General features: G+C 54.7%; 55 protein-coding genes (2 of these 55 only partly in view). 37 read left to right on the forward strand and 18 right to left on the reverse strand.

The genetic code is table 11. The features are described from left to right. The 3 genes in view from dapC to map are tightly spaced (at most 45 nt apart) and all read right to left on the reverse strand, a layout consistent with a single transcriptional unit that may run on beyond the window. A protein-coding gene (gene dapC / locus PLU01S_RS10625) for a succinyldiaminopimelate transaminase (protein WP_074828070.1) crosses the window boundary here: on the reverse strand, window positions 1–739 show its 5' portion. The gene continues 455 nt to the left of window position 1, outside the view; 739 of the gene's 1,194 nt are visible here — the first part of the coding sequence; the start codon lies at window positions 737–739; its stop codon lies beyond the left edge, outside the window. Window positions 740–784: 45 nt separating this feature from the next. After that, a complete protein-coding gene (locus PLU01S_RS10630) occupies window positions 785–3,484 on the reverse strand; it encodes a [protein-PII] uridylyltransferase (RefSeq protein WP_019364434.1) in 2,700 nt (899 codons plus the stop codon). Window positions 3,485–3,496: 12 nt separating this feature from the next. Further along, entirely contained in the window at window positions 3,497–4,279 is a 783-nt protein-coding gene (gene map, locus PLU01S_RS10635; RefSeq protein WP_074828074.1) for a type I methionyl aminopeptidase, read from the reverse strand. A gap of 280 nt (window positions 4,280–4,559) precedes the next feature. Here map and rpsB point away from each other — a divergent pair, with 280 nt between their 5' ends. The 23 genes from rpsB (at window position 4,560) to ispD (ending at window position 30,473) form a co-directional block, all read left to right on the forward strand. Further along, window positions 4,560–5,300 (forward strand): 30S ribosomal protein S2, encoded by a 741-nt coding sequence (gene rpsB, locus PLU01S_RS10640; RefSeq protein WP_010797377.1) that lies wholly within the window; start codon window positions 4,560–4,562, stop codon window positions 5,298–5,300. A gap of 122 nt (window positions 5,301–5,422) precedes the next feature. Continuing rightward, window positions 5,423–6,292 carry a translation elongation factor Ts gene (gene tsf, locus PLU01S_RS10645; RefSeq protein ID WP_010797378.1) on the forward strand — a complete coding sequence of 290 codons (870 nt, stop codon included), beginning with the start codon at window positions 5,423–5,425 and terminating at the stop codon, window positions 6,290–6,292. Window positions 6,293–6,482: 190 nt separating this feature from the next. Beyond that, window positions 6,483–7,226: a UMP kinase gene (pyrH, locus tag PLU01S_RS10650; protein WP_010797379.1), complete on the forward strand. Its 744-nt coding sequence runs from the start codon at window positions 6,483–6,485 to the stop codon at window positions 7,224–7,226. Further along, window positions 7,223–7,780: a ribosome recycling factor gene (gene frr, locus PLU01S_RS10655; RefSeq protein ID WP_010797380.1), complete on the forward strand. Its 558-nt coding sequence runs from the start codon at window positions 7,223–7,225 to the stop codon at window positions 7,778–7,780. The genes pyrH and frr overlap by 4 nt, the downstream gene beginning before the upstream one ends. Window positions 7,781–7,795: 15 nt before the next feature. Continuing rightward, window positions 7,796–8,551 carry a polyprenyl diphosphate synthase gene (gene uppS, locus PLU01S_RS10660; protein ID WP_010797381.1) on the forward strand — a complete coding sequence of 252 codons (756 nt, stop codon included), beginning with the start codon at window positions 7,796–7,798 and terminating at the stop codon, window positions 8,549–8,551. Continuing rightward, a complete protein-coding gene (locus PLU01S_RS10665; RefSeq protein ID WP_074828077.1) occupies window positions 8,545–9,360 on the forward strand; it encodes a phosphatidate cytidylyltransferase in 816 nt (271 codons plus the stop codon). Before uppS ends, PLU01S_RS10665 begins: the two co-directional genes overlap by 7 nt. Continuing rightward, a complete protein-coding gene (gene ispC, locus PLU01S_RS10670; RefSeq protein ID WP_074828081.1) occupies window positions 9,357–10,547 on the forward strand; it encodes a 1-deoxy-D-xylulose-5-phosphate reductoisomerase in 1,191 nt (396 codons plus the stop codon). Before PLU01S_RS10665 ends, ispC begins: the two co-directional genes overlap by 4 nt. A gap of 15 nt (window positions 10,548–10,562) precedes the next feature. After that, a complete protein-coding gene (gene rseP, locus PLU01S_RS10675) occupies window positions 10,563–11,915 on the forward strand; it encodes an RIP metalloprotease RseP (protein ID WP_074828084.1) in 1,353 nt (450 codons plus the stop codon). A 74-nt stretch (window positions 11,916–11,989) separates the two neighbouring features. Next, window positions 11,990–14,356 carry an outer membrane protein assembly factor BamA gene (gene bamA / locus PLU01S_RS10680; RefSeq protein ID WP_074828086.1) on the forward strand — a complete coding sequence of 789 codons (2,367 nt, stop codon included), beginning with the start codon at window positions 11,990–11,992 and terminating at the stop codon, window positions 14,354–14,356. Window positions 14,357–14,397: 41 nt separating this feature from the next. Continuing rightward, window positions 14,398–14,901: an OmpH/Skp family outer membrane protein gene (locus PLU01S_RS10685; RefSeq protein ID WP_074828089.1), complete on the forward strand. Its 504-nt coding sequence runs from the start codon at window positions 14,398–14,400 to the stop codon at window positions 14,899–14,901. Next, entirely contained in the window at window positions 14,901–15,965 is a 1,065-nt protein-coding gene (gene lpxD, locus PLU01S_RS10690) for a UDP-3-O-(3-hydroxymyristoyl)glucosamine N-acyltransferase (RefSeq protein WP_019364442.1), read from the forward strand. Before PLU01S_RS10685 ends, lpxD begins: the two co-directional genes overlap by 1 nt. 42 nt (window positions 15,966–16,007) lie before the next feature. After that, window positions 16,008–16,448 (forward strand): 3-hydroxyacyl-ACP dehydratase FabZ, encoded by a 441-nt coding sequence (fabZ, locus tag PLU01S_RS10695; protein WP_010797388.1) that lies wholly within the window; start codon window positions 16,008–16,010, stop codon window positions 16,446–16,448. Then, complete coding sequence (gene lpxA / locus PLU01S_RS10700; RefSeq protein WP_010797389.1) at window positions 16,445–17,221, forward strand: acyl-ACP--UDP-N-acetylglucosamine O-acyltransferase; 777 nt, start codon at window positions 16,445–16,447, stop codon at window positions 17,219–17,221. The genes fabZ and lpxA overlap by 4 nt, the downstream gene beginning before the upstream one ends. Window positions 17,222–17,280: 59 nt before the next feature. After that, complete coding sequence (gene lpxB, locus PLU01S_RS10705) at window positions 17,281–18,423, forward strand: lipid-A-disaccharide synthase (protein ID WP_074828091.1); 1,143 nt, start codon at window positions 17,281–17,283, stop codon at window positions 18,421–18,423. Further along, on the forward strand, window positions 18,423–19,061 hold the full coding sequence (gene rnhB, locus PLU01S_RS10710) for a ribonuclease HII (protein WP_074828094.1): 639 nt from the start codon (window positions 18,423–18,425) through the stop codon (window positions 19,059–19,061). Before lpxB ends, rnhB begins: the two co-directional genes overlap by 1 nt. A 176-nt stretch (window positions 19,062–19,237) precedes the next feature. Beyond that, window positions 19,238–22,756, forward strand: a complete 3,519-nt coding sequence (gene dnaE, locus PLU01S_RS10715; protein WP_074828100.1) for a DNA polymerase III subunit alpha — start codon at window positions 19,238–19,240, stop codon at window positions 22,754–22,756. A 161-nt stretch (window positions 22,757–22,917) separates the two neighbouring features. After that, window positions 22,918–23,868 carry an acetyl-CoA carboxylase carboxyltransferase subunit alpha gene (locus tag PLU01S_RS10720; RefSeq protein WP_019364447.1) on the forward strand — a complete coding sequence of 317 codons (951 nt, stop codon included), beginning with the start codon at window positions 22,918–22,920 and terminating at the stop codon, window positions 23,866–23,868. A gap of 83 nt (window positions 23,869–23,951) precedes the next feature. Then, window positions 23,952–25,289: a tRNA lysidine(34) synthetase TilS gene (gene tilS, locus PLU01S_RS10725; RefSeq protein ID WP_074828103.1), complete on the forward strand. Its 1,338-nt coding sequence runs from the start codon at window positions 23,952–23,954 to the stop codon at window positions 25,287–25,289. A 165-nt stretch (window positions 25,290–25,454) separates the two neighbouring features. After that, window positions 25,455–27,083, forward strand: a complete 1,629-nt coding sequence (locus tag PLU01S_RS10730; protein WP_074828107.1) for a CTP synthase — start codon at window positions 25,455–25,457, stop codon at window positions 27,081–27,083. Window positions 27,084–27,088: 5 nt separating this feature from the next. After that, complete coding sequence (gene kdsA, locus PLU01S_RS10735) at window positions 27,089–27,934, forward strand: 3-deoxy-8-phosphooctulonate synthase (protein WP_019364450.1); 846 nt, start codon at window positions 27,089–27,091, stop codon at window positions 27,932–27,934. A 79-nt stretch (window positions 27,935–28,013) separates the two neighbouring features. Continuing rightward, window positions 28,014–29,303 carry a phosphopyruvate hydratase gene (eno, locus tag PLU01S_RS10740; RefSeq protein ID WP_010797397.1) on the forward strand — a complete coding sequence of 430 codons (1,290 nt, stop codon included), beginning with the start codon at window positions 28,014–28,016 and terminating at the stop codon, window positions 29,301–29,303. 163 nt (window positions 29,304–29,466) lie between these two features. After that, on the forward strand, window positions 29,467–29,745 hold the full coding sequence (locus tag PLU01S_RS10745; RefSeq protein WP_010797398.1) for a septum formation initiator family protein: 279 nt from the start codon (window positions 29,467–29,469) through the stop codon (window positions 29,743–29,745). Then, window positions 29,742–30,473 (forward strand): 2-C-methyl-D-erythritol 4-phosphate cytidylyltransferase, encoded by a 732-nt coding sequence (ispD, locus tag PLU01S_RS10750; protein WP_074828112.1) that lies wholly within the window; start codon window positions 29,742–29,744, stop codon window positions 30,471–30,473. The genes PLU01S_RS10745 and ispD overlap by 4 nt, the downstream gene beginning before the upstream one ends. Window positions 30,474–30,477: 4 nt before the next feature. Here ispD and PLU01S_RS10755 read toward each other — a convergent pair whose 3' ends face one another. Continuing rightward, window positions 30,478–31,644, reverse strand: a complete 1,167-nt coding sequence (locus tag PLU01S_RS10755) for a baeRF3 domain-containing protein (protein WP_010797400.1) — start codon at window positions 31,642–31,644, stop codon at window positions 30,478–30,480. Between the two features lie 298 nt (window positions 31,645–31,942). Next, the gene (locus PLU01S_RS10760; RefSeq protein ID WP_083397954.1) at window positions 31,943–32,827 is read right to left on the reverse strand and encodes a LysR family transcriptional regulator; all 885 of its coding nucleotides are present in this window, start codon (window positions 32,825–32,827) and stop codon (window positions 31,943–31,945) included. Between the two features lie 104 nt (window positions 32,828–32,931). Between PLU01S_RS10760 and PLU01S_RS10765 the strand changes: the two genes are divergently transcribed. The 8 genes from PLU01S_RS10765 to rpoS all read left to right on the forward strand — a co-directional run bounded on the left by PLU01S_RS10765 (window position 32,932) and on the right by rpoS (window position 40,072). Continuing rightward, on the forward strand, window positions 32,932–34,044 hold the full coding sequence (locus PLU01S_RS10765) for an S-(hydroxymethyl)glutathione dehydrogenase/class III alcohol dehydrogenase (RefSeq protein WP_074828114.1): 1,113 nt from the start codon (window positions 32,932–32,934) through the stop codon (window positions 34,042–34,044). Window positions 34,045–34,104: 60 nt separating this feature from the next. Further along, complete coding sequence (fghA, locus tag PLU01S_RS10770; protein WP_074828124.1) at window positions 34,105–34,956, forward strand: S-formylglutathione hydrolase; 852 nt, start codon at window positions 34,105–34,107, stop codon at window positions 34,954–34,956. Window positions 34,957–35,040: 84 nt separating this feature from the next. Further along, window positions 35,041–35,514: a 2-C-methyl-D-erythritol 2,4-cyclodiphosphate synthase gene (ispF, locus tag PLU01S_RS10775; RefSeq protein WP_010797404.1), complete on the forward strand. Its 474-nt coding sequence runs from the start codon at window positions 35,041–35,043 to the stop codon at window positions 35,512–35,514. Further along, window positions 35,511–36,569 (forward strand): tRNA pseudouridine(13) synthase TruD, encoded by a 1,059-nt coding sequence (truD, locus tag PLU01S_RS10780; protein WP_074828125.1) that lies wholly within the window; start codon window positions 35,511–35,513, stop codon window positions 36,567–36,569. The genes ispF and truD overlap by 4 nt, the downstream gene beginning before the upstream one ends. After that, window positions 36,557–37,306, forward strand: a complete 750-nt coding sequence (gene surE, locus PLU01S_RS10785) for a 5'/3'-nucleotidase SurE (protein ID WP_010797406.1) — start codon at window positions 36,557–36,559, stop codon at window positions 37,304–37,306. The genes truD and surE overlap by 13 nt, the downstream gene beginning before the upstream one ends. A gap of 38 nt (window positions 37,307–37,344) precedes the next feature. Beyond that, complete coding sequence (locus PLU01S_RS10790; RefSeq protein ID WP_162493726.1) at window positions 37,345–37,980, forward strand: protein-L-isoaspartate(D-aspartate) O-methyltransferase; 636 nt, start codon at window positions 37,345–37,347, stop codon at window positions 37,978–37,980. Between the two features lie 160 nt (window positions 37,981–38,140). Beyond that, window positions 38,141–38,962, forward strand: coding sequence for a peptidoglycan DD-metalloendopeptidase family protein (locus tag PLU01S_RS10795; protein WP_083397958.1), 822 nt, complete (start codon window positions 38,141–38,143; stop codon window positions 38,960–38,962). Window positions 38,963–39,067: 105 nt separating this feature from the next. After that, the gene (rpoS, locus tag PLU01S_RS10800; RefSeq protein WP_074828214.1) at window positions 39,068–40,072 is read left to right on the forward strand and encodes an RNA polymerase sigma factor RpoS; all 1,005 of its coding nucleotides are present in this window, start codon (window positions 39,068–39,070) and stop codon (window positions 40,070–40,072) included. A gap of 252 nt (window positions 40,073–40,324) precedes the next feature. Here rpoS and fdxA read toward each other — a convergent pair whose 3' ends face one another. Further along, complete coding sequence (gene fdxA, locus PLU01S_RS10805) at window positions 40,325–40,648, reverse strand: ferredoxin FdxA (protein WP_010797412.1); 324 nt, start codon at window positions 40,646–40,648, stop codon at window positions 40,325–40,327. Between the two features lie 69 nt (window positions 40,649–40,717). After that, a complete protein-coding gene (gene mutS, locus PLU01S_RS10810) occupies window positions 40,718–43,282 on the reverse strand; it encodes a DNA mismatch repair protein MutS (RefSeq protein WP_139208865.1) in 2,565 nt (854 codons plus the stop codon). 274 nt (window positions 43,283–43,556) lie between these two features. On the opposite strand from mutS, the gene PLU01S_RS10815 reads away from it, so the two are divergent. Next, window positions 43,557–43,928: a YkgJ family cysteine cluster protein gene (locus PLU01S_RS10815; protein WP_010797414.1), complete on the forward strand. Its 372-nt coding sequence runs from the start codon at window positions 43,557–43,559 to the stop codon at window positions 43,926–43,928. A gap of 12 nt (window positions 43,929–43,940) precedes the next feature. Here PLU01S_RS10815 and PLU01S_RS10820 read toward each other — a convergent pair whose 3' ends face one another. The 8 genes from PLU01S_RS10820 to PLU01S_RS10855 all read right to left on the reverse strand — a co-directional run bounded on the left by PLU01S_RS10820 (window position 43,941) and on the right by PLU01S_RS10855 (window position 50,164). After that, on the reverse strand, window positions 43,941–44,138 hold the full coding sequence (locus PLU01S_RS10820; protein ID WP_010797415.1) for a hypothetical protein: 198 nt from the start codon (window positions 44,136–44,138) through the stop codon (window positions 43,941–43,943). A gap of 131 nt (window positions 44,139–44,269) precedes the next feature. Continuing rightward, the gene (locus PLU01S_RS10825; protein WP_010797416.1) at window positions 44,270–44,506 is read right to left on the reverse strand and encodes a DUF2171 domain-containing protein; all 237 of its coding nucleotides are present in this window, start codon (window positions 44,504–44,506) and stop codon (window positions 44,270–44,272) included. Between the two features lie 238 nt (window positions 44,507–44,744). Then, window positions 44,745–44,957, reverse strand: coding sequence for a hypothetical protein (locus tag PLU01S_RS10830; protein ID WP_010797417.1), 213 nt, complete (start codon window positions 44,955–44,957; stop codon window positions 44,745–44,747). 60 nt (window positions 44,958–45,017) lie between these two features. Then, the gene (locus PLU01S_RS10835; protein WP_074828135.1) at window positions 45,018–46,004 is read right to left on the reverse strand and encodes a 2-hydroxyacid dehydrogenase; all 987 of its coding nucleotides are present in this window, start codon (window positions 46,002–46,004) and stop codon (window positions 45,018–45,020) included. Window positions 46,005–46,016: 12 nt separating this feature from the next. Next, complete coding sequence (locus PLU01S_RS10840; RefSeq protein ID WP_074828137.1) at window positions 46,017–47,321, reverse strand: MFS transporter; 1,305 nt, start codon at window positions 47,319–47,321, stop codon at window positions 46,017–46,019. Window positions 47,322–47,370: 49 nt separating this feature from the next. Next, window positions 47,371–48,300: a sugar kinase gene (locus PLU01S_RS10845; protein WP_074828141.1), complete on the reverse strand. Its 930-nt coding sequence runs from the start codon at window positions 48,298–48,300 to the stop codon at window positions 47,371–47,373. Then, on the reverse strand, window positions 48,293–49,072 hold the full coding sequence (locus PLU01S_RS10850) for a sugar phosphate isomerase/epimerase family protein (RefSeq protein WP_074828145.1): 780 nt from the start codon (window positions 49,070–49,072) through the stop codon (window positions 48,293–48,295). The genes PLU01S_RS10845 and PLU01S_RS10850 overlap by 8 nt, the downstream gene beginning before the upstream one ends. Window positions 49,073–49,135: 63 nt before the next feature. After that, on the reverse strand, window positions 49,136–50,164 hold the full coding sequence (locus PLU01S_RS10855) for a LacI family DNA-binding transcriptional regulator (RefSeq protein WP_074828148.1): 1,029 nt from the start codon (window positions 50,162–50,164) through the stop codon (window positions 49,136–49,138). 201 nt (window positions 50,165–50,365) lie between these two features. Between PLU01S_RS10855 and PLU01S_RS10860 the strand changes: the two genes are divergently transcribed. From PLU01S_RS10860 to recX, 3 genes are all read left to right on the forward strand, one after another. Further along, the gene (locus PLU01S_RS10860) at window positions 50,366–50,842 is read left to right on the forward strand and encodes a CinA family protein (RefSeq protein ID WP_019364467.1); all 477 of its coding nucleotides are present in this window, start codon (window positions 50,366–50,368) and stop codon (window positions 50,840–50,842) included. A gap of 109 nt (window positions 50,843–50,951) precedes the next feature. Next, complete coding sequence (gene recA, locus PLU01S_RS10865; protein WP_010797425.1) at window positions 50,952–51,998, forward strand: recombinase RecA; 1,047 nt, start codon at window positions 50,952–50,954, stop codon at window positions 51,996–51,998. 74 nt (window positions 51,999–52,072) lie between these two features. After that, a complete protein-coding gene (gene recX, locus PLU01S_RS10870; RefSeq protein ID WP_010797426.1) occupies window positions 52,073–52,537 on the forward strand; it encodes a recombination regulator RecX in 465 nt (154 codons plus the stop codon). A 28-nt stretch (window positions 52,538–52,565) separates the two neighbouring features. On the opposite strand, the gene PLU01S_RS10875 is transcribed toward recX, so the two are convergent. Continuing rightward, on the reverse strand, window positions 52,566–53,642 hold the full coding sequence (locus PLU01S_RS10875) for an LOG family protein (RefSeq protein WP_083397955.1): 1,077 nt from the start codon (window positions 53,640–53,642) through the stop codon (window positions 52,566–52,568). Between the two features lie 146 nt (window positions 53,643–53,788). Further along, the gene (locus PLU01S_RS10880) at window positions 53,789–54,193 is read right to left on the reverse strand and encodes a quorum-sensing-regulated virulence factor family protein (protein ID WP_074828153.1); all 405 of its coding nucleotides are present in this window, start codon (window positions 54,191–54,193) and stop codon (window positions 53,789–53,791) included. 175 nt (window positions 54,194–54,368) lie between these two features. Here PLU01S_RS10880 and PLU01S_RS10885 point away from each other — a divergent pair, with 175 nt between their 5' ends. After that, window positions 54,369–55,127 carry a tRNA-uridine aminocarboxypropyltransferase gene (locus tag PLU01S_RS10885; protein ID WP_074828215.1) on the forward strand — a complete coding sequence of 253 codons (759 nt, stop codon included), beginning with the start codon at window positions 54,369–54,371 and terminating at the stop codon, window positions 55,125–55,127. On the opposite strand, the gene PLU01S_RS10890 is transcribed toward PLU01S_RS10885, so the two are convergent. Next, a complete protein-coding gene (locus PLU01S_RS10890; protein WP_074828156.1) occupies window positions 55,128–56,027 on the reverse strand; it encodes a DMT family transporter in 900 nt (299 codons plus the stop codon). A 153-nt stretch (window positions 56,028–56,180) separates the two neighbouring features. Here PLU01S_RS10890 and erdR point away from each other — a divergent pair, with 153 nt between their 5' ends. Then, on the forward strand, window positions 56,181–56,362 hold the 5' end (the start) of the coding sequence (gene erdR, locus PLU01S_RS10895; protein WP_010797431.1) for a response regulator transcription factor ErdR. Its footprint extends 466 nt past the window's final position; only the first 182 of its 648 coding nucleotides appear in the window; its start codon is at window positions 56,181–56,183; its stop codon lies off the right edge, out of view.

A 56,362-nucleotide genomic window follows, 5' to 3' on the forward strand; every position in this document is an offset into this window, starting at 1 on the left:
GCTTGGACAGGCTGTGAAAGACCACACAACGGCTGAAGTCCTTACGGCCTAGCTCCGCGCAGGCTGTTAAAAGGCCTGCGGGTGGATTGTTTTCATCGAAATACAACTCGCTATAGCACTCATCCGCTGCAATCACGAAGTCATGGTGGTCGGCCAGCTCGATCAAACGCTTCAAGGTCTCGACAGGCAACAATGCTCCGGTTGGATTGCCGGGAGAGCACAGGAACAGCAACTGGCAGCGATCCCATATTTCGGCTGGAACAGCATCGAAGTCAGGATTAAAACCTTTCTCGGGTAGGCAGGGCAGGTAGTGCGGCTGCGCGCCAGCCAGCAGCGTGGCGCCTTCATAGATCTGATAGAAAGGGTTGGGGCTTACTACCAGCGCGCCTTCCTGGCGATTCACCACCGCCTGTGTAAAAGAGAAAAGCGCTTCGCGCGTGCCGGTTACCGGTAAGGCATGCTGAGCTGCGTCCATCCAGCCGGTCGGTACACGAAAACGCTGCTCGCACCACGTCACAATCGCTTCGCGCAAATCAGGCAGTCCGGCTGTTGTTGGATAGACCGCCAGTTGATCAAGGTGCTCGGTCAGTGCTTTTGCGACAAACGCTGGGGAGGGGTGTTTAGGTTCGCCGATTGATAACGCGATGGCCTTTTTATCTGTCGGTGGCTGGACACCTGCCAGCAGCGCGCGCAGTTTTTCGAAAGGGTAGGGCTGGAGCAGGTTCAAGGCATCGTTCATATACAGGTCTCGCGAGTGCAGCCTGGCCTTAGGCTGAGTTGTCCATTAGATACTGATGCGTAGCAACGGCGTTTCTGAGCCATTGGCCCCGCTTAGGTTTTTGATCAGCGCTTGTTGAAGTTGCTCGCACAGCTTCGGATCCGACAGGGGCTGCCCTTGAGCATCCGTAACATAAAAGACGTCTTCAACACGCTCGCCCAACGTGGCGATTTTGGCATTCTGAACCGACAGGTCGAAATCCAGGAATATACCGCCCACGCGAGCCAACAGGCCCGGGCGATCAGGGGCGGTCAGCTCAATCAGGCTCACGGCGCGCTGAGCATCCGTATAGATATTCACGTGTGGCGCGAACGCAAAATGCTTGAGCTGACGAGGAACACGTCGGTTGATGATGTTGGGGTACTCTTCAGGTGTCTTCAGGGCCTGGATCAAGCCGCTTCTGATCTGCTGGATACGGGCCGGATTATTGCCGATAGAACCTCCGTCCGCGTCGAGTACAACATAGGTATCCAGGGTAAACTGGCTGGTGGACGTAATAATACGCGCGTCCTGGATGCTCAGGTTCAGCTGGTCCATTGCCGCCACAGTCACAGCAAAGAAGTCGTGCTGGTCCTGCGCATAAATGAAGATCTGGGTGCCGCCTTCAAACTCGCGTTGAGTAGTCTCCTTGATCAGGATCAGCGGATTACCATCATTGGGATGACTCAAAATAGCTTCGGTGTGCCACGCTACATCGCTGGCAGTGTGACGCAGGAAATAGTCGTCACCGAGCTGTCCCCACAGGTGTTCGGCATCATCCTGATCGATGCCATTACGCACCAGGATATCGATGGCTGAACTCTGTGTCTGGCGAATTTGCTCTTCACGTTCTACCGGGTTCTCAAGTCCGCGGCGCAAGGCACGCTTGGTCTCGGTATACAGCTGTCGCAGCAGACTGGCGCGCCAGGAGTTCCAGAGGTTGGGGTTGGTCGCGTTGATATCTGCCACAGTGAGCGCATAGAGATAATCCAGATGGACCTGGTCGCCTACCGTCTGTGCAAAGTCATGAATCACCAGGGGATCAGACAAGTCCTTGCGCTGCGCTGTTGTCGACATCGCCAAGTGATTGCGTACCAGCCAACAGATTAGGTTGCTGTCCCATTCGGGTAGCTGATGGCGGCGGCAGAACGCTTCGGCATCTACGGCGCCCAGCTCCGAATGATCACCGCCTCGGCCCTTGCCAATGTCATGGTAAAGACCGGCAATATAGATCAACTCCGGTTTAGGCAGCTTGTTCATCACCCGCGTGGCCAGGGGATACTTTTCCGTCATCTCTGGTCGGTTCAGTTTGCGCAGATGCTTGATCAGATTGAGTGTATGCGCATCGACCGTATAGATATGGAACAGGTCATGCTGCATCTGACCGATGATTTGGCCGAACTCCGGCAAGTACAGGCCAAGAATACCGTAGCGGTTCATACGGCGAAGGTTGCGATGAATGCCTTCGCGGCTCTTGAACAACTCGATAAATAAGCTGGTGTTGCGGATGTCATGTCGGAATTCGTCATTGATCAGATGACGGTGGTCGCGAAGCAACCGGATCGTACCAGCAGAAACACCCTTGATTTCCGGGTGCTGAGCCATCAGCACGAAAATTTCCAGCAGTGCAAAGGGGGTACGCTTGAATACCTCCGGATGCGTAACCTCAATATAGCCGTCCCGTAACTGGAAGCGGCTGTTAAGAGGCTGCGTTGGCTCGCTTTCGTCATCCCGCAGGATGGCTTCCTCAAAGTGCTGCATGACAACATCGTTGAGCTGGGCAATGTCCATGACCACGCGATAATACTTCTGCATAAAGCGCTCAACGGCCAGCTTCGCATCGCTGTCTTCATAACCCAGGAGGCCGGCGATGCGGCGCTGATGATCAAACAGGAGGCGATCCTCAGGTCGGCCTGCCAGCATATGCAGGGCGTAACGCACCTTCCACAGGAACTCCTGACTGGAAGCCAGCAGCGAACATTCGCTTTCAGTCAGAAAACCCTGACCAACCAGCGCATGCAGGTTCAGCGTCCCGAAATGGCGGCGTGCAACCCACAAGAGTGCCTGGATATCACGTAATCCACCCGGTGAGCCTTTGACGTTGGGCTCAAGGTTGTATTCCGTGTCGTTGTACTTGGCATGCCGGGCCTTCTGCTCATCCCGCTTTGCCAGAAAGAAATCACGGCTGGGCCACATTCGCTTGGGGCTGGTTACATCCAGCATCCTCAGACGAAGGGCTTCCGGGCCAGCAATGGTACGGCACTCCATCAGATTAGTGATGACGGTCAGGTCGGCCCTGGCCTCATCCGCGCACTCTTGGACTGAGCGCACACTCTGTCCGACAGCAAGGCCGATGTCCCACAGCAACGTCAGGAAGCCCTCAATGGCTTCCCGATGCGCTTCCTGATCTTCTGAGCCCAATAAAATGAGCAAATCGATGTCCGATTGCGGATGCAGCTCGCCGCGGCCATATCCCCCTACGGCGAGCAAGGCAATCTGTGCATTACCCCAGTTCAGTCGTTGCCAGGCTTCGCACAGTATCTGGTCAACGAACCAGGCTCGATCCTCAACCAGGCGACGCGTACTGCGCCCGGCTGAAAATCGCTCGTCCAATACCTCATTTGCCTTGCGAATCGCCTTTTTGAACGCGGCGATGGGGCTGGTCTTTAATGCGAGTTCAGCCTGGAACTGTCCGCGGTCGAACAGTTCGGGATCTACCTGGGGCATACCCGTATTACCTCATGCGGGGGTGCGGGAAATGGTTTCGTCTTTGCGCAGTGTCAGAATTTCATAGCCATCGGCGGTAACCAGTACGGTGTGTTCCCACTGAGCAGACAGCTTGCGGTCCTTGGTGATGGCCGTCCAACCGTCACCAAGCAGCTTGGTTTCGGCGCGGCCCTGGTTGATCATCGGCTCAATGGTGAAGATCATGCCTTCCTTGAGTTCAAGGCCTGTTCCAGCACGCCCATAATGAACAACCTGCGGCTCCTCATGAAAGCCCTTGCCGATACCATGACCACAATACTCGCGCACCACGGAAAAACCCTGTTTTTCAGCGTGCTTCTGAATGATTTCGCCAATATCACCCAGCCGGGCGCCGGGGCGAACAACCGAAATACCTTTATATAGGCACTCCTGAGTTACCCCGCAGAGTCGCTTTGCCCACTCGGCCACTTCGCCGACGCAATACATCTTGCTGGTATCGCCGTGGTAGCCGTCTTTGATAACCGTGATATCCACGTTAAGGATGTCGCCTTTCTTGAGTGGCTTGTCGTTGGGGATGCCATGACAGACGACATGATTAAGCGAAGTACAAATGGACTTGGGGTAGCCCTTGTAATTGAGTGGCGCCGGAATAGCCTGTTGCACATTGACGATATAGTCGTGGCAAAGCTTATTCAGCTCCTCGGTCGTAACGCCCGGCTTAACATGCTCATCCAGCATTTCCAGTACATCAGCCGCCAGTTGGCCGGCGATACGCATTTTCTCGATGTCTTCAGGGGTCTTGATAATAACGGTCATTAGAATCTCTAAGCGCTGCGCAGGCAGCCTGCATATGGACTAAAATAAGAGGGTTGGACAGGATTCTAACAAACCTGTCCTTCGTCACCATCCCAATCGCAGTAGTCTGCCATGGTTTAATTCGGCTGACTTCTGTGGTATAAAGCGCGGCGCTTTTCGGGCAATAGCCCTAAAACGCCCTAAACCCCACACACGTATCGGCACGATGGCCTGGGTGCTCTGCAAGGAGTTGGCCATTGGGATGCGTGGAGGCCCAACCCGACTTATTGAGGAAATATCAATGTCCCAAGTCAACATGCGCGACATGCTGAAGGCCGGTGTGCACTTCGGCCACCAGACCCGTTACTGGAACCCGAAAATGGGTAAGTACATTTTCGGCGCGCGTAACAAGATTCACATCATCAACCTCGAAAAGACTTTGCCAATGTTCAACGAAGCGCTGAGCTTTGTTGAGCGCCTGGCTTCTGGCAAGAACAAAATCCTGTTCGTTGGTACCAAGCGTTCCGCTGGCAAGATCGTTCGCGAAGAAGCTGCTCGTTGTGGCATGCCTTTCGTGGATCACCGCTGGTTGGGCGGTATGCTGACGAACTATAAGACTATTCGTCAGTCCATCAAGCGTCTGCGTGAGCTTGAAGTTCAGGCTGAAGACGGCACCTTCGGCAAGCTGACCAAGAAAGAAGCGCTGATGCGCACTCGCGATCTCGAGAAGCTCGAGCGCAGCTTGGGTGGTATCAAGGAGATGGGCGGTCTGCCGGACGCTCTGTTCGTTATCGACGTTGATCACGAGCGCATCGCGATTACCGAAGCGAACAAGCTTGGTATCCCGGTTATCGGTGTTGTTGATACCAACAGTAGCCCTGAAGGCGTTGATTACATCATCCCGGGTAACGATGACGCCTTCCGCGCTGTCCAGCTGTACCTGAGCGCCACGGCTGATGCCGTACTGCGTGGTAAGCAGAACGCAGGTGCAACACCTGAAGAGTTCGTTCAAGAAGCAGCGAGCGAAGCTGCTGAAGGCTGATTGACCCTGTCGTAAAGACTGGACATTCAGTGAGCAGGAAGGGGGCTAGGCCCCCTTTTTGCCACTCAGAGAATTACTGCCCTAGGGCATTGGTTTAGACACTGATTCAAGAGGATTCGAGCATGGCAGAGATTACTGCGGCCCTGGTCAAAGAACTGCGTGAGCGTACCGGCCTTGGCATGATGGATTGCAAGAAGGCGTTGACTGCTGCCGGCGGCGACATCGAGAAAGCCATCGATGATATGCGTGCAGCTGGCGCCATCAAGGCGGCCAAGAAGGCTGGTAACATCGCTGCTGAAGGTGCGATTGCTGTCAAGGTTTCCGACGACAACAAGGCTGCTCTGATCATCGAAGTCAACTCCCAGACTGACTTCCTGGCTCTGCAGGATGACTTCAAGGCTTTCGTTGCAGATAGCTTGAATAAGGCTTTCGATCAGAAGCTGACTGATGCTGCTCCGCTGGTAGAGTCCCAGGAAGAGGCGCGTCTGGCGCTGGTTTCCAAGACAGGCGAAAACGTCACTATTCGTCGCTTGACTCGTGTGGAAGGTGATGTGATAGGTGCCTACCTGCACGGCCACCGCATCGGTGTTGTTGTTGCTCTGAACGGTGGTACGCCTGAGCTGGCTCGTGATATCGCGATGCACATTGCTGCAAGCAACCCCCAGTTCCTGAATCCTTCCCAGGTTTCTGAAGAAGCGATTGCCAAGGAAAAAGAAATCTTCCTGGCACTGAACGCAGACAAGATTGCTGGCAAGCCGGAAAATATTGTTGAAAATATGGTCAAAGGCCGTATCAACAAGTTCTTGGCTGAGGCAAGCCTGGTTGAGCAGCCTTTTGTAAAGGATCCAGAAGTCAAGGTTGGCGATCTGGCCAAGAAGGCTGGCGCTGAAATCGTTTCCTTCGTCCGTTACGAAGTAGGTGAAGGTATCGAGAAAGCCGAAGTGGACTTCGCAGCTGAGGTGGCCGCTCAGGTCGCAGCCAGCAAGCAGTAAGACGCTATCGATGCTGAAAAAGAGGCTGCCCGCCACCGCGTGCGGCCTCTTTTTTCAAGTAGCGAAGGTATGGGTTTTCTTTTTTATTTGGTAACGATCCCACTATCGATGCGTCAACGCTGACGTTCCGGTTCGGTAATGGGAAAATGATTTGTTTTTTATTATTTCAAATCGTCGCAGGAGAGACTGAATGGCTCAGCAGATGAGTGGTCGCCAACCCCGTTACAAACGTATTCTGCTTAAACTCAGCGGCGAAGCCCTAATGGGATCCGAAGATTTCGGCATTGACCCAAAAGTGCTTGATCGTATGTCCTTGGAGATCGGTCAGCTTGTTGGTATCGGTGTTCAGGTCGGGCTGGTGATTGGTGGTGGTAACCTGTTCCGTGGGGCTGCGTTGTCAGCCGCAGGTATGGACCGTGTTACGGGTGACCATATGGGTATGCTGGCTACCGTTATGAATGCGCTGGCCATGCGTGATTCCCTGGAGCGCTCCAATATCCCGGCAACTGTTATGTCAGCCATCTCCATGGTGGGTGTGACTGATCAGTATGATCGCCGTAAGGCTATGCGTCAGTTGCAGAACGGCGAGGTGGTTATTTTCTCGGCTGGCACGGGTAATCCATTCTTTACCACTGATTCGGCTGCCTGCTTGCGTGCTATCGAAGTTGAGGCTGATCTGGTGCTTAAAGCAACCAAGGTCGATGGCGTGTACACTGCAGATCCTTTCAAGGACCCGAATGCGGAAAGGTTCGATCGCTTGACGTATGACGAAGTGCTCGACCGTAAGCTGGGCGTGATGGACCTGACAGCAATCTGTCTGTGTCGTGATCATAAGATGCCGCTTCGGGTGTTCAATATGAATAAATCCGGCGCCCTCCTGAATATTGTTGTAGGCGGCGGAGAAGGTACTTTGATCGAAGAGGGCACAGTATGATCAATGAAATAAAGCAAGACGCTCAAAGCCGAATGACCAAGACCATTGAAGCGCTTGGTCACGCTTTCGCCAAGATCCGTACTGGACGCGCTCATCCAAGTATTCTCGATAGCGTTATGGTGTCCTATTACGGTAGCGACACGCCGCTGCGCCAGGTTGCCAACGTGACCGTGGAAGATTCCCGTACGTTGGCGCTGACTGTTTTTGATAAAAGCATGATTCAGGCTGTTGAAAAAGCCATCATGACTTCGGATCTAGGACTGAACCCAGCGACAGCCGGGACTACCATTCGCGTCCCGATGCCGGCTCTCACTGAGGAAACTCGAAAGGGTTTCACTAAGCAGGCGCGCCAGGAGGCTGAACAGGCTCGTGTTTCCGTGCGGAATATTCGCCGTGATGCGCTGGCTCAGTTGAAGGATCTCCTCAAGGAAAAGGAAATCAGCGAAGACGAAGAGCGTCGTGCGCAGGATGAGATCCAGAAATTGACTGATAAATATGTCGCTGAGGTCGATAAGGCCTTGGAGGCTAAGGAAACTGATTTGATGGCCGTTTGACGGCAGGGATGCAAGATGGGCAATAGCGACCCTAGTTCTGTAGTACCGCGTCATGTCGCCATTATCATGGATGGTAATAACCGCTGGGCTCGCCGGCGGTTACTGCCTGGAGTGGCAGGACATAGAGCTGGTGTCGACGCTGTTCGTGCGGCTATAGAAGTCTGTGCGGACGCCGGTGTCGAAGTGCTCACGTTGTTTGCGTTTTCCAGTGAAAACTGGCGGCGCCCGACTGATGAAGTCAGTGCATTGATGGAGCTGTTTCTATCAGCGCTTCGACGGGAAGCCAAAAAGCTCGATCAGAACGGCATACGTCTTCGCATCATTGGAGATCGTTCCAGGTTTCATCCTGAACTGCAGCGTGAGATGGAGCAGGCAGAAGCCTTGACTGCTGGTCATACAAGACTGGTACTCCAGGTGGCTGCCAATTATGGTGGTCAGTGGGACATCGCCCAGGCGGCCCAGCGGCTGGCGCAGGCAGTCAAGGAGGGTACGCTTGAGCCTGAGCGGATAACGCCTGAGTTACTTCAGAACTGCTTGACCACCGCAGGCATGCCTTTACCTGATCTATGTATCCGTACGGGTGGAGAGCATCGCATCAGCAATTTCCTGCTCTGGCAATTGGCTTATGCGGAGCTATATTTTTCCGACTTGTTCTGGCCTGACTTCAAACATGAGGCTATGCGTAAGGCGTTGGCGGATTATGCGACGCGGCAAAGACGCTTTGGAAAGACCAGTGAACAGATTGAAGCAGAAGTGAGAGCATCATGCTAAAGCAAAGGGTCCTTACCGCTCTGGTGTTGCTGCCCATAGCGATTGGGGGCTTCTTTTTGCTAGAAGGTGGGATATTCGCTGCCTTTATCGGAGCGGTGGTTTCCCTGGGTGCTTGGGAGTGGGCTCGGCTTTCCGGGCTCGTCTCTCAGGCGGCTCGTGTAGGTTATGCAGCTGTAATTGCTTTCCTTCTTCTGCTCTGCTGGCAGATGCCTCGGCTGGCGTTGGCTATCCTGCCGATGGCAGTGGCTTGGTGGATTTTTGCTGCCGTGCTCGTAATGACCTATCCAGAAAGCGCTCATTACTGGAAGTCAACTTGGCGACGCCTTTTGATTGGTGTGGCTATCTTGATTCCTGCCTGGCAGGGGTTGATCCTGCTGAAGCAGTGGCCTCTCAATAATTGGCTTATTCTTGGTGTCATGCTGCTGGTATGGGTGGCTGACATTGGTGCTTATTTTTCCGGCAAAGCATTTGGCAAGCGCAAGCTTGCTCCCAAGGTAAGTCCAGGTAAAAGCTGGGAGGGCATGATTGGCGGCCTAATAGCCAGTCTTGTGCTGACATTGGGTGTAGGTCTCTATCGCGGATGGGATGCCAATACTTTGATTAAGGCTCTGATCGGTGCTTCGCTGGTGGTCGTTATTTCGGTTGTAGGTGATCTTACGGAGAGCATGTTCAAGCGACAGGTAGGGCTTAAGGACAGTAGCCAGCTTCTACCTGGGCATGGCGGCATCATGGATCGTATTGATAGTCTGACCGCTGCAGTACCTCTTTACGCAGCACTTCTCTGGTGGTCGGGCTGGGGTGTTATGTGACTAGTCCTCAAAACATCACTGTACTGGGTGCTACCGGATCGATAGGTCTTAGTACTTTAGATGTCATTGCACGTCATCCTGATCGTTACAGAGCATTTGCGTTAACTGGCTATACCAGGCTCGATGAGCTCGGAGCGCTTTGTATCACTCATGAGCCGAGGTTTGCTGTAGTGCCGGGCAGCGCGCAGGCCGAAGCGCTGGAACATAGAATCAAGGCGGCTGGACTCTCGACGCAAGTGCTGGTCGGTGAGGCAGGGCTAAGTGAAGTATCAGCTCATCCTGATGTTGATGCTGTTATGGCTGCTATCGTTGGCGCGGCAGGTCTTAAGCCTACCCTTGCAGCCGTCGAGGCAGGAAAAAAGGTTCTCCTTGCCAATAAAGAGGCGCTTGTCATGAGCGGCTCCCTGTTTATGCAGGCTGTCAAAACGTACAACGCAAAGCTGTTACCAATTGATAGTGAGCACAATGCCATTTTTCAATGCCTGCCAGTAGGCTATGAAGAGGGACTGGTGGCAAAAGGGGTGCGGCGAATTTTGCTGACGGCTTCAGGCGGGCCTTTCCGTGAAACCTCATTGGAGGTATTGCGTGACGTTACGCCTGATCAGGCGTGCGCGCATCCTAACTGGTCGATGGGACGTAAAATTTCAGTAGACTCTGCCACCATGATGAACAAGGGGTTGGAGTTCATTGAGGCCTGCTGGTTGTTCAATGCAAGGCCTGATCAGGTTGAAGTTGTTGTTCATCCTCAAAGTGTTATCCATTCGTTAGTGGACTACATTGACGGTTCGGTTCTTGCGCAGTTGGGCAATCCCGATATGCGTACGCCAATTGCTCATGCATTGGCATGGCCTGAGCGAATGGAATCCGGGGTTAGCCCTCTTGACCTGTTTGCAGTAGCACGCCTTGATTTTCAAAAGCCTGATGAGCAGCGCTTTCCTTGCCTCAGATTGGCGAGAGAAGCTATTAGCGCAGGTGGTACCGCGCCTGCCACATTGAACGCTGCGAACGAAGTGGCAGTAGATGCCTTTCTAAACGGCAGGGCACGCTTTGATGAGATACCGCAGATCATCGAGGCTGTGCTCCAGCAGGAAACAATCTCTGCCGTAACCGATCTTGAATGTGTCATGCAAGCGGATCGCCATGCCAGGGACTCAGCCAATGTCTGGCTTGAGCGCCACAGGCGCTAAGCGCGGAGGAACGCCATGAGTGCACTGTATATGATTCTTGGAACCCTAATTGCATTAGGGGTGTTGGTTACTTTCCATGAGTTTGGGCACTTTTGGGTTGCTCGTCGATGTGGTGTCAAGGTCCTGCGTTTCTCTGTTGGATTTGGTAAGGCGCTATTTCGTTGGCATGACAGGCAGGGAACTGAGTTCGTAGTAGCAGCAATACCGCTTGGCGGTTATGTAAAAATGCTGGATGAGCGAGAAGGGGAGGTTTCTGCTAACCAGCTCGACCAAACGTTCAATCGTAAGTCTGTATATCAGCGTATCGCTATCGTAGCGGCGGGTCCGGTGGCCAATTTCTTATTGGCTATCGTGTTCTTTTGGGCTCTGGCCATGCTTGGAACTCAGCAGGTCAAGCCTGTCGTCGGAAAAGTCGATGAAGGTAGTCTTGCTGCACAAGCAGGCTTGCAGGCAAACGATGAAATTGTCTCGGTTGATGGGAAGGCTGTTTCCGGATGGGGTGAGGTCAACCTCAAGCTGGTTCGCCGTCTCGGTGAAACGGGTACGTTGGTCGTGGAAACTCGCGAGTCTGATAACAGTCAGCAAGAAGTACATTCCATTCGGCTTGATGGTTGGCTCAAGGACTCTGATAGCCCGGACCCTATTGGATCTCTCGGCATACATCCATGGCGTCCGGCACTGCTACCTGTTGTGGCTGAACTAGATCCTGAAGGGCCTGCCTCCAGAGCAGGTGTTCAGTCTGGTGATCGTATTGTTTCGGTTGAGGGTTCATCGGTTAACGACTGGCAAGAGGTGGTCGATTATGTTCGTGCCCACCCGAATCAAACAGTAAACCTAGTGCTTAATCGTTCCGGAATTGAGCGCTCTGTCCCAGTTATGCTTTCTAGTAAAGGTGATGCAAAAAGTGCCTCTGGCTACTTGGGCGCTGGTGTCAAGGGCGTGGAATGGCCCTCTGAAATGCTTCGGGAGGTCAGCTATGGCCCGCTGGAGGCCGTAGGTCAGGGACTTTTGCGTACTTGGACCATGAGTTTGCTGACGCTCGACTCGCTTAAGAAAATGTTGCTTGGGGAACTCTCGGTAAAAAACTTGAGTGGGCCGATAACCATTGCTAAAGTGGCGGGCGCTTCTGCCCAGTCAGGTGTCAGTGACTTCTTAAACTTCCTGGCCTACCTGAGCATAAGCCTTGGGGTTTTAAACCTGCTTCCTGTGCCGGTACTGGACGGTGGACATTTGTTGTTCTACTTCGTCGAGTGGGCAAGAGGGAAACCTGTATCCGAGCGCATTCAGGCGTGGGGTATGCAGATTGGTATAAGCCTAATTGTTGGTGTCATGTTACTGGCTCTGGTCAATGACCTTGGGCGTCTGTAACTCGCCGCTGAACGCTTAGTCTGCCGTATAAGCGGTAGGCTATTTATTTGTCAGTTGGAATAAAAAAGGGACTCATGAAACGCTTGCTGCTACCTGCGGTAATAGCCGCGCTGATGATCGGCGAGGTTCACGCCGAGTCCTTCACCATCTCCGATATTCGTGTAAACGGTTTGCAGAGGGTTTCTGCCGGAAGCGTTTTCGGTGCATTACCTCTTAACGTAGGCGATGCTGTAGATGATCGTCGCCTTTCCGATGCGACTCGCTCCCTGTTCCGTACGGGTTTTTTCCAAGATATTCAATTAGGGCGTGACGGTAACGTCCTGGTTGTGAGCGTAGTTGAGCGCCCCTCGATTTCAAGCATCACTATTGAGGGCAACAAGGCGATCTCAGAAGACGACCTTAAAAAAGGTCTTCAACAATCGGGTTTGGCTGAAGGTGAAATTTTCCAGCAGGCAACGCTGGAAGGTGTGCGCAATGAGCTGCTTCGTCAGTATGTTGCTCAAGGTCGCTATTCTGCCAATATCGAAACCGAGGTCATTCCGCAGCCACGTAACCGCGTTCAGTTGAAAATCAAAATCAACGAAGGTGAAGTGGCAACGATCTCTCAGGTCAATATTGTCGGAAATCATGTGTTTCCAGAGCAGGATCTAATTGATCTGTTCGAATTGAAGAAAAGTCATCTGCTTTCTTTCTTCAAAAACGACGACAAATATTCTCGTGAAAAACTTTCTGGCGATCTTGAGCGCTTGCGCTCCTATTACCTTGATCGTGGTTATATCAATATGGATATCACCTCGACTCAGGTATCGATTACGCCTGATAAGAAACACGTCTATATTACGGTCAACGTCAACGAAGGTGAAAAATACACCGTTCGGGATGTAAAACTTTCAGGTGACCTGAAAGTGCCGGAAGAAGAAATTCGCAGGCTGATGTTGGTACAGCCCGGACAGGTGTTCTCTCGAAAGGTGATGACTGGCACCTCAGATCTGATCACCCGCCGCCTCGGGAATGAAGGCTATACGTTCGCTAATGTGAACGGTGTACCGGAACCACATGATGATGACCATACGGTTTCGTTGACCTTTGTAGTCGATCCCGGCAAGCGTGCCTATGTAAATCGTATCAATTTCCGTGGCAATACCAAGACGGAAGATGAAGTCCTCCGCCGCGAAATGCGCCAGATGGAAGGTGGCTGGGCGTCCACTTACCTGATTGATCAGTCCAAAACCCGTTTGGAACGTCTGGGCTATTTCAAGGAAGTCAATGTCGAGACGCCGCAGGTTCCTGGCACTGACGATCAGGTCGACGTGAATTACTCTGTGGAAGAACAACCGTCTGGTTCTATTACCGCAAGTGTTGGCTTTGCTCAAAGTGCGGGTTTGATCCTGGGTGGATCTATCAGCCAGAGCAACTTCTTGGGTACTGGTAATAGAGTAAGCGTAGGCTTGACGAGAAGTCAGTATCAGACTCGCTACAATTTCAGCTTTACTGATCCATACTGGACCGATGACGGTGTGAGCCTTGGCTATAACGCCTTCTATCGCTCAACCAACTATGATGATCTGGATGTTGATATTTCCAGTTACTCCATCAATAGCCTCGGCTTTGGGGTAAATTTTGGCTATCCGATCAGTGAAACGTCTCGACTGAACTTTGGGCTTGGCGTTCAGCGTGATGAGCTTGACCCCAATAACTATACTGTCGACGAAGTTTATAAATTCATTGAACAGGAAGGGGATAGTTTCACTAACTTTAAAGCTTCGATCGGCTGGTCAGAGTCAACCCTAAATAAAGGCGTGCTGGCTACTCGAGGGCACTCGCAAAGTCTTTCTCTGGAAACAACAATTCCGGGAAGCGATCTGAGCTATTACAAAGTTGACTATCGTGGTCAGGTTTTTGCTGGGTTAACGCAGAATACTGCACTTCGCTTCCATACCGAGCTGGGATATGGCGATGGTTATGGTTCAACCAGCGGCTTGCCATTTTATGAAAATTACTATGCTGGTGGTTTTAATTCAGTTCGTGGTTTTGAAGATAGCAGCCTTGGTCCGAGGAGTACTCCTGCTTCTGGAAGATATAAGGCTCAAGGTCAAGAAACAGATACCGATCAAGATCCTGAACCATTTGGCGGTAATGTGTTGATCACAGGCGGGGCCGAATATCTGTTCCCCTTGCCTTTCGTGAAAGATCAGCGTCAGCTGCGAACAGTGCTGTTCTGGGATGTGGGTAGTGTCTTCGACACCAAGTGCCGCTTGGTCGACAAGGATAGCGCCAGCTGTAACAAGGTCAGCTTTTCCAATATGGCAAGCTCCGTGGGCGTTGGCGTGACTTGGGTAACTGCGTTGGGTCCGTTAAGCTTCAGCTTAGGTATGCCAGTTAAAAAGCCTGATAATGCTGACACGCAAGTATTCCAGTTCTCGCTGGGCCAGACGTTCTAATTGATCCAACTCTATATCGCGTTTAAACGCAGGAGTGCATTGTGCGTAAGTTCTTCCGTTTCGCCTTGATCGCCGCCGCTGTTGTTGCCACCCCGGCTTTTGCCGAGATGAAGATTGCGGTGCTCAATTATCAGATGGCACTCCTGGAGTCGGATGCAGCAAAAAAATACGCTGTAGACGCTGAGAAAAAGTTCGGCCCACAGCTTAACAAGCTGAAGGCACTGGAAGGTGATGCAAAGAATATTCAAAGTCGCCTTGCTGCCGGGGGCGATAAAATGAAGGATTCTGAACGTGACCGTCTTGAGTCGGACTTCAAGCAGAAAGCGCGTGACTTCCAGTTTCAGTCAAAAGAGCTGAACGAAGCCAAGGCCGCAGCTGATCGCGATATGCTGAAGCAGCTCAAGCCGAAGCTGGATAAAGCGGTGGAAGAAGTATTGAAGAAGGGCAACTACGACATCGTCATCGAGCGTGGCGCTGTGGTTGATGCCAAGCCTCAATATGATATTACACGTGATGTTATCGAGCGGATGAACCAGAACCGCTAATGATGACCTCTACCACTTACACTCTAAGGCAGCTGGCAGAGCGCCTTGGAGCTGAGCTCCGGGGAAACCCGGAGCTTCTCATTTCTGGTCTTGCGACATTGCAGGATGCCCAGCCCGAGCAGTTGAGTTTCCTTGCCAATGCCCAGTACAAGAAATATTTGGCTGACACCAAAGCGGGTGCTGTGATCCTGCATCCGACTGAGGTGGAGGGATTTTCAGGCAATTGCCTGGTAATCGCCAATCCTTACCTTGCCTATGCGCAGCTTTCCCATCTGTTTGATCGAAAACCTCTGCCGAAAGCTGGTATTCATCCTTCCGCCCTGGTCGCTGAGGATGCTTTTGTAGATCCTACGGCAAGTGTCGGTGCGTATGCAGTTATCGAGTCAGGTGTATCGATAGGTGCAGGTGTTGTCATTGGAGCGCATTGCTTCATCGGTGCTCGTAGTCAGATCGGCGAAAACGGATGGCTTGCACCGCGAGTTACGCTGTATCACGACGTTCGAGTTGGGAAGCGAGTGGTTATCCAGTCTGGCGCCGTTATCGGCGGCGAGGGGTTTGGCTTTGCGAACCATCAGGGGCAATGGAAAAAAATTGCTCAGCTGGGTGGTGTCAGTATTGGCGATGATGTCGAGATTGGCGCTAATACTACTATCGATCGAGGCGCGCTGGCCGACACGATCATCAGTAATGGCGTTAAGCTCGACAACCAGATAATGATTGCTCACAACGTACAAATTGGTGAGCACACAGCGATGGCGGCTTGCGTAGGGATCTCGGGCAGTACCAAGATCGGACGCCATTGCACGATTGCCGGCGGTGTCGGCATGGTTGGACATATTGAGGTCTGCGATAACGTTTTCGTTACTGGCATGACCATGGTTACCCGCTCGATTACCGAGCCAGGCGCTTATTCTTCCGGCACGGCAATGCAGCCTGCTGCCGAATGGAGAAAAAGTGCGGCTCGTATCCGTCACCTGGATGATATGGCTCGGCGTCTGCAGCTTCTCGAAAAAACAGTAGCTGCCGTGACCTTACAGGATGACGCTGCTTCTGATGCAGAGTAACGCATCGGGCGTTTCCTTTTTTTTGAACAGGCCTCTCCAGATATGATGGACATTAACGAGATTCGCGAATACTTGCCTCACCGCTACCCGTTCCTGTTGGTGGACCGGGTAGTGGAGCTGGACATTGAAGGCAAGCGTATTCGTGCCTACAAAAATGTCAGCATCAACGAACCCTTTTTTAATGGTCATTTCCCTCAGCATCCTATTATGCCGGGTGTTTTGATTATCGAAGCAATGGCGCAAGCGGCAGGGATTCTTGGTTTCAAGATGATGAATTCTTCTCCGGCAGAGGGAACCCTGTATTACTTTGTCGGCTCGGATAACATGCGCTTTCGTCAGCCTGTTTTGCCGGGCGATCAGTTGCAGCTGGAAGCTCGTTTCATTAGTTGCAAGCGCGGCATTTGGAAGTTCGAATGCCAGGCAACAGTTGACGAGAAAGCGGTATGCTCTGCTGAAATTATCTGTGCGGAACGCAAACTATGAGTTTGATCGACCCTAGGGCGATCATTGAGCCAGGCGCCAAACTGGCTGACGACGTCAAGGTTGGGCCTTGGTCCATCGTAGGCGCCGATGTTGAAGTGGGTGAGGGCACGGTCATAGGCCCGCACGTTATACTGCATGGACCAACGGTCATTGGTAAGCACAACCGCATCTACCAGTTTTCTACGATTGGAGAGGACACCCCAGACCTCAAGTACAAGGGTGAACCTACGCGCCTTGTTATTGGTGACCATAATGTCATTCGCGAGGGTGTCACGATCCATCGGGGGACCGTTCAGGACCGTAGCGAAACCACTATAGGTGACCATAACCTGCTGATGGCATATGTCCACATCGGGCATGACAGTGTGATAGGCAATAACTGCATTCTGGTCAATAACACGGCGTTGGCAGGGCATGTCCATGTGGATGATTGGGCAATTTTGTCCGGTTACACACTGGTACATCAATTCTGCCGTATCGGTGCACACAGCTTTTCAGGTATGGGCACTGCCATCGGTAAGGATGTGCCTGCCTACGTAACGGTCTTTGGCAACCCGGCCGAAGCGCGCAGCATGAATTTTGAAGGCTTGCGCCGCCGTGGTTTTTCCAGTGAAGCGATTCATGCCCTCCGTCGTGCTTACAAGGTTGTCTACCGCCAAGGTTTGACGGTTGACGAAGCATTGAAGGAATTGGAGCAGGTTGCTCTTGAGTTTCCCGAAGTTGCAGTCTTCAGGGACTCTATAGTCAGCTCCACACGCGGCATAACACGTTAATCCTTTCAAGGCCGCAGATGCGGCCTTCAGTTTATATTGGCGCTATTAAAGAGCTGGGTATGTCTGCCTTGAATCGACCCTTGCGAATCGCTCTCGTTGCCGGTGAGGCTTCTGGGGATATTTTGGGCTCAGGCCTTATGGGAGCGCTTAAAGCACGGCATTCGGCTGTCGAGTTCATTGGTGTTGGCGGTCCGCGCATGGAGGCAGAGGGCATGAGCTCGGCCTTTCCCATGGAGCGACTCTCCGTCATGGGGCTGGTAGAGGTGCTAGGCCGGCTTCGAGAGCTTTTGCGACGTCGAAAAGAGCTTATCCAGACACTCATACAGGCCCGCCCCGATGTCTTTATTGGCATTGATGCGCCAGATTTCGTACTTGAAATGGAGCAGCAGCTTCGTGCCGCAGGGATACCGACTGTTCATTATGTCAGTCCCTCTGTCTGGGCATGGCGGCAAAAGCGTGTTCTTAAGATTCGTGAGGCCTGCGATCTCATGTTGACGTTGTTTCCTTTCGAAGCCCGCTTCTATGAGGAAAAGCAGGTTCCCGTACGTTTCGTTGGCCACCCGCTGGCCGATACCATTCCGCTTGATCCTGATCGCACGCTTGCCCGCAAAGTTTTGGGCTTACCGCCAGATGGGCCTGTCGTTGCTTTGCTCCCAGGAAGTCGTGGTGGTGAAGTTTCACGGCTGGGTGCTCTTTTTTTCGATGCCGCAGAACGGTTGAGTGCGTTAAGGCCTGATATTCAATTTGTATTGCCTTGTGCCAATGAGCATCGGCGTAAGCAGATAGAGTCTTTACTAGAAGGCCGCTCTGTTCGTGTGATGTTGACTCAGGGGCAGTCACATGAAGTGCTGGCCAGCTGTAATGCTGTGCTTATTGCTTCAGGAACGGCCACGTTGGAAGCAATGCTATTTAAACGTCCAATGGTGGTTGCCTATAAGGTGGCTCCATTGACGTACTGCATCTTGAAACGGATGGTAAGGAGTCCTTATATCTCTTTACCGAACTTGCTGGCAGGCAAGCCTCTTGTTCCTGAGTTGATTCAGGACGATGCCACGGCAGAAAGATTGGTAAACGCGATATTGCCTCTTTTGGATGATCCCTCTATGCAAACAGAAGGATTTGAAGCTATTCATCACGCATTACGTCAGGACGCGTCACGACAAGCCGCAGATGCAGTACTGACGCTTATTGGGGCTGATTGATGCAATTGGGTTTGGATTTCACATTGGTGCAGGAATTGGTCGCAGGTGTCGATGAAGTAGGACGAGGTCCCTTATGTGGGCCTGTCGTTACCGCTGCTGTGATCCTGGACCCAGCACGTCCTATCCATGGGCTCAACGACTCTAAAAAGCTTACCAAGGCGCGCCGCGAGGCGTTGTTTGAAGAAATTCATGAAAAGGCATTGGCATGCTGTATCGCTCGCGCCGATGTTCATGAAATTGATGCGATCAATATCCTTCATGCAACCATGCTGGCAATGAAGCGAGCGGTTGAAGGACTGGCTGTTTTACCCAAGCTGGCCTTGATCGATGGTAATCGCTGCCCGGTACTGTCGGTTCCAAGTGCTGCGGTGATCAAGGGTGACAGTCAGGTGCCTGCTATCGCAGCAGCGTCTATATTGGCTAAGGTCTCTCGAGATCGGGAAATGGCAGAAATGGATCTGCTTTATCCAGGATATGGTTTGGCAGGTCACAAGGGGTATCCCACAGCTGAGCATCTTGATGCACTTAAACGGCTTGGCCCTACGCCTATGCATCGACGCTCATTCGCGCCCGTGCGGGATGCTTTTGCTGCGTTGGAAGTCAGCGTGAGGCAAGTTTCAGGGGCTATGGCGCTCTAATCGAAGATTAAGAAAAAACGAACCGACGGACGGCGACGCCTGTATTTTCTAGGCTGAGCAGTGTTGGCGCATTCATTTGCCTGAGCATGCATATCTGCTCATTCCTATCAAGCTTCTAGCTTGTCCTCCCGGTTAGTACAATTCCGGTTCGTTTTTGCATGATTGTCGGGGTTTCCATGACCGTATCCTTTGTTCACTTGCGTTTGCATACTGAATATTCGCTGGTTGATGGTCTGGTCAGGGTAAAGCCCTTGGTCAAGTCGGTAGCGGGGGCAGGCATGCCTGCTGTAGCGGTGACAGACCAGAATAATTTGTGCTCGCTGGTAAAGTTTTACAAGGCTGCTATGGGGGCCGGTATCAAGCCCATCTGTGGCGCCGACCTGTGGCTGGCCAATCCTGACGAGGAAGGGCCGCTTACCCGCCTGACCTTGCTGGTTATGAACAAGCAAGGCTATAGAAATCTGACTGAGCTGGTTTCGCGCGGTTATCAGGAAGGACAGCACGAAGGCCAAATCATTGTCCAACGTGAGTGGGTCAAGGCGGCTGCCGACGGCTTGATTGCGCTTTCCGGCTCTAAAGAGGGTGAGGTAGGGCTGGCCTTGCTGGCCGGTGACAATCTACGCGCCGAGCGGTTGTTAGGTGAATGGCTGGACGTCTTTGGTGATCGTTTTTACCTGGAGGTGCAGCGTACCCAGCGCGTCAATGATGAAGAGCATCTTCACGCCGCGGTTGCCTTGGCGGATCGTTGCAACGTACCGCTTGTAGCAACCAATGATGTTCGTTTTATCAAGCAGGAAGACTTCGAGGCCCATGAAACGCGGGTCTGTATTGGTGAGGGACGTGTACTCGATGATCCGTTGCGTCCTCGTACCTATAGCGATCAACAGTACCTCAAGTCTCCTGAGGAGATGTGGGAGCTTTTTAGTGATCTGCCAGAGGCCTTGGAAAATACGGTCGAAATCGCCAAGCGCTGCAACATTGAAGTGCAGCTTGGCAAATATTTCTTGCCTAATTTCCCCATTCCCGAAGGCATGACCATTGACGATTACCTGCGAAAGGTATCGTTTGACGGATTGGAAGAGCGTCTGGCGGTACTCCTGCCCAAGGAAACGCCAGATTACGAGGCCAAGCGGCAGGTCTATGTGGATCGCTTGAACTTCGAGCTGAATATCATTATTCAGATGGGGTTTCCCGGCTACTTCCTCATCGTAATGGACTTCATTCAATGGGCGAAGAACAATGGCGTCCCGGTGGGGCCGGGCCGTGGATCGGGTGCTGGCTCGCTGGTAGCGTATGTGCTGAAAATTACGGATCTGGATCCGCTGGCCTATGACCTGCTGTTCGAGCGCTTCCTCAACCCTGAACGTATTTCCATGCCTGACTTCGATGTCGATTTCTGCATGGACGGTCGTGACCGCGTAATTGATTATGTTGCGGGCGCCTATGGGCGTAACGCGGTCAGTCAGATCATTACTTTTGGCACCATGGCCGCAAAGGCGGTGGTTCGTGACGTTGCTCGTGTGCAGGGTAAGTCTTATGGTCTGGCCGACAGATTGTCCAAGATGATCCCCTTCGAAGTAGGCATGACGCTTCAGAAAGCCTATGAGCAGGAGGAGATGCTTCGTGACTTCCTCAAGGTCGACGAAGAGGCCCAGGAAATCTGGGACATGGCGCTCAAACTGGAGGGTATCACTCGGGGAACCGGTAAGCATGCGGGTGGTGTGGTAATCGCACCTACCAAACTGACAGACTTCTCTCCCGTTTCTTGCGATGAGGACGGTAACGGACTGGTTACCCAGTTCGATAAGGACGATGTAGAGCAGGCGGGCCTGGTGAAGTTCGACTTCCTGGGTTTGCGAACATTGACCATCATCAAATGGGCAATGGAAACGATCAATCGAGAGCATGCTGCAAAAGGGCTCGATCCGGTTAACATCGACTTTATCCCGCTGGATGACAAGAAGACCTACGATCTCTTGCAGAAGGCGGAGACGACGGCCGTGTTCCAGCTGGAATCCCGCGGCATGAAAGAGCTGATCAAAAAGCTCAAGCCCGACTGCCTGGAAGACCTGATTGCATTGGTGGCCTTGTTCCGTCCGGGGCCGCTGCAGTCAGGCATGGTAGATGACTTCATCAACCGAAAGCACGGCCGTGCCGAGCTGGCCTATCCCCACCCCGATTATCAGTATGAAGGGCTCAAGCCTGTCCTGGCTCCCACCTATGGCATCATCCTGTATCAAGAGCAGGTTATGCAGATTGCCCAGGTCATGGGGGGCTATACCCTGGGTCAGGCCGACATGCTGCGTCGCGCCATGGGTAAGAAAAAGCCGGAGGAAATGGCCAAGCAGCGGGGCGGCTTTATTGAAGGTTGTGCCAATAATGGCATCGATGCTGAGCTTGCCGGTAACATCTTTGATCTGGTAGAAAAATTTGCGGGTTATGGCTTCAACAAGTCCCACTCGGCTGCCTATGGTCTGGTGTCCTATCAAACTGCCTGGCTGAAGGCGCATTTCCCTGCGCCGTTCATGGCTGCGGTGTTGTCAGCGGATATGCACAACACCGACAAGGTGGTAATCCTCATTGAGGAATGCCGCCATATGAAACTGCGGATCGATGCGCCGGATGTGAACATCTCTGACTTCAAGTTCACTGTAAATGAAGGTGGACGCATCGTTTACGGTCTTGGTGCTATCAAGGGGGTTGGTGAGGGTCCGGTAGAGGCGATTGTAGAAGCGCGCCAGGAGGGGCCTTTCAAGGATCTGTTTGATTTCTGCGACCGTGTCGATCTCAAGCGCATCAACAAACGTACCCTTGAAGCGCTTATTCGCTCGGGAGCGCTGGATCGCCTGGGGCCGCATTATCATGACGAGCTCAAGGCCTACCAGGCGACTATCGATCAGAATCGCTCAGTGCTGTTGGCCGCAATGGAAGAGGCGATTGCGGCAGCCGAGCAAACGGCACGGAGCAATAACAGCGGGCATATGGATTTATTCGGGGGTGTGTTTGCCGAGCCGGAAGCCGATGTCTACGTTAATCATTACAAGGCACGAGCGCTGACGCTCAAGGAGCGTCTACGGGGGGAAAAGGAAACCCTCGGCCTGTACCTGACGGGGCATCCGATCGATGAGTATGAGGGTGAAGTACGGCGACTGGCTCGCCAGCGCATTGTGGACCTCAAGCCCTCTCGTGAAACCCAGACGGTTGCCGGCCTTATCGTTAATCTGCGTGTGATGAAAAACAAGCGCGGCGATAAGATGGGGTTTGTTACACTGGATGATCGCTCGGGCCGGATTGAGGCTTCGCTGTTTGCCGAAGCATTTCATGCTGCTCAGTCCTTGTTGCAGACTGACGCCTTGGTCATTGTTGAGGGCGAAGTCAGCCAGGATGATTTCTCGGGCGGCTTGAGACTGCGCGCCAAGCGCGTGCTGGGCCTGGAAGAGGCTCGCACCGCATTGGCTGAAAGTCTGCGCATCTCGGTTGCAAGCGATGCATTGAAAGGCGACCGTCTTCGGTGGTTGGCCGACCTCTGTACCAAGCATCGGGGCGCTTGCCCGGTTACGCTGGATTATCGAAGCCAGGATGCCAGGGCCCTGCTGCAATTTGGCGAGCAGTGGAGAATCGATCCTGGTGATGGCCTGATACAGGCACTACGTGACCAGTTTGGAAGAGAAAACGTCTTCCTGAACTACCGTTGATCCGAGCGGCGCAAGTGCCGCTCATTCGACCAAACCATGCCAATGGCCTCAAGGGTTGAGGCGGCGATCTCGATAATTGATCTGCCGGCCTCGACCTGATCCGCCTGATCTTTTAAGGTAGGCGACCCGGCCGCTGGCTCAAGATTGCAAGACGGATACTCATGAACCCGAACTATCTCGATTTCGAACAGCCGATCGCTGACCTCCAGGCCAAGATTGAAGAGCTTCGCTTGGTTGGTAATGACAATTCGCTGAACATCAGTGACGAGATTGCCCGGCTGCAGGAAAAGAGCCAGGCACTGACCAAAAGTATTTTCGGTAGTCTGAGCAGCTGGCAAGTGGCTCGTCTGGCGCGTCACCCCTTGCGGCCCTACACGCTGGACTATATCAGCCATCTTTTCGTTGATTTCGAAGAGCTTCATGGCGACCGTCATTTCGCTGATGATCCAGCCATTGTTGGCGGTATCGCTCGTCTGGATGATCAACCCGTCATGGTCATTGGTCATCAGAAGGGGCGTGAGGTGCGTGAAAAGGTACGTCGTAATTTTGGTATGCCTCGCCCGGAAGGTTACCGTAAAGCCTGCCGTCTGATGGAAATGGCCGAGCGTTTCAAGATGCCGATTCTGACGTTTATCGATACTCCCGGTGCTTATCCGGGGATCGATGCCGAAGAGCGTGGACAAAGTGAGGCGATTGCCTGGAATCTGCGTGTCATGTCGCGTTTGAAAACGCCTATCATCGCAACCGTGATCGGCGAGGGTGGTTCTGGTGGCGCCCTGGCAATTGGCGTGTGCGACCAGCTGAACATGCTTCAACATTCGACTTACTCTGTGATTTCGCCTGAAGGCTGCGCCTCGATTCTCTGGAAAACTGCCGAGAAGGCGCCTGATGCGGCTGAAGCCATGGGCATTACTGCGGAGCGTTTAAAGGGGCTGGGTATTGTAGATACCGTTATCGATGAGCCACTGGGCGGTGCCCATCGTGATCCCGCTGTAATGTCTGCTTCCATTCGTGAAGCTCTGGTAGATCAGCTTGACATGCTCAAGAAATTCTCCAGCGAAGAGTTGTTGACGCGTCGTTACGAGCGTCTGATGAGCTACGGTATTTCCTGATCTGTCTCCACGTATGTCCGGCCCATGCCGGACATACGCTTAAGCTGTTTACATGAATAGTGTGTATTCATTGATGGGCAGCCATGTCTCTTTCTGATGTCCCGCTTCCCCCTCTGGCTGACAACGTCCTGAAGGTCTTGACGCCCTATCTGCATGCCAAGCGATGGCATATCGCATTTTCAGGCGGCATGGATTCTTCGGTTCTTCTGCATGTTTTATCGCGGCTGTCCTTCTGCAGGCAGGTGCCGTCGCTACATGCCATTCATGTGCACCATGGTCTTCTCAAAGAGGCTGACGAGTGGGTGGAGCATTGTCGGCAGATGTGTGACCTGCTCCAGGTTCCCCTGAGCGTCGAGCATGTACAAGTGGATCAGAATTCAAGCCTGGAGCGAGCGGCCCGGGACGCACGCTATGCCGCCTTTGCGCGGCACGTTAGAGAGCATGAAGTTCTGCTAGTGGCTCAGCATCAGGACGATCAGGCGGAGACTTTGCTGCTAAGACTGCTGCGTGGAGCTGGGGTAAAGGGTTTGTCTGCCATGGCGACCTCGCGTGCAATGGCTGAGGGACGCCTGGTAAGACCCTTCCTGTCTGTTCCTCGAGCTGAACTGTCACGTTATGCCCTAGCGGAAAAGCTGGAGTGGGTGGAAGATCCTAGTAACATACAGGTTGTTCAGGATCGTAACTTCCTGCGCCATGAGATTCTCACTCGACTGCGCTTACGATGGCCGCAGGCTTCAGCCAGCGTTGCCCGCAGTGCAGGGCATATGACCGAGGCGCTGGCTATTCTTGAAGAGTGCGCTGCCATGGACTTGTCTGCCGCACAGACAGCTACTGCATTTCCTTGGTTGCCGCTTCCAAGTCTCGAACTTGAGATTATCAGGCAGCTGAGCGAGCACCGTCAGCGCAACGCACTTCGCCACTGGTTAGATCGATATAGCCGTATGCCAGATACTGATCATTGGGTGGGCTGGGTTGCACTGCGGGATGCCAGTCCCTCGGCCAGTCCCGTCTGGGTACTGGAAGGCGGTGAGATACATCGGGGGGCGGGACGGCTCTGGTGGTTACCGCATCAGTGGTTGGGCGCCGCCTGTATGCCTTGTCAGTGGCCTGAAAAGGAGTCGGAGGTGGCGTTGGGTGGCAATGGACGAGTGTATATCGTTGGTCAGCGGCCTTTGGGATCACTTGAAGTCCGCTATCGTCAGGGAGGAGAAATCATGGCTGTCCCTGGGCGTGGACACAGAGATCTCAAACGGCTCCTGAATGAGCATCATGTGCCGACGTTCTTGCGCGGCAGATTGCCGCTGCTGTTTTGTAACGGGCAGTTGATAGCCATTGCGAATCTGTCTGGACTCAGTGGTCCAGCCGATCAGCACTGGCGGTTCGAATGGGTTCCTGCGACGAGCGGCCAGCGTTTGAGCTGAAAGGCACTTTGTTGTAGACTACGCTCCCGTCTTGTACCGCACTTGTTGTTTACGTAACAACCGGTGTGCGTTGGGCATGAAGTATTACCGTGCTCAACCGAGGCCTCTAGGCCTCCCTCGCTTCCCGGCGGCTTTCCGCCTAACTACAGATTTCTAGGAAAATTCATGACGCGCTACATCTTCGTCACGGGCGGTGTTGTTTCTTCATTGGGGAAAGGCATTGCCTCGGCTTCCTTGGGCGCCATTCTGGAAGCGAGGGGCTTGAAGGTCACCATGCTCAAGCTGGATCCCTATATCAACGTCGATCCAGGTACCATGAGCCCATTCCAGCACGGCGAAGTGTTTGTCACCCATGACGGTGCCGAGACCGATCTCGACCTGGGTCACTACGAGCGTTTTATTCGCACTACAGTGACTCAGGACAACAACTTCACGACCGGCCGCATCTACATGGATGTGCTGCGCAAGGAGCGTCGCGGCGATTACCTGGGCGCAACCGTTCAGGTAATCCCTCACATTACCGATGAAATCAAGCGCCGTATTATCAAGGGCGCAGGTGATGCGGATGTGGCGCTGGTCGAAATCGGCGGTACCGTAGGTGACATCGAGTCCCAACCCTTCCTGGAAGCCATACGCCAGTTGCGCGTGGAAATCGGCGCTCGCCGTGCCATGTTGATGCATCTGACGTTGGTGCCCTATATTGCAACCGCGGGTGAAACCAAGACCAAGCCGACTCAGCACTCGGTAAAGGAATTGCGCTCCATCGGCCTGCAGCCTGATGTTTTGATCTGCCGCTCCGATCATCCGGTAGACAGTTCTTCCCGCCGCAAGATCGCGCTGTTCACTAACGTGGAAGAGCGTGCCGTCATCTCTCTGGAAGACGTGGATACGATTTACCGTATTCCTTCCGTTCTGCATGCGCAGGGTCTGGACGATTTCGTGGTAGAGCGCTTTGGCCTCGAATGCGGTCAGGCTGACCTGAGTGAGTGGGATCGTGTGGTCGATGCCAAGCTCAACCCAGAGCGTGAAGTAACTATCGCTATGGTTGGCAAGTACATGGAGCTTCTGGATGCATACAAGTCGCTTATCGAGGCGATGACGCATGCCGGTATCCAGAGCCGTACAAAGGTCAATCTGCGCTATATCGATTCGGAAGATATCGAGCAGCAGGGTACCCATCTGCTCAAGGGCGTTGATGCGATCCTTGTGCCGGGTGGTTTTGGTCTGCGCGGTGTAGAGGGCAAGATTCGCACGGTTCAGTATGCACGTGAGAACAAGATTCCGTACCTGGGTATCTGCCTGGGCATGCAGGTAGCGGTAATCGAGTTCGCCCGTAACGTATTGGGCTGGAGCGATGCCAACTCCACCGAATTTGACAAGTCTGGTCAGCACCCGGTGGTTGGTTTGATTACCGAGTGGCAGGATGCGTCCGGCGCTACCGAGATCCGTACAGAAGCTTCGGATCTGGGCGGCACCATGCGCCTGGGAGCTCAGGAGTGCCAATTGTCTTCAGGTACACTGGTACATGATTGCTACCGGCAAGACGTAATCGTTGAGCGTCACCGTCACCGTTACGAAGTGAACAACAACCTGCTGCCCGAAATCATGGCGGCGGGCCTGAAGGTCACTGGCCGTTCCGGCGACGGTGCATTGGTGGAGGTCGTCGAGGCGCCGGATCATCCCTGGTTTGTGGCGTGCCAGTTCCATCCGGAATTCACCTCTACCCCGCGTGATGGTCATCCGCTCTTCAGCGGTTTCGTGAATGCGGCTCTGAAATACGCTAATAAGGCTTGATGACTATGGCTCAGAAAACGATTCGTGTCGGTACTATCGAAGTGGCTAACGACAAGCCGTTCGTGCTGTTTGGCGGAATGAACGTGCTTGAGTCTCGCGATCTGGCGATGCAGATCTGCGAAGAGTACGTGAAGGTAACGCAGAAGCTGGGTATCCCTTATATCTTCAAGGCCAGCTTTGACAAGGCCAACCGTTCTTCGGTCAACTCTTTCCGTGGCCCAGGCCTGGAAGAGGGCATGAAGATCTTTGAAGAGATCAAGAAGACCTTCAATGTACCGGTTATCACGGACGTCCATGAGCCCTATCAGGCGGCACCGGTTGCAGAAGTATGCGACATCATCCAGCTGCCGGCTTTCCTGTCCCGGCAGACGGATCTGGTAGTCGCCATGGCTAAGACCAATGCCGTTATAAATATCAAGAAAGCCCAGTTCCTCGCGCCTCAGGAAATGAAGCATATCCTGAAGAAATGTGAGGAAGTGGGTAATGATCAGTTGATCCTGTGCGAGCGTGGCACGTCCTTTGGTTATAACAATCTGGTAGTCGACATGCTGGGCTTCGGCATCATGAAGCAATTCGACTACCCGATCATTTTTGACGTGACCCATGCCCTGCAGATGCCTGGCGGTCGCAGCGATTCCGCAGGTGGTCGTCGTGCACAGGTTACCGATCTGGCCAAGGCCGGTTTGAGTCAGGGACTGGCAGGTCTGTTCCTGGAGGCACATCCTGATCCTGACAGTGCCAAGTGCGATGGCCCTTGCGCACTTCGATTGAACAAGCTGGAGCCCTTCCTGGCTCAGCTAAAGGCACTGGATGAACTGGTGAAGTCGTTCACTCCAATCGAAACCGCCTGATGCTCCGCTGAACTTAGTTCCAAATAAGAAGCCGAAGGTGCAGTTTGCACCTGACCAGAACCATGGAGAGCGTATAACAATGGCAAAGATCGTCGACATAAAAGGCCGGGAAATTCTGGATTCCCGCGGTAACCCTACCGTGGAAGCCGAGGTGATTCTTGATAACGGTATCGTCGGCAGGGCTTGTGCGCCCTCTGGTGCATCCACAGGATCCCGCGAGGCATTGGAACTGCGTGATGGCGACAAGAGCCGTTACCTGGGCAAGGGTGTTCTGACAGCCGTTGGTAATGTAAACGGCCCGATCCGTGATCTTCTTATTGGCAAGGACCCATCGGATCAGAAAGCGCTCGACAAGGCGATGATCGAGCTCGATGGTACTGAGAACAAGTCCAAGCTGGGCGCCAACGCCATTTTGGCGGTATCCCTGGCAGCTGCCAAGGCGGCCGCCGAGGATAAAGATCTGCCCTTGTATGCCCATATCGCAGAGCTGAACGGCACGCCCGGTCAGTACTCCATGCCGGTTCCGATGATGAATATCATCAACGGCGGCGAGCATGCCGATAACAATGTCGACATCCAGGAGTTCATGGTCCAGCCGGTTGGCGCAAAAAGCTTCGCTGATGCCCTGCGCATGGGTGCTGAGATATTCCATCACCTGAAGGCGGTTCTCAAGGCGCGTGGCCTGAATACTGCCGTGGGCGATGAAGGTGGCTTTGCCCCGAACCTGTCCTCCAACGAAGATGCCCTAGGTGCTATTGCCGAAGCGGTTGAAAAGGCCGGATACAAGCTGGGCACGGATGTCACTCTGGCCTTGGACTGCGCCTCCAGCGAGTTCTATGAAAACGGTCAGTACAGCTTGTCTGGCGAAGGCAAGACGTTCGATGCTCCTGGTTTTGCCGATTATCTTGCAGGTCTGAGCGAGCGTTTCCCGATCATCTCTATCGAAGATGGTATGGATGAGTCCGACTGGGCTGGCTGGAAGGCGTTGACTGATAAGATCGGCAACAAGGTGCAGCTGGTAGGTGACGATCTGTTCGTGACCAATACTAAGATTCTCAAGGAAGGGATCGAGAAAGGTATCGGTAACTCCATCCTCATCAAGTTCAACCAGATCGGTTCACTGACCGAGACGCTGGAAGCCATCCAGATGGCCAAGGCTGCTGGTTATACGGCGGTCATTTCTCACCGCTCGGGTGAGACCGAAGACGCAACGATTGCTGATCTTGCCGTGGGTACTGCGGCAGGGCAGATCAAGACCGGCTCACTGTGTCGTTCAGACCGGGTCTCCAAGTACAATCAGCTGCTTCGTATCGAAGAGCAGCTTGGTGCAAAAGCACCGTACCGTGGACGTGCCGAATTTCGTAGCTGAGTTCACAGTGAGCGGCGCAGGCCGCTCCGCTGTTGCGAAATGATGTGTTAAAAGAGCAGGATTGAAGTGTCGCTTATCGATATAGGCATCATTTCCTTCCTGCTCTTGTTTTAAGTATGTTCTCATTAGCTCACTTAACTTGTTGCTTTGAACCGTAAAGCCAATGCGTAGCCCTTACTGGTTGTTTCCTGTCCTGATCATTGCGTTAGCCGGCTTGCAGTATCGCCTGTGGGTAGGTGATGGCAGTTTGGCGCAGGTAAAAGAGCTGCGTGAGCAGATTTCCAGTCAGGATGAGGAAAATAAGCAGCTGCTTGAACGCAACCGGATCCTCGAGGCGGAAGTTGCCGAGTTGAAAAAGGGCATGGAGACGGTTGAAGAGCGGGCTCGCCATGAGCTCGGTATGGTTAGAGAGGGTGAGACCCTTTACCTGCAGTCCAAATGATAAACACCTCATTACCTCTTTTCTGGGCCGTTATTCCGGCAGCGGGTATCGGTTCGCGCATGCGAGCGGATCGCCCCAAGCAATATCTGGATCTGGCGGGCCGAACGGTCATTGAGCACACGCTTTCTGCGTTATTGGATCATGCTTCCCTGCAGGGCATAGTCGTTAGCCTGGCGGTTGATGACAGATGGTGGCCTGGTCTTGTCTGCGCTACGGATAATCGGATTACCCGGGCTACTGGTGGGAAGGAACGTGCCGACTCTGTACTGAACGGCCTTATGCGGCTGGAAGCCTGCGGCGCATCTGATCTTGACTGGGTATTGGTACATGATGCAGCAAGACCTAATCTGGCTCAGAGCGACATTGATCGGCTATTGCAGGAGCTGGCTGATGATGAGGTTGGGGGATTACTGGCTATTCCAGTCAAGGATACGTTAAAGCGTGTCGACCCTTATGGCCGGGTTGAGGTGACAGTAGATCGTAGTGTCATCTGGCAGGCCTATACACCCCAGATGTTTCGATTGGGCCATCTGAGACAAGCGCTCAGTGATGCATTGGCTGCTGGCGTCATGATCACGGACGAAGCCTCCGCTATGGAGTGGGCGGGCTATAGACCCCGCGTGATAGAAGGGCGAAGTGATAACATCAAGATTACGCGGCCCGAGGATCTGGTCTGGCTGACGCAACTTTGGCATGAGCGCCGGCACGAACCGACGCCCACGACCTGACCCTTTAGAAGCGATACACTGCCGCTGCCCCCGTCTTGGACGGCATACGTTCACGGGGTACGACGACCACATCGCCGCCATGTTCCATGACGTAGGTGATCAGCTCATCCAGCACATCGGCTGTTTCAGCTCCAGCGGGTTTGGAGGGATGCAGCTCGCCACTTTCCCGATCAAGCAGCCCGGGTATCTGGCGATCAGCCTCTACCAGCAGCATGGCTACACGGCTTTCAGCAGTGGCTTTTCCAATTTCTTCCAGTTGATCGGAGGCCAAGCCTTGGCCACGAGATTCGCCGTATTGGTCAAGAATGCCATTCAGGCGCTTCAAGTACATAGGCTCCATGAGCTTCCAGCTTTCCTGGCGCAGCATTTCTGTATCCAAGGCACCCTGGCCGATAGAAATACCTTTTTCCAAAAGCTGCTGGTTGTGACTGACATGACGGAAAACGGTCTGATTTTCCGGGAGCGCAGCCAAAATAAGGGGCAGTCCAGAGGGTTTGGAGTGGTGTTCAGTAATGGCTCGGTCGACAGCTCTAAAAAAGCGCTCACAGTCGATATCGATCTGCTCTTGCTTACCACTTCCACCAGAGCCGTGAATCATGGGGTCGCCACGCTCGCTCGCTCCACCAAAGCCGTTGGTGTTACCAATCTGATCCTTGGGCGTTAGTTCTGAACCTAATGCCTCATCTTGATTGCGGGGTACTTCAGGCGCCAGCTCAACTTCATCCAATACGTCCCGGTTGCCTTCAAAGAGGCGTACCTGATTACGAGACAAGCACAGAATCTGGTAACGATCTGCTGACTGAGCAATACGAAGAATGGGCTTCAAATAATGCTGAGAATTGACGAGGGCCACTTCGGGCACCTTGCGCTGCAGCGGATAAACCATGAAATAGTCTTTTCCACCAAAGACGGCGACACCATCACGGGTGTGATTCCAGAAGTCGCGGTTATCAACCAATTCATCGAATGGCTTGAGTAGCGTATCGCTGGGAGCGTCGGGGAATTGCTGTTCCAGAGAGGCTCTCAGGTCGCGGACCAGATTCTTGAAGCGGATCGGGTCCTGTGTGCGCTCTGGAAAGCTTCGATGGGTAGGCATGTAAATCGATAGGCATGGCGGCTCATGCTTTTCCATTAGTTCAGCCAATGTTGCTTTGGTGATGGGTCCGTACATGGCGGCTTCCTCGCTATGGTTATGGAGGGTTCGTCAACTACGAATGAGCGTGGCACCTGGTATAGACCAGGCAGAGCCGGCTCCTCGCTGAATCCGGCAAGGCAGAACGTGTCCGCTTTCGGTTTCACATCGCTTTGAAAGTATCGATGCAGAATGCTCAAGAATGCGGTGCCGTTCTGACCTCTGGGATTCGACTGTTTGGAGCATGACCCTTTCATGTTCCATATAGGTACGACGAGCCCGGCAACGGCGGGTTCCAACCGTTGGACGTATGGCGTCTCTGCTGGCAACTCTCGCGTCAGCTCTGAAGATAGGTGACCAGATTGCTTTTGAGGTAGTCCACCAGTTGCCTGACCTTCGGGGACAAGTGGCGCCGCTGTGGATACAGCGCCCATACGCCTGTGTTGGGCGGTTGCCGGTTTTCCAGCAGGGAGACCAGCTCCCCTCGTGTCAGGTGAGGAGCCACGTAGTAATCCGGCAGCTGGCACAGACCAAATCCTCTGAGTGCCGCATCCAGAACGGCCTGGCCGCTGTTGCAGCGCCAGTTTCCTGCAACCTTGATGGGGATTTCCCGTCCATCTTCCTGAAAGGTCCAAACATCGCTATTACCGATCAGACAGTTATGCCGTGCCAGTTCTGACAGGGCATGGGGAGCGCCGAAGCGCTCGAGATAGCGTGGCGCAGCGCAAAGGTACATGATGCGAGGCGCAAGCTTGGTTGCTATGAGTTGAGAATCGTTTAGCCGGCCCAGGCGGATTGCCAGATCGAAACCTTCCTGCACCAGGTCCAGCGTGCGGTTGGAAAGCTCTATTTCCAGACGTAATTGCGGGTGCAGTGCCATGAAGCTGTTCACTAAGGGGATGATAAAACGCTCCCCGTAGGTCACTGCACATGTCATGCGTAGCAATCCCTTGGGCTCGCTGGACAGATCACTGACGGCCCGAAGTGCTTCCTCGCGGGCGTCCTGCAGGCGTTGGCAATGCTGAAGAAAGGTCTGTCCGGCCTCGGTCAGCACGACACTGCGCGTGCTCCGATAGAACAGGCGTGTCTGTAGACGTTCTTCCAGTCGGGCGATTTGTCGGCTGACATGGGATGAGGAAACACCAAGCCGTTCGGCGGCCAAGCTGAAATGACCTGCTTCAGCAACCGCAACGAACTCATCCAAGCCTTCCCAGGCGCTCATGATTATCCCTGTATGGCAATAATATTTTGCAGTACGTTGGATTATTAACTGAATCAAAGCTCATACACTAGACGTACCGTATCACCAGATGGATGACGACCTCCATGATTAAATCACGCGCTGCTGTTGCTTTTGAGGCTAACAAGCCCCTTGAAATCGTTGAAGTAGATGTTGCCCCGCCTAAAGACGGCGAGGTGCTGGTTCGTATCGTGGCGACAGGTGTCTGCCATACCGATGCCTACACACTGTCCGGCGCTGATCCGGAAGGTATTTTTCCTGCGATCCTTGGGCATGAGGGCGGCGGTATCGTCGAGGCGGTTGGTCCGGGAGTGACGTCCGTTGCCGTAGGTGATCATGTCATTCCGCTGTATACCCCGGAATGTGGCAAGTGCAAGTTTTGCCTGTCCGGCAAGACCAACCTATGCCAAGCCATTCGCGCTACCCAGGGCAAGGGGCTCATGCCGGATGGCACGTCCCGTTTCTCTTATAAAGGCCAGCCGATCTATCACTATATGGGGACTTCCACGTTCTCTGAGTACACGGTATTGCCGGAAATCTCGCTGGCCAAGATTCCCAAGGAAGCGCCTCTGGAGAAAGTCTGCCTGCTCGGCTGTGGTGTTACTACCGGGATCGGTGCAGTACTGAACACTGCCAATGTGGAAGAGGGCGCTACGGTAGCCATCTTCGGTTTGGGTGGTATTGGCCTGTCAGCGGTAATCGGTGCGACTATGGCCAAGGCGGGACGTATCATCGCCATCGACATCAACCCTACCAAGGCTGAAATTGCCAAGCAGCTAGGGGCTACGGATTTCGTCAATCCCAACGACTACGACAAGCCTATCCAGGAAGTGATAGTCGAGCTGACGGATGGCGGCGTGGATTACTCGTTCGAGTGTGTGGGTAACGTGAAGCTTATGCGTGCTGCACTGGAATGCTGCCACAAGGGATGGGGTGAGTCGGTCATTATTGGTGTCGCTGGCGCTGGTCAGGAAATCAGTACACGTCCGTTCCAGCTGGTTACGGGGCGTGTATGGCGGGGCAGTGCATTCGGTGGCGTCAAAGGTCGCACCGAGCTACCGGGCTACGTCGATAAGGCCCAGAAGGGCGAAATTCCGCTGGATACCTTTATTACCCACACCATGGGGCTGGACAAGATCAACGATGCCTTTGATCTGATGCATGAAGGTAAGAGCATTCGTACGGTTATCCACTATTGATCATGCATGGGTCCGGCGTCTTGCAAAGTCGGGCCTGTCTCTGCCCATAAGGAGCTATCCATGAGCAATACGCTGGAATTGGTCTCATGCCAGAAGTCTTTTGGCGGCTGGCACAAGCGCTACAAGCATCGGTCGACGGTTCTGGGCTGTGAGATGACTTTTGCTGTCTATCTGCCTCCTCAAGCCGAGCAGAAAACACAGCTGCCAGCTCTGTACTGGTTGTCAGGATTGACCTGCACCGATGAGAACTTCATGCAGAAGGCTGGCGCGCATCGAGTAGCTGCTGAGTTAGGACTGGTACTCGTAGCACCGGATACCAGCCCTCGTGGTCCGGACGTGCCCGATGATGCTGAAGGTGCCTGGGACTTTGGACTAGGAGCAGGCTTTTATCTAAATGCCACTCGCGAGCCCTGGGCCAAACACTATCGGATGCATGATTACGTTGTGAGGGAGCTGCCTGCTGTCATCGAGGCAAACTTCCCGGTGTCGGAGAAGCGTGGCGTAAGCGGCCACTCGATGGGAGGCCATGGTGCTTTGGTCTGCGCCTTGCGTAATCCCGGTTTCTATCGTTCGGTTTCGGCTTTTTCACCTATCGTAAATCCGATGAATTGTCCTTGGGGACAAAAGGCGTTTTCCAATTATCTGGGGGAAGACCGTTCCACCTGGGCTGAGTGGGATGCCTGTGCACTGATGGAAAAAGCGCAGGAACGACTACCTGTTCTTGTGGATCAAGGGGAGCAGGACAGCTTTCTTTCCGAGCAGCTCAAACCAGAGGCATTGGAGCAGGTAGCTACCCGTGTCGGTCATCCCTTGACCCTGCGTCTGCAGCCTGGTTATGACCATAGTTACTATTTCGTTGCCACCTTTATCGAGGATCATTTGCGTCATCATGCCCGCGCGCTGATCGATTGATCGAACTTGCGTGTTCGGTAACGGCGACGTTTACGGATTACCCCGGTAGAATTGACGCCCTGATCCTTCAGGGCGTTTTTATTTATGCGAATTGGCCACGGCTATGATGTCCATCGTTTCGGTGAAGGTAACTTCATCACGCTGGGCGGTGTACAGATTCCCCACACTTCTGGACTGGTTGCTCACTCGGATGGCGACGTCGTTCTGCATGCCTTGGCAGATGCCCTGCTGGGAGCGGTTGCACTGGGCGATATCGGTAAGCACTTCCCAGATACCGATCCGCAGTTCAAGGGTGCCGATAGCCGAGCATTGCTACGTCATGTGTTGGGTCTGGTCCAGCAAAAGGGCTTCAAGGTTGGTAACGTCGACGCCACGATTATCGCTCAGGCTCCCAAGATGGCCCCTCACATCGATGCCATGCGTCGTGTGATTGCAGAAGATCTGCAGGTTGAGCTTGATCAGGTCAATGTAAAGGCAACCACCACAGAACGCTTGGGATTTGTCGGGCGTGAGGAAGGCATTGCCGTGCATGCAGTAGCGTTGTTGCTTCCGGTATGACTGAAATCGAACTGCTAGGCCCGACGGCTCATGGACCGGCCTGTGGTACCGCTGTATTGAAGGCGACTGCCGAAGACTTTCAGGTGAACGAGGTGCTCGACATTCCCTTGGAAGGCGAGGGTGAACATCTCTGGCTCTGGGTCGAGAAGCGAGGCCTCAACACAGAGGAGGCTGCACGTCGTTTGGCGCGCGCGGCTGGTGTTCCGCTACGGGCCATCAGTTATGCAGGGCTCAAGGATCGACAGGCGCTTACGCGTCAATGGTTCAGCCTGCATCTTCCAGGAAAGACCGACCCTGAGCTCAGCGCTGCTGAAGGCGATGCCCTGTGCATCCTGAAGCGGGCCAGGCACCGCCGTAAGCTTCAGCGCGGCGCTCACGCAGCCAATGGATTCACGCTCAGGCTGACCGAGCTGGCGGCTGACAGGGATAAGCTGGAGGAGCGGCTGAGCAAGATAGCCGCTGAAGGTGTACCGAACTACTTCGGACTGCAACGCTTCGGGTACGAGGGTGGCAACCTGGACGAGGCGCGGCATTTCGCACAGCAGGGCACGCTGCCCGAACAGCGTAATCGCCGTTCCCGCATACTGTCCGCAGCGCGTAGCTACCTGTTCAATCAGGTATTGGCGCAACGTGTTGCCGCCGGAAGCTGGAATGTGGCCAGGGTTGGCGATCTGTTGGCCTTCACTGACAGCCGCAGCTTTTTCCCTGCGGGGGAGGCAGAGTGCTCCGACCCCCGGCTGGCGGCCCTTGACCTTCACCCTACCGGCCCGCTCTGGGGAGAAGGTGACTCACCTGCCGGTGGCGCAGTCCAACAGGAAGAACAGGGTGTAGCCGCCGATGCGGCCGGATTGCCCGCCTGGCTTGCTGATGCGGGGCTTCGGCATGAACGGCGCATTCTTCGCCTCCCTATTAACGGTTTGTCATGGCATTATCCCGAGCCTGACATTCTGCAACTTGATTTCGTCTTGCCGGCTGGCTGCTTTGCTACCGTTGTAGTGCGTGAGCTCGTCTCGCTGGCCACGGCAGGACAGACGGATACTCCATGCGACTTTTGATTGCCAACGATGACGGCGTTCTTTCACCCGGCATTGCTGCCTTGCATGCGGCGCTGGACGACTATGCCGAGTGCACCGTGGTAGCGCCATTGACGGATATGAGTGGAATCAGCAGCGCCTTGACGCTGGATCGTCCCTTGCATCCACAACGGTTGCCTAATGGTTATATCGGTATAAACGGTACGCCTACCGATTGTGTGCATCTGGGCATCAACGGTCTGCTGGAGCATACGCCCGACATGGTCGTATCAGGTATCAACCTGGGCGCCAACCTGGGCGATGACGTTCTATACTCGGGAACGGTGGCAGCGGCACTGGAAGGTCGCTTTCTTGATCGTCCGGCTTTTGCCTTCTCGCTCTTGTCACGGCTTCCGGATAATCTTCCGGCGGCCGCGCAAATCGCCCGGCAGCTGGTCGAGGCCCATACGCAGTTTGATCTACCGCCGCGTACGGTGCTGAATGTCAACATACCCAACCTGCCGCTTGAACATATTAAAGGGGTGCGGCTGACCCGGTTGGGCCATCGTGCACGTGCCAAGCCTCCGGTCAGGGACGTTAATCCCAGGGGTAAGGAAGGGTACTGGATCGCAGTCGCGGGTGATGCTGAAGACAGCGGCCCGGACACGGATTTTCATGCGGTGATGCAAGGTTACGTATCGATTACGCCGCTACAGTTGGATCGGACCTTCCATGAAGGGTTTGCCGGACTGGCTGTTCTAGAGGAGATGTTTCGATGAATCAGGGGCAAGAGCATATGCAGCGTCATGGGATCGGCATGACTTCGCAGCGGACTCGCGAAAGGCTCATTCAAAGGCTTTATGAGGAAGGCCTGTCCAATGCGCAGGTGCTGGAAGTAATTCGACGCACGCCCCGTCATCTGTTTGTCGACGAAGCCTTGGCGCACCGTGCCTATGAAGATACAGCACTGCCCATTGGTCATAACCAGACCATTTCTCAACCGTACATGGTGGCTCGCATGACCGAGCTGCTGCTGGCGGCCGGTCCGCTGGACAAGGTCATGGAGATCGGTACGGGATCCGGCTACCAGACTGCAGTGCTGGCTCAACTGGTTGAACGTGTGTTCTCTGTTGAGCGTATTCAGTCGCTGCAGGACCGAGCCAAAGAGCGCCTGGTCGAACTCAATGTGCGCAACGTCGTATTTCGTTGGGGAGACGGGTGGGAGGGCTGGCCAGCCCTGGCTCCCTATAACGGCATCATCGTAACAGCGGCGGCTCGTGAAGTGCCTCAAGCCTTACTGGATCAGCTGGCACCGGCTGGACGTCTCGTGATTCCGGTAGGCGAGGGCGAAGAGCAGCAATTACTGTTGATCGAACGCCAGGAAGAAGGTTTTTCACGTCAAGTGCTCGATTCTGTGCGCTTTGTTCCACTTCTGAATGGACCGTTGGCCTGATCCCTTCGTCAGGGAACGATAGCATTGGCAATGGTCAATACAGCGGCCAATTCGGCTTGCGTTGACGTACAAGCTTTCTAAGGGGGAAGGAGTGAGGCTTCTTAAGGCCCGGCTGCGAGGGATTCGCAACGGTAGTGGGATCAGCTTGGTAGTGGCTCTGATGCTAAGTCTCGTCTTGTCAGGATGCTCCAGCTCCTCATCCCGAGGCGTGCAGGTCGTTGATCGCTCCGGTGGTTCGGCAAATACATACCGTGTTACAAAAGGACAATATACCGTTCGGCGGGGGGATACCCTTTACGCTATAGCCTCCCGTAATGGATGGGATTGGCGAAGCCTTGCTGCTCATAACGGTATTTCTCCACCGTATGTCATCCATGTTGGCCAGAAGATCAACTTTGGCGGCAGCAGCTCCAGTACGGTCGCAACTACCTCTCGAAGACCCGTACAAACCGTGTCGTCTGCGCCTGTTTCTACCGCTCCGGCTAGTACGAACACGCCTGTGGCTACACCTGCACCCACCTCTCCACCCGTAACGCAGAGCGTTCCGGCTGCGCCTCCGCCGGTAACCGCGCCTCCGGCGACTACACCAACTGTCGAGGTTGCCAAGACTTCTGCAGGCTGGGCCTGGCCTACTAAGGGCACACTGATTTCCCGGTACTCCTCGAACGGCAGTTTGAATAAAGGCATTGATATAGCCGGAGATTTGGGACAGCCTGTTCTGGCGGCTTCCGGTGGAACCGTCGTGTATGCAGGCAATGGGTTAAGGGGTTACGGTGAGCTGATCATCATCAAGCACAACGAAACCTACGTCAGTGCGTACGGTCATAATCGCAGGCTTCTGGTTCGGGAGGGGCAACAGGTCAAGGTCGGGCAAACAATCGCCGAGATGGGTTCTACAGGAACCGACCGGGTGAAGCTGCATTTTGAGATTCGCCGGCAGGGTAAACCCGTAGATCCTCTGCAATATTTGCCAAATCGTTGACTCGTTGTCTGACCCGTTCCAGCGCTAGGGGGACGGGTTCAGGCGTAATCAGGGGGATTGATCACGCCCGGGCTTGTTGTTGAACTCAAGCAAGGGACATTGATCATGGCGCTTAATAAAAAAGAACCCGAGTTTGACATGAGTGACGAAGTGCTCCTGCTGGAAACTTCCGTCTCATTCGAAGAAGGGTCATTTGATGCATCACAGCTACTGGGTGATGCGCCTAAAGCACTTCAATCACGTACGTCCAAGCAAACCAAGCATATCGATTACAACCGGGCGCTCGATGCGACTCAGTTGTATCTCAATGAAATCGGTTTCTCTCCACTGCTTTCTCCTGAGGAAGAGGTTCATTTTGCGCGATTGGCGCAAAAGGGAGGTCCCGCTGGCCGCTGCCGTATGATCGAGAGCAACCTTCGTCTTGTGGTGAAGATTGCTCGCCGTTATGTGAATCGGGGGCTGTCCCTGCTCGATCTGATCGAGGAAGGCAACCTGGGGCTGATTCGCGCGGTAGAAAAATTCGATCCTGAGCGTGGCTTCCGCTTCTCAACCTACGCGACCTGGTGGATCCGACAGACCATCGAGCGTGCCATCATGAACCAGACGAGGACGATTCGTCTGCCCATTCATGTGGTCAAGGAGCTTAATCTGTATTTGCGGGCTGCCCGTGAACTGGCGCAAAAGCTTGATCATGAGCCGTCGCCGGAAGAGATCGCCTGTCTGCTGGAAAAGCCAGTGGAGGAGGTGAAGCGGATGATGGGACTTAATGAGCGGATCAGCTCTGTTGATGTGTCTTTGGGGCCTGATTCAGACAAGACGCTTCTCGATACGCTTACCGACGATAGGCCAAGCGATCCGTGCGAACTATTGCAGGATGACGACCTCAGCCAGAGCATTGACCAATGGCTGTCGGAGTTGACGGACAAGCAGCGTGAGGTAGTTGTCCGGCGTTTTGGCTTGCGCGGGCATGAAAGCTGTACGCTTGAAGAAGTAGGGCAGGAGATCAACCTGACCCGCGAGCGGGTACGGCAGATACAGGTCGAGGCCCTAAAGCGGTTGCGCGAGATTTTTGAGCGTAACGGCTTGTCGAGCGACTCGTTGTTTCAATAAGCCTTCTAATTGGCACTAAAGCCCGACGTTGAGTTGGGCTTTTTTATAGGCGCACGAAAGCCATCGGCAACGTGATAACGAGGTGGCAGAGGTGAGTCACGGGAGGTTCTCTAATGCTCTAGGCAGCGGAGAAAGAGAGCGGGTTGCAAGGTGGTGCGGCAGATGAATAAACAAAGACAAAGGGCGAGTTAACTCGCCCTTTTAGATGCGTGCAACAAATGCAGCGCCTGAACAGCTGGGTTCAAGCCCTGATCAGCGCTCCAGGTACTGCAACTTGTTAGGCTTGCCGTCCCACTCTTCCGCATCGGCCAGCGCTTCTTTCTTCTCGGTGATGTTCGGCCAGACTTCACAGAGATCACGGTTCAACTCTATGAATTCCTGCTGGTTTTCCGGTACCTCATCTTCAGAGAAGATAGCCTGTGCAGGGCATTCCGGCTCGCATAGGGCGCAGTCGATACACTCATCTGGATGAATGACCAGAAAGTTGGGGCCTTCGTAAAAGCAGTCCACCGGGCATACTTCTACACAGTCGGTATATTTGCATTTGATGCAGTTGTCGGTGACAACAAAAGTCATTATTAGAACTCCTCAGGCGGCTAGGCGCGGGATTTTAGCAGTATTAGGCCAATCCCCGTCATCGGGTTGTCAGATACGCTTTTTCCATTCATAGATAAGCTGCAACGCTTTAAGTGGCGTCAGCTCGTCGGGATTCAGTTTTTCCATCTCATCCAACAGCGGATGCGTAGCCGCTGCAAACAGATCGGCCTGCATGGGTTGGGGTGTCTGGCTGATCGTTTTCGGGGCTTCGTGGGACAGACTGGTCTTTTCCAGATGCGCCAGATGCTCACGGGCCCGCTGGATGACCTGACTAGGTACGCCTGCCAGTTGAGCGACCGCAAGGCCGTAGCTCTGGCTGGCCGGGCCGGGCAGAACATGGTGCAGGAAGACAATCCGGTCGTTGTGCTCAGTGGCGTTGAGATGCACGTTGGCTACTACTGGCTCGTTGTCTGGCAGAACCGTAAGCTCGAAGTAGTGTGTTGCAAACAGAGTGTAGGCACGCAGCTTGGCCAGCTGTTCAGCAGCGGCCCAGGCCAATGACAGGCCGTCGAAGGTACTGGTGCCTCGCCCGACTTCATCCATGAGGACCAAGCTATGCTCGCTGGCATTGTGCAGGATGTTGGCGGTTTCACTCATTTCGACCATAAAGGTCGAGCGCCCGCCTGCCAGGTCATCACTTGAGCCAATTCGGGTAAAGATGCGGTCTACCAGGGACAGGCGGCACGCCGCTGCCGGTACGAAGCTACCGATATGTGCCAGGAGAACGATCAGGGCAGTCTGACGCATATAGGTGGATTTACCGCCCATGTTCGGGCCGGTAATGATCAGCATCCGCGTATCGTTATTCAGGTTCAGGTCGTTGGCTACAAACGGGGTATCCAGCACCTGCTCCACAACGGGGTGACGGCCCTGTGATATTTCCAGGCAGGGTTCATCGACAAAACTCGGTCGATTGAGGTCGAGGTTCAGTGCACGTTCGGCCAGGTTGCTCAGTACATCAAGCTCGGCCAAGGCCGCCGCGGTGTCTTGGAGGGGGGCAAGCTGTTCGATGAGGCTATCGATCAAGGCTTCATACAGGACCTTTTCACGGGCCAGTGCACGGCTCTGAGCTGACAAGGCCTTGTCTTCGAACGCTTTCAATTCAGGCGTAATGAAGCGCTCGGCCCCTTTGAGCGTCTGTCGGCGAATATAGTCAGCTGGTGCCTGCTCAGCCTGCATCCGGGGTAGCTCGATAAAGTAGCCATGGACGCGGTTGTAGCCAACTTTCAAGCCGGAAAGGCCGGTACGCGCCTTTTCCCGTGCTTCGAGATCCATCAGAAACTGCCCGGCGTTCTCGCTCAAGGTCTGTAGCTCGTCCAGCTCGGCATCGTAGCCGCGCTTGATGACGCCGCCATCGCGGATGACTGCTGGCGGAGTGTCGACAACAGCGCGAGAAAGCGTATCCGCCAGTTCGGGATAGGTCTGGATGCTTTTGGCCAGGTCGTTGAGATGAGGCGCTACCAGATCCTGCATGCCGCGCTGTAATTCGGGGAGCGCCGAGAGCGCGTCGCGCAGACGGGCCAAATCCCGCGGGCGAGCCGTACGCAGTCCGATTCGGGCCAGAATACGCTCTATGTCGCCGATTTCTTTCAGTTGAGGCTGCAGCTGTTCGAAGCGGTATTGCTCCAACAGGCAGGTAATGGCGTCTTGGCGCGCCTGGATGACGCTGCGGTTGCGCAGGGGGCGGTTGAGCCAGCGAGTCAGAAGGCGGCTACCCATGGCCGTTTGGCAACGATCTACCACCGATTGCAGTGTATTCTCACGGCCGCCGGAGAGATTAGTATCCAGTTCCAGGTTGCGGCGGCTGGCGCCATCCAGAATGACCGTGTCGTCCAGGCGCTCGTGATGCAGGCTGCGCAGGTGATGAAGCGCAGTACGCTGCGTCTCTTTGGCATAGGCCAGCAGGCTACCAGCCGCACCGATGCCCAGTTTGAGCTTGTCACAGCCAAAGCCTTTGAGGTCCTGCGTACCGAATTGCTGGCACAAACTCTTGACGGCCGTGTCGCAGTCGAAGTCCCAGGGTGCCCTACGGCGAAGTCCGCGGCGCTTTTCGATAGGTAGACCCTGCGGCCAGTCATCAGGAATAAGCAGCTCGGCCGGGTTGAGTCGCTCGATTTCGGCCATGAGCGGCTCCCAGCCGGATAGCTCCTGAACAACAAAGCGTCCACTGGTGATGTCCAGGACCGCAAGACCGAACAGTTTGTGATCGCCTAGAATGGCGGCGAGCAGGTTATCGCGTCGCTCATCCAGCAGGGCTTCATCACTGACTGTGCCAGGTGTAAGAATCCTGACGACCTGACGTTCCACAGGGCCTTTGCTGGTAGCCGGATCGCCGATCTGCTCGCAGATGACTACGGACTCACCCAGTTTGACCAGTTTGGCCAGATACCCTTCGGCTGAGTGAAAAGGGATGCCCGCCATGGGGATAGGCTTGCCTGCCGACGCGCCACGGGCAGTCAATGTGATGTCGAGCAGCTTGGACGCCTTTTTGGCATCATCATAAAAAAGCTCGTAAAAATCACCCATGCGATAGAAGAGCAGCTGCTCAGGGTGCTGATGCTTGATCTTCAGGTATTGCTGCATCATCGGCGTATGGTTGGAAAGGCTTTCCATACAGGTCATTCACTCGCGGGGTCGTTTTACAGGGTCGGTAATTCTACCGGATTTGTCGGTATCGTCGGATAAAAAGCACCGGGTAGGAGGCTGTTGAGGCGTTAAACCCAAGCGGTAGCCGGAAGCGGATGATTGATGGGTAAAGGCGCTATAAGCCTATCGTCCAGGAGGCACTAAATTTTCTCTCAGCCCCCCTTCACAACGGCTTTGCCGCGAATAAAATGACGCTTCTCTCGCCGGCATTCGTCCGGTTTTTTCTGGTGTTCTGCCAAACATGTCGACCGATAATCCTTGCCTTAACTGCGGTGCCTGCTGCGCGTTTTTTCGTGTGTCGTTCTACTGGGGTGAGTGCCGGTCCGCCGGTGGTCTGGTGCCGGATGAGTTGACGGTGGGGGTTACTCCTCACCACGTTGCGATGGTAGGTACTGATACCAAACCTGCACGCTGCGTCAGCCTATTGGGCGATGTAGGATGCGGTACGCGTTGCACCATGTATGAGAGCCGACCGAGCCCTTGCCGTGAGTTCGAAGCCTCATGGATCAATGGTGAGCATAACGAGCGGTGCGATGCTGCGCGTGCAGCCTATGGCCTGCCTCCATTAACGCCGCCATTGCAGCCTCATCAGTCGCCTGAGCGGGTGGCCTGATAGCCGGACGTTTCAACAGAGGCGGAAAAAAGCTTCAAGGGGGCTGCAAATGGAAAGGGCGCGGGTAATGATGGCGATGATCAGGCCCAGCATGCCCAATGTGCCTGCCCATAGCAGGGCCAAGCCGACAGGATGCTGATTTCTGGCGAAGCCTGTGATAAGCATGGCTGAAAACAGAATGATGAAAACAAGGGTGGTGTTGTGATTCATGATGATCGTCCGTCGGTGGCGGTCCGAAGTGTATGCCATTCGCCGCTCTAGAGGCGGCCTATCATCATGTTTGGGAAGAAATATCGAGGGGCCGGTATGAGCGGCAATCGCTCATACCGGTAATGACCCGGTCAGGCTGCCTGCCAGGAGCGCTCGGCTTCGTCACGCGTCTTGACCAGTTGAATCTTGCCGCCTTCAACAGACTTCACCCAAGACAGCGGAATATAGTGGTGCTGGCCATTGGCATCCTGATCCTGCTTGGTCAGCTTGATACGATCAGTGCCTTCCAGGTGATCGACTGTGCCAACGTGCTGGCCATCGGATCCTACGATTTCGGCGTGTTCTTTAATGCTGTTTACATCAACCATTTCATGCTCCTGTTGGGACGTGAAAGGGTGAGTTGCCCTCAAGCAACTCGCTTAGGCCCATTCAAGGTGCCTACTCAAGGTCCGACAGGGAGAGGCTTCGCTATGTTTCATGGGTGCGACGAGAGGTCGCAGAGGTTGCCACGCTGTGAAAGTAGGATGACGGTTGCGTGATGAAAGGTGCGTTTCGAATGTAGAAACGCCCGGATGATCCGGGCGTTTGGATGGTCTGGCAGGATATTCAGATGCCTTCATCCCCCTGAAACTCTTCAACGGCGCGAACCACTTTGTCATGGTGGGACTCGCCTGCAGCCTCTGCCAGCTTTTCAATCGCCTGGGCAAGTGCCTCGAAGGCATCACGGTAATAAGCAGGCTGATCTTGATCGGCCGCTTTGCCAGCCTGCATACGGGCTTGCTGGAGCAGTTCGGCAATTTCTTCTTTATTTGCAGCCATGGTGGTTTCCCTCATGTAATCGACAGACATTGGACAGCCGCTCGCGAGGTGGATTCACCTTTACTGGCTACGTCGTTCCCACGCCTCCCGATTGACCAGATCAGGCGGGCGCTTACCTGACAGGGCAGCCAGCAGATTGTCGACCGCGCAGCGTGCCATGCCTTCGCGCGTGCCATGGGTTGCCGAACCGATATGGGGCGTAGCGACCACATTGGGCAGGCTCAGCAGGGGGGAATCTGCCGGAAGCGGCTCCTTTTCGAAGACATCAAGACCGGCACCTTTGAACTGCTGCTTTTGAAGCGCGTCGATCAGGGCCTTCTCATCAACCACCTTGCCACGAGAGATGTTGATGAAAAAGCTTTCCGGTTTTAATAACGCGAACTCCCGCGCCCCGATAAGCCGCGCTGTTTCAGGGCTTAGCGGTACGGTGACACAAATAAAGTCCGCCTCGCTCAGTAGTTGGTCCAGGGAGCGGTATTGTGCGGCGAACTCCCGTTCGATATCCGGCTTGGGTGAGTGGCTGTTGTAGAGGATAGGCATGCCAAAGCCGAAGTGACCGCGACGGGCAATCGCCGATCCGATCCGGCCCATTCCCACTATTCCCAGCGTCTTGCCATGAACATCACTGCCGAAGAGGGGTTCCCCCAGGCTGGCCTGCCAGTCTCCCGCCTTGACATAGTTCGCAAGCTCAACCACACGTCTGGCGGTCGACAGGATCAAGGCGAAAGCTGTGTCAGCAACAGTTTCCGTCAGTACATCTGGAGTGTTGCACAAGAGAATGCCGCGGCGGGTAAGGTAATCGAGGTCATAGTTGTCGTAGCCTACCGATACGCTAGCAATGGCTTCCAGGTGAGGTGCCTTGTCCAGCAGTTCAGCGTTGAGCTTGACGCTGGAACCAATCAGGCCGTGCGCGTCTGGCAAGGCGTCTTCCAGCGGTGCCAGACCATGCGTACCGGTTACATCGACATAGATCAGCTCAGCTGCTTCCTGCAGGCGAGCAGTCAGCGCGGGTGAGAGTTTCTTGTAGGTAATGACACGCTTTTTCATGAGCAGTCCTGTTCAGTGAGAGGTGGCCGTACGCATTGGCTGTGCGTTCTTGGCTGTTTCCTGGCTGGCAGTAGGAGCGGAACGCAGGAGCATGGTCAGCACGGCAGAGACAAGAAGTGCGCTGCCCATGAAGACATAGGACGCAGCAGGGGTACCGGTAACACCGTTCAGATAACCCACGATGTAGGAGCCAACAAAGGAACCCAGTGCTCCCATGCTGTTGATAAGCGCCATGGCCCCACCCGCCACATTGCTAGGCAGGATCTCGGGCACGATGGCGAAGAACGGACCGTAAGGCGCGTACATGCAGGCACCTGCGATAACCAGCAAGGTATAGGACCACCAGAAATGCTGAGTGCCCAGCATGAACGACCCTGCAAAAGCGAGGGAGGCGATCAGCAGGGGAGGCCACACAAAGCGTTTGCGGTTGAGGGTTTTGTCGGACATCCAGGAGACCGCCAGCATGGCAAGGACCGCCATCAGATAAGGCAGAGCGGATAGCCAGCCAGCCTCGACAATATCCAGCTGAGCGGCCTGTTTCAGGATGGACGGCAGCCAGATCACGAAACCATATACGCCAATACTCCAGCAGAAATACTGGGCAGACAGCAGAATGACTTTGGGCGAGCGAAAGGCCTCCCGGTAATTCTTGACGGGTTTCATACCCACTTGTTCAGCCTGAAGCGCGCTCTCGAGGTCCTGCTTTTCCTGAGTGCTCAGCCATTTGGCCTGTGCGGGACGGTCGTCTGCCAGGCGCCACCAGATAAAGGCCCAGATAATGGCGGGAAAGCCCTCGATGATAAACATCCAACGCCAGTTGAGGGTATGCACCAGATAGCCCGAGACGACCGACATCCAAAGAATGGTTGCGGGATTACCCAGGATTAAAAACGTATTGGCCCGGGAGCGCTCCGCACGGGTAAACCAGTGGCAGAGATAAACCAGCATGGCCGGCATGACCGCTGCCTCAACCACGCCCAGGAGGAAGCGAATCGCAATCAGGGCCTGTACGTTTGGAATCACGCCGGTCAATGTGGCACAGCCGCCCCACAGGATCAGGCTCCAGAAGATCAGCTTTTTTACGCTGCGCTTTTCAGCGTATATCGCGCCAGGCACCTGAAAGAAGAAATAGCCAAGAAAGAACAGGGCACCCAGGAGCGACGACATGGCTGGGGTAATGGCCAGGTCATCAGCCATGCCGGAGGCGGCCGCGAATCCATAGTTGGCCCGGTCCAGATAGGCTAGGCTGTAGGTGATAAACACGATGGGCATGATGTACCACCAGCGGCGGGTGGCAATGGAGGAGGTTGCATTCATGACGATATACCTGTGGGCTTATTGTTGTTGTCCATGGGGTGTCCAGGTGTTATGGCAGCTCGTGGCGGTAGGGCAGACCTTCCATATCTCCGATAACCTGTACGGCCTTTGCACCGATCCAGTTACCCCGGGCCACGGCAGCGGAAACATCCAGGCCCTCGAGGCAGGCACTGACAAAACCGGTTGCAAAGCCATCGCCAGCGCCGACAGTATCGACGACGTTTTCCACCGGATAGCCAGAAACGTGACCCTCGCTTTCATGGGTGCGGTAGTAGGAACCCTCCGGTCCCAATTTGATAGCAACCACCTGGGCGCCCTGGTTCAGATAGAAGGCAGCAATGTCTTCGGGAGTGTCATAGCCGGTAAGTAACCTGCCTTCGGCCAAGCCCGGCAGTACCCAGTGGGCCAGACTGGCTAGGCGGTTAATCTCCTCACGCATGCGGGCTTCGCTAGGCCAAAGGGAGGGACGCAGGTTGGGATCAAAGGACACACTACGGCCCTGCTGGCGTGCACTGTTCATCAAGTGGTAGGTCAGTTCGCGAAGCGAATCTGAAAGGGCGGGTGGAATACCCGTCGCATGCACGTGACGAACATCCAGCAGGGCGTCATCGAAGTCATGCTCTATCGATAGATGGCTGGCGGCTGACCCCTTGCGAAAGTACTCCACGATGGGATCACGGCCATCGATTTCCCTCGATTTGAACTGAAAGCCCGTAGTGTGCTTGGGGTCGATGGCAACCCGGCTGCAGTCGACCCCCTCGCGCTCGAGCGTTGCACGAATAAAGCGGCCCAGAGAGTCATCGCCTACCCGTGACAACCATTTCACTTTCAAACCCAGACGGGTCAGGCCAATGGCGACATTGCTGTCAGCCCCGGCGATACGCTTGCCGAAGTGCTCGACGTCGGCCAGGTCACCGGGCTCTTCAGCCACAAACATTGTCATCGTCTCGCCAAAGGCCAGCACGTCGTAATTAGGCATGGTGCATCTCCTGCTGAGTGGTACCAAGACGGCCCAATGCCTCGACATGACGCTGGGTCTCGCGAACCACGTCGCCCTGCAGGGGAAATTCGATGGCGCGTGGCAGTCCTGTCTTGAAATGAGTAAATAGCCGCGCCCAGCGTTTCAGATCCTCGGCTTCAGGGGGCATCGCATGAAGACGGCCGTTGAGCTCGCGAACAGCCTTGCAATGGATGTACTCCACGTAACATCCCAGTAATTGTGCGGCCGTTTCTGGTTGCTCGTTCTGCCAGTGCCAGTTGCCGACATCGAAGGTCATGCCGATAGGCAGTTTCATTCGCTGTACAACATCAAAAAACGTTTGTAAGGCCTTGAGTCGACCCCCTTGCGGAGTCTGGTCATTTTCAATCAGCAGGCGCACTGAGCTGGCGTCCAGCATGTGACCCAATGCTTCCATGTCACAGTAAGGTGTGAAGTGGCCAAGGGAGATCTTGAGCGTATGCGCTCCAAGGCGGGCGGCGCGTACCATCGCAGGCTGTAACTCACGGGTGGGTTGATGCTCGCCTTGTGACCATAGCTCGATGGGGACCGAGTAGACGCATTCCAGTCCCTGTGCAGCTATGCTGTTACCCAGGGCGGATAGTTCAGGTCGCATGTCATCGAACAGTTCGTCACGTATCTCGACGGTACTGGCGCCGGCTCCTGCTATCAGCGGAAGGAAATTTTCCTGACCGCGAGCGCGTACGGCATCAGCACCAAAGGCAGAAGTAGTTACTACGACATCAGGTTTCATAACGCCTCCTGAAACCGGTTTCATTGAAGGTCGAGCACAGTGTGCCGCCCCCACATTGTTGTTTTAACGTCGCGCCGGGGTAGAGCCGCGTACCACCAGTTCGGCCGGTAATGCCAGCGTCCGTGAGCTCGACACATCGCCTCGCAGGCGTTCCAGCAGATACTCCAATGCGGCTACGCCCAGCGCATGGGTTGGTTGAGCAATGGCGGTAATGCCGTCGCCTACCAATGGATACCAGTCAAGATCGTCCAGGGCGATTAGTCCAACCGATTCAAACGTTCTGTAACCTAATTCCCTGAGGCCTTTTGTCACAGCGAGCGCGGCAATGCCGTTCGCCGCCATGATGGCTTTGGGGCCATGATCGGTATCGGAGAGAAAATGCGCGAGCTGCTCAAGTAGCGTAGCGCTGAAACCGGCGGAGGAGCTGACGCGCCCTCGCACACCCGCGCGGGGTGACAGGTAGTGAATGAAGGTTCGGGCGCGCTCTTCTCGTGAACTGGTTCCGTCCAGATCTTCGGTCACCATGAGCAGGTCGCGGTAGCCCCGCTCAAGCAAATGCTCAAGACCCAACCGAATGGCCTGTGTGTTATCCAGCCCAACGAGATCGGCATCCAGACCATCCAGCTTGCGATCAAGCAATACCATGGGCAATTCTCGATGCAGTTGCTGAAGCTCTCGGGGATGGTGACCCAGCGTGTTAACGATCAAGCCTTCCACGTTATAGGACTGAAGCGCATTCAGGTGGCGCTCTTCCTGGAGGTCATCTCGATCAGTGTTACATACGATGAGAGAATAGCCATGCCGACGGCAGGCCGTCTCGACGCCATGCATGACGGCAACGGAATAGGGGTTGAGCATGTCGGCTACCAGCATGCCGATAAGCCGGCTGCGGCCGCGCTTGAGACCTCGCGCCATTTGATTGGGCTGAAAGCCAAGCTTTTCGATCGCCCGTTCGATGCGCAAGGCCAGCGCATCCGATAATAGCTGCCGATCCCCGCTGATGTAGCGAGAAACGCTCGCCTTGGAAACGCCTGCTTCCTGAGCGACCTGATTGATAGTGGCACGCGGCGGACGCATGCTTTGAAGAGGCATATCCAATGGGCCTGCTCCTTAATATTGTGGAGTTCTTGTCTATGGAACGACAGGCTTTGAAACCGGTTTCAGAAAACCATTTTGTTCTGTGGCTTGGCAAGAGTACGCCTGGCTTGAACCGACGAGCGGCAGCCCTCATATAGAAAGCTCATAACCTTGTACAATAAAGGTTTCGCCTCGCCATCTTCTCAGGGCCACACAATGACTATCGATGAGTTATCAGCTGAGCTGGGCAAACGGTTATCGGCATTGAAGGCACAGGTCGTAACTGCCGAGTCCTGCACCGGCGGCGGTATTGCCGAAGCCATTACCCGCGTAGCGGGCAGCTCTGCCTGGTTCGAAGCGGGATTTGTGACGTATTCCAATGCCCAGAAGACGGCCCAGCTGGATGTGCCGGATCACTTGTTCATGGAGGTGGGCGCTGTCAGTCAGGCGGTTGTCGAGGCCATGGTACGTGGGGCGCAGGCACGCAGCGGGGCCCGGTTCGCTGTTGCGGTCAGTGGTATCGCAGGCCCGGGTGGCGGCTCTCCAGAAAAGCCTGTCGGGACGGTCTGGCTGGCGTGGGGAAACGGCTCTGACATCTATAGCGAGAAACATCTTTTTCCTGGCGACAGAGCTGCTGTCAGGGCTCAGACCGTTGTGGCTGCATTGGAAGGATTATTGCGAATTTCGACATGAGAAAATCGCATCGAAAGGTAGCCAGCGAGCCCTTCTTATGCTTTAATACTGTTCACATATACAGTGCTTTCCACGGCCGTCTGGCCTACCTTCTTGCGAGAGGATTTTAATGGACGACAACAAAAAGCGCGCCCTGGCCGCGGCCCTGGGTCAAATTGAGCGTCAGTTTGGCAAAGGCGCAGTCATGCGCATGGGTGATCATGAGCGTCAGGCAATTCCGGCTATTTCCACCGGTTCGCTCGGCCTCGATATCGCCCTAGGGATCGGCGGTCTGCCCAAGGGCCGTATCGTAGAAATCTACGGTCCGGAATCGTCGGGTAAAACTACGCTGACCCTGTCCGTCATTGCTGAGGCGCAAAAGCAGGGCGCAACCTGTGCCTTCGTTGACGCAGAGCATGCGCTGGATCCGGATTATGCCAGCAAGCTGGGCGTCAATGTTGACGACCTGCTGGTTTCCCAGCCGGATACCGGTGAACAGGCGCTGGAAATCACCGACATGCTGGTGCGCTCCAATGCTGTAGACGTGATCATCGTCGACTCCGTAGCTGCCTTGGTGCCCAAGGCCGAAATCGAAGGCGAAATGGGTGACATGCACGTAGGTCTGCAGGCGCGTCTGATGTCTCAGGCGCTGCGCAAGATCACCGGCAATATCAAGACCGCCAACTGCCTGGTGATTTTCATCAACCAGATCCGTATGAAGATCGGGGTGATGTTTGGCAACCCGGAAACTACAACTGGTGGTAACGCGTTGAAGTTCTACTCCTCGGTCCGTCTGGATATCCGCCGTACCGGTGCGGTGAAGGAAGGGGACGAGGTGGTAGGTAGCGAGACCCGCGTTAAAGTCGTCAAGAACAAGGTGTCTCCACCATTCCGTCAGGCTGAATTCCAGATCCTGTACGGCAAGGGCATCTACCGTAACGGCGAGATCATTGATCTGGGCGTACAGCTGGGTCTGGTTGAAAAGTCAGGTGCCTGGTATAGCTACCAAGGAACCAAGATTGGCCAAGGTAAGGCTAACGCGGCCAAGTTCCTGGAAGAGAACCTTGAAGTACGTAATGCGCTCGACAAGAGCATTCGCGAAAAGCTTTTAAGCCAGGCCCCTGTTAAAGGGGCGGCCACTGAAGAAGCCGAAGCGGGCGCTGACGCTGACTTCTAAGGTTCTGCCTGATAAAAGCCCTCGCTGTGCGAGGGCTTTTTTATTTCAGCCTGATAATTTTACGAGGCGTTTGAATGCCTATTGAACTCGATACCCCAGCGGCTGTTCGCCTGGCAGCCATGGATCTACTGGCCCGCCGAGAGCATGGCCGACAAGAGCTGGTTCGCAAGTTGCGTAAGCGGGGGGCACCGGATGAACTGATCAACGCAGCCCTGGATCGCCTGGCCGAAGAGGGGCTGCTGAGCGAGACACGTTATCTGGGTAGCTATATCGCAAGTCGTGCCCGGGCGGGTTATGGACCTGTTCGTATCCGTGAGGAGTTGGCCCAGCGCGGTCTTGCCCGTGCTGATATCGAACAGGCGCTATCGGAGTGTGAGGAAGACTGGTCAGCTCATTTACGTGATGTCTGGCAACGCAAATTCAAAGGCAAGCGCCCCGCTGACGCTAAGGAACGCGCACAGCAGGGACGTTTCTTGAGCTACCGCGGTTTCTCCATCGACAGCGTCAGTCGATTGCTGCGTGGCGCGCCAGATGACTGATAGGGCGGGCCCGGCTAACGCCTCTCGATCAGCGTAGCCAATGTTGTGGATCGTTCAGTGAATCCACCAACTCGCGCAGGCGCCCATAATCGCGGCCATTGAAGTTGAAGGAAAGCTGGCTCAGGTGAGCAAATTCCGGTTCGTCGATGTTGGTTTTGCCCGAGGCTTGCTGAGTGAAGTGCCCGCTCTTGCACAGGTCCGCAAAGTGCGTATCGATATGCGCCAGCGCCTCGGATGTTAGGGCATGGTTCAGACGCATCACGAATTGACCGTTCAGCCAGCGTGTCGAATGAAAGTTGCTGTAGAACCGGCTGATGACCTCTGCTGCCTCTTCCGCAGTATGCACCAGCGTTGCCAGCTTCAGGTCCTTGGGCAGGATATAGCGCTCATCCGCCAGGTTCTTTTTCAGAAAACTGACCGCATCCTTCCAGAACGTACCCTCAGGTGTATCCAGTAGCACGACGGGTACGAGAGGGCTTTTGCCGGTTTGTATCAGCGTAAGGACTTCAAAGGTTTCGTCCAGGGTACCAAATCCGCCAGGGCAGAGCACAAGTGCATCGGCTTCCTTGAGAAAAAACAGTTTACGTACGTAGAAGAAGTGAAAGGACAGCAGGTGATCGGTGCCGTCCATGGTTTGGTTGGCCCGTTGTTCAAAAGGCAGGGTAATGTTGAAGCCCAGGCTATTGTCCAAGCCGGCACCTTCGTGAGCTGCCGCCATGATGCCGCCACCTGCTCCAGTGATGACCATCATGTCCCGCTGAGCGAGGGCTGAGCCGAGTGTGCGGGCCAGCACATAGAGTTCATGATTCACGGCCGTACGGGCTGATCCGAAAACCGTTACCTTGCGCCGCCGCTTGTATTGCTCAAGATGACGAAAGGCATTTTCCATCTCTCGCATGGTTTGCATCATGATCTTGGCATCCCAGCGGTTGCGGTCTGCCTGGGCCATGCGAACCACGGTCAACAGCATGTCGCGATACAGAGACAGATTGGGACTGTTGGCCGGAACAGTATGAGCCAGCAGCTCATCAATCTTTTGGGAAAGGTCTTCGGCACTGACCTGTACATGACGAGACAGATAGTCGTCTTGTGCGTCTGGGTTCATCTGCATACTCCTGGTAGCCACTGCTGTATAATCAAGCTGCCATTCCAGGCAGCGATTACCTTGCCTTTAGCATAGTCGGGCGCGGAGTAAGAAAGGCAAATGCCTGTCTTGAATGGCCATGCCAGGCGCGGCATGGCAAAGGAAGCTTACTTGCTCAGACCGCAATCGGCTGCTTCGAAGCGCTCGTTCGCAACCGGGCGATTGCTCTGGTATTCGGTAAAGCTGTACACCAACATGGCGCCACGGGCTAACAACTGGCGGTAGCCGGTGTTGCGGCAGACACTGGCGGCCAGCTGGGTGCGTACCGTCGCCGGGTTGGCTTCCATCTGATGCGCATGGCTGGCACGTACACTCAACTGATTGATGAGCTGGCGCCCTTCAACGGTATAACCACGGTCAAGAATGTCTTCATTGATAGCGCGCGGAGTCCCCACGCTGCTTTCTTTCGCGACCTTTTGCAGCATCTGCGACAGTTCTTGTTCTTTCAGCGAGGCCGCCTGGGCCGCTGCAGGAAGGATGAAGCAAAGGGCGAGGGCAGTATAACGCAGCATTGAACTCTCCAACGTAGATCAGGCTCGCTTCGACCGCAGGGCAGCCGTGATGTTCGCAAGCAAAGGCTAATTGCGGTACGCAAAGGGTACTCCTGTGGTCGGCGCTTTCAAAATGCCAGATGTGTTCTGGACAGCCTTTGTTAAACTTGTCCACGTAAATCACGCAGTACTTCTCATGCCTTATATCCGCTCTGCCAACTCTTCTTCCAGTCCGCCAAATGCCGTAGCCCGGCTGCGTCATGATCGTCTGGCGCGTAGCAGCAAACCTTTTGTTGCCCGTGGATCCCGTATTCAACGCTGTGAGGGGTGTCGCCTTGCGCTGCCTCACTGCTTCTGTGAATGGCGACCTGCGGTCGAGTGCGCGGCAGGCATGTGCCTGATCATGCACGATGTAGAGCCGCTCAAGCCAAGCAATACCGGATGGCTGATTGCCGATGTGGTCAGTGACAGTTTTGCCTTTGGCTGGTCGCGAACGGATGTAGATGACGCACTACTGGCCGTACTGGGCGATCCTCAATGGCAACCTTATCTCGTATTTCCGGCCGAGTATTCAACGCCTGAGCGAGTCGTGCAAACAGTGGAGCCCATTCAGGGCAAGCGACCTTTATTCGTCCTGCTGGATGCTACCTGGACGGAGGCACGAAAGATGTTTCGCAAAAGTCCTTATTTGGATAGCCTGCCAGTACTCAGCCTAAGCCCTGAAGAGCTTTCCCGGTATCGGCTGCGACGCTCCACACGAGGCGAGCACCTCTGTACGGCAGAAGTGGCTGCGCTTTGTCTGGAGCTGGCGGGTGAGAATAGGGCGGCGGCGGCGCTTGATGCGTATCTGGATGTATTCAGTGAGCGTTATCTCAATGCCAAACAGAATCGCCAGACGGATCCGCTCAGCCTGGCTCATCAACGGCTGCAGCCCTTCGTTTCCGCATTCTCCTGATCAGTTGGTCACCTTGGGCTCGACCACGGCCTTTCTGGGCCAGAGCTGCGCAACCAGGATGCCGGTAAACATGAGCGCGCAGCCCAGATAACCGCGAGCGGTAAGCGACTCGTCCAGCAGCCAGGCGCCAAAAAAGGCCGCAAAGACGGCTTCAAGTGAAAAAATGATTGCCGCATGGGAAGCAATGGCGTCGCGCTGTGCAACGACCTGCAACGTATAACCGATGCCGGCGGCAATGATACCGCCATACAGCAGCGCGGGAACGGCCTGAATAATGTTCTGAGCTTGAATCGGCTCAAACAGCAATGCCAGCGTCAGGCTGACCGCTGCACAGAATGCGAACTGAAGGATGGACAGTAGCATCGGATCATGGCGGCTCGCAAAATGCCCTACCACCAGCACATGCGCTCCCCAGGCAAAGGCGCCGGCCAATTGCAGCCAATCGCCGGAAGCTACCTTAAAATTCTCGCCTATGCTAAGCAGACACATGCCTGTCACCGCCAGGCAGGCACCTAGCCAAGTGCCTCTGCCGGTGCGTTCGCCAAACAGCAAACCCAGAATGGGGACTACAATCACATAGAGTCCGGTGATGAAACCGGAGTTGGTCACGGATGTGAATAGCAGGCCCACTTGCTGGAAGTTGATGCCAATGGAAAGCAGCAGACCCATCAGGCAGCCGCCGACCACTACGCGACGGTCGAGGCTAATCGGTGTTCTGGCGCGGCGATGCAGCACCAGCAGGACTGGAATCAGTGTCAGTGCACCCAATGCAAAGCGAAGTCCCGTAAAGAGGAACGGACCGATGGAGTCCATGCCGGCGCGCTGTGCAATAAAGGCGCTCCCCCAGATCATGGCTGTGATCAGCATGAGAACATCGGCACGCAGGGCTTGGGTACGCATGACAGGCTCGCTTGGCAAAAGTCGCCACTCTGCCGGATGGCTGTGACTTTGGGAACCCTGTGATTATGGTCGCAAAGTGCCTTGACCCGTCGTCGGACGCTCGGCATTCTGAGCCGCTGAAATTACAGAATCATAATAAGGACCAATTTACCGATGGCCGCCTATCAGATCCTCATCGCGGATGATCATCCGCTGTTCCGTAGCGCCCTGCAGCAAGCCTTGACGCTTGGCTTGGGGCAGCAGGCACAGCTGGTGGAAGCGGCAAGTATCGCCGAACTCGAGGCTCAGCTGGCGCACAAGACTGATTGGGATCTGGTCCTGCTCGACCTCAACAT

It is taken from the genome of Pseudomonas luteola NBRC 103146, assembly GCF_002091675.1.
Classification (GTDB): Bacteria; Pseudomonadota; Gammaproteobacteria; order Pseudomonadales; family Pseudomonadaceae; genus Chryseomonas; species Chryseomonas luteola.

Bases quoted from the DNA above. Each gene is read 5' to 3' on its own strand.
- PLU01S_RS10730 (WP_074828107.1), top strand. From the start codon at position 25,455: ATGACGCGCTACATCTTCGTCACGGGCGGTGTTGTTTCTTCATTGGGG.
- recX (WP_010797426.1), top strand. From the start codon at position 52,073: ATGCCTATTGAACTCGATACCCCAGCGGCTGTTCGCCTGGCAGCCATG.
- PLU01S_RS10825 (WP_010797416.1), bottom strand. From the start codon at position 44,506: ATGGTTGATGTAAACAGCATTAAAGAACACGCCGAAATCGTAGGATCC.
- dnaE (WP_074828100.1), top strand. From the start codon at position 19,238: ATGACCGTATCCTTTGTTCACTTGCGTTTGCATACTGAATATTCGCTG.
- PLU01S_RS10890 (WP_074828156.1), bottom strand. From the start codon at position 56,027: ATGCGTACCCAAGCCCTGCGTGCCGATGTTCTCATGCTGATCACAGCC.
- PLU01S_RS10815 (WP_010797414.1), top strand. From the start codon at position 43,557: ATGTCGACCGATAATCCTTGCCTTAACTGCGGTGCCTGCTGCGCGTTT.
- rpsB (WP_010797377.1), top strand. From the start codon at position 4,560: ATGTCCCAAGTCAACATGCGCGACATGCTGAAGGCCGGTGTGCACTTC.
- PLU01S_RS10795 (WP_083397958.1), top strand. From the start codon at position 38,141: ATGCTAAGTCTCGTCTTGTCAGGATGCTCCAGCTCCTCATCCCGAGGC.
- fdxA (WP_010797412.1), bottom strand. From the start codon at position 40,648: ATGACTTTTGTTGTCACCGACAACTGCATCAAATGCAAATATACCGAC.
- PLU01S_RS10630 (WP_019364434.1), bottom strand. From the start codon at position 3,484: ATGCCCCAGGTAGATCCCGAACTGTTCGACCGCGGACAGTTCCAGGCT.
- bamA (WP_074828086.1), top strand. From the start codon at position 11,990: ATGAAACGCTTGCTGCTACCTGCGGTAATAGCCGCGCTGATGATCGGC.
- uppS (WP_010797381.1), top strand. From the start codon at position 7,796: ATGGGCAATAGCGACCCTAGTTCTGTAGTACCGCGTCATGTCGCCATT.
- map (WP_074828074.1), bottom strand. From the start codon at position 4,279: ATGACCGTTATTATCAAGACCCCTGAAGACATCGAGAAAATGCGTATC.
- PLU01S_RS10665 (WP_074828077.1), top strand. From the start codon at position 8,545: ATGCTAAAGCAAAGGGTCCTTACCGCTCTGGTGTTGCTGCCCATAGCG.
- frr (WP_010797380.1), top strand. From the start codon at position 7,223: ATGATCAATGAAATAAAGCAAGACGCTCAAAGCCGAATGACCAAGACC.
- PLU01S_RS10835 (WP_074828135.1), bottom strand. From the start codon at position 46,004: ATGAAAAAGCGTGTCATTACCTACAAGAAACTCTCACCCGCGCTGACT.
- PLU01S_RS10745 (WP_010797398.1), top strand. From the start codon at position 29,467: ATGCGTAGCCCTTACTGGTTGTTTCCTGTCCTGATCATTGCGTTAGCC.
- rnhB (WP_074828094.1), top strand. From the start codon at position 18,423: ATGCAATTGGGTTTGGATTTCACATTGGTGCAGGAATTGGTCGCAGGT.
- fabZ (WP_010797388.1), top strand. From the start codon at position 16,008: ATGATGGACATTAACGAGATTCGCGAATACTTGCCTCACCGCTACCCG.
- lpxB (WP_074828091.1), top strand. From the start codon at position 17,281: ATGTCTGCCTTGAATCGACCCTTGCGAATCGCTCTCGTTGCCGGTGAG.
- PLU01S_RS10855 (WP_074828148.1), bottom strand. From the start codon at position 50,164: ATGCCTCTTCAAAGCATGCGTCCGCCGCGTGCCACTATCAATCAGGTC.
- PLU01S_RS10820 (WP_010797415.1), bottom strand. From the start codon at position 44,138: ATGAATCACAACACCACCCTTGTTTTCATCATTCTGTTTTCAGCCATG.
- PLU01S_RS10880 (WP_074828153.1), bottom strand. From the start codon at position 54,193: ATGCTGCGTTATACTGCCCTCGCCCTTTGCTTCATCCTTCCTGCAGCG.
- PLU01S_RS10755 (WP_010797400.1), bottom strand. From the start codon at position 31,644: ATGTACGGACCCATCACCAAAGCAACATTGGCTGAACTAATGGAAAAG.
- PLU01S_RS10860 (WP_019364467.1), top strand. From the start codon at position 50,366: ATGACTATCGATGAGTTATCAGCTGAGCTGGGCAAACGGTTATCGGCA.
- surE (WP_010797406.1), top strand. From the start codon at position 36,557: ATGCGACTTTTGATTGCCAACGATGACGGCGTTCTTTCACCCGGCATT.
- fghA (WP_074828124.1), top strand. From the start codon at position 34,105: ATGAGCAATACGCTGGAATTGGTCTCATGCCAGAAGTCTTTTGGCGGC.
- eno (WP_010797397.1), top strand. From the start codon at position 28,014: ATGGCAAAGATCGTCGACATAAAAGGCCGGGAAATTCTGGATTCCCGC.
- kdsA (WP_019364450.1), top strand. From the start codon at position 27,089: ATGGCTCAGAAAACGATTCGTGTCGGTACTATCGAAGTGGCTAACGAC.
- ispF (WP_010797404.1), top strand. From the start codon at position 35,041: ATGCGAATTGGCCACGGCTATGATGTCCATCGTTTCGGTGAAGGTAAC.
- rseP (WP_074828084.1), top strand. From the start codon at position 10,563: ATGAGTGCACTGTATATGATTCTTGGAACCCTAATTGCATTAGGGGTG.
- truD (WP_074828125.1), top strand. From the start codon at position 35,511: ATGACTGAAATCGAACTGCTAGGCCCGACGGCTCATGGACCGGCCTGT.
- PLU01S_RS10765 (WP_074828114.1), top strand. From the start codon at position 32,932: ATGATTAAATCACGCGCTGCTGTTGCTTTTGAGGCTAACAAGCCCCTT.
- PLU01S_RS10850 (WP_074828145.1), bottom strand. From the start codon at position 49,072: ATGAAACCTGATGTCGTAGTAACTACTTCTGCCTTTGGTGCTGATGCC.
- lpxA (WP_010797389.1), top strand. From the start codon at position 16,445: ATGAGTTTGATCGACCCTAGGGCGATCATTGAGCCAGGCGCCAAACTG.
- recA (WP_010797425.1), top strand. From the start codon at position 50,952: ATGGACGACAACAAAAAGCGCGCCCTGGCCGCGGCCCTGGGTCAAATT.
- tilS (WP_074828103.1), top strand. From the start codon at position 23,952: ATGTCTCTTTCTGATGTCCCGCTTCCCCCTCTGGCTGACAACGTCCTG.
- rpoS (WP_074828214.1), top strand. From the start codon at position 39,068: ATGGCGCTTAATAAAAAAGAACCCGAGTTTGACATGAGTGACGAAGTG.
- PLU01S_RS10720 (WP_019364447.1), top strand. From the start codon at position 22,918: ATGAACCCGAACTATCTCGATTTCGAACAGCCGATCGCTGACCTCCAG.
- PLU01S_RS10875 (WP_083397955.1), bottom strand. From the start codon at position 53,642: ATGAACCCAGACGCACAAGACGACTATCTGTCTCGTCATGTACAGGTC.
- lpxD (WP_019364442.1), top strand. From the start codon at position 14,901: ATGATGACCTCTACCACTTACACTCTAAGGCAGCTGGCAGAGCGCCTT.
- PLU01S_RS10790 (WP_162493726.1), top strand. From the start codon at position 37,345: ATGACTTCGCAGCGGACTCGCGAAAGGCTCATTCAAAGGCTTTATGAG.
- PLU01S_RS10840 (WP_074828137.1), bottom strand. From the start codon at position 47,321: ATGAATGCAACCTCCTCCATTGCCACCCGCCGCTGGTGGTACATCATG.
- PLU01S_RS10845 (WP_074828141.1), bottom strand. From the start codon at position 48,300: ATGCCTAATTACGACGTGCTGGCCTTTGGCGAGACGATGACAATGTTT.
- pyrH (WP_010797379.1), top strand. From the start codon at position 6,483: ATGGCTCAGCAGATGAGTGGTCGCCAACCCCGTTACAAACGTATTCTG.
- ispD (WP_074828112.1), top strand. From the start codon at position 29,742: ATGATAAACACCTCATTACCTCTTTTCTGGGCCGTTATTCCGGCAGCG.
- mutS (WP_139208865.1), bottom strand. From the start codon at position 43,282: ATGGAAAGCCTTTCCAACCATACGCCGATGATGCAGCAATACCTGAAG.
- PLU01S_RS10830 (WP_010797417.1), bottom strand. From the start codon at position 44,957: ATGGCTGCAAATAAAGAAGAAATTGCCGAACTGCTCCAGCAAGCCCGT.
- tsf (WP_010797378.1), top strand. From the start codon at position 5,423: ATGGCAGAGATTACTGCGGCCCTGGTCAAAGAACTGCGTGAGCGTACC.
- PLU01S_RS10885 (WP_074828215.1), top strand. From the start codon at position 54,369: ATGCCTTATATCCGCTCTGCCAACTCTTCTTCCAGTCCGCCAAATGCC.
- PLU01S_RS10760 (WP_083397954.1), bottom strand. From the start codon at position 32,827: ATGAGCGCCTGGGAAGGCTTGGATGAGTTCGTTGCGGTTGCTGAAGCA.